The sequence below is a fragment of the Corallococcus sp. AS-1-12 genome (assembly GCF_020036995.1).
Classification (GTDB): Bacteria; Myxococcota; Myxococcia; order Myxococcales; family Myxococcaceae; genus Corallococcus.
The window spans coordinates 1-57,671 of the sequence record NZ_JAIQDD010000030.1 but is presented as its reverse complement, the minus strand read 5'-3'; the positions used below and the strand labels follow the sequence as shown (position 1 = coordinate 57,671).

At 71.0% G+C, this 57,671-nt stretch carries 40 protein-coding genes (1 of these 40 running past the window's edge); 14 read left to right on the top strand and 26 right to left on the bottom strand.

Going from position 1 to position 57,671, the window contains the following annotated elements; genetic code table 11:
• From K8556_RS32535 to K8556_RS32495, 9 genes are all read right to left on the bottom strand, one after another.
• Nucleotides 1-1,717, bottom strand: partial view of a TonB-dependent receptor gene (locus K8556_RS32535; protein ID WP_255652789.1) — the 5' portion only. The gene continues 1,448 nt to the left of window position 1, outside the view; the window shows 1,717 of its 3,165 coding nt (coding positions 1-1,717); the start codon lies at nucleotides 1,715-1,717; its stop codon lies off the left edge, out of view.
• 105 nt (nucleotides 1,718-1,822) lie between these two features.
• Nucleotides 1,823-2,449, bottom strand: a complete 627-nt coding sequence (locus K8556_RS32530; RefSeq protein ID WP_223744002.1) for a hypothetical protein — start codon at nucleotides 2,447-2,449, stop codon at nucleotides 1,823-1,825.
• Between the two features lie 268 nt (nucleotides 2,450-2,717).
• Complete coding sequence (locus K8556_RS32525) at nucleotides 2,718-3,455, bottom strand: SDR family oxidoreductase (protein ID WP_014393716.1); 738 nt, start codon at nucleotides 3,453-3,455, stop codon at nucleotides 2,718-2,720.
• The gene (locus K8556_RS32520; RefSeq protein ID WP_223744001.1) at nucleotides 3,433-4,812 is read right to left on the bottom strand and encodes an NAD(P)/FAD-dependent oxidoreductase; all 1,380 of its coding nucleotides are present in this window, start codon (nucleotides 4,810-4,812) and stop codon (nucleotides 3,433-3,435) included. The genes K8556_RS32525 and K8556_RS32520 overlap by 23 nt, the downstream gene beginning before the upstream one ends.
• Nucleotides 4,799-6,076, bottom strand: a complete 1,278-nt coding sequence (kynU, locus tag K8556_RS32515) for a kynureninase (protein ID WP_223744000.1) — start codon at nucleotides 6,074-6,076, stop codon at nucleotides 4,799-4,801. Before kynU ends, K8556_RS32520 begins: the two co-directional genes overlap by 14 nt.
• Nucleotides 6,073-7,089 (bottom strand): amidohydrolase family protein, encoded by a 1,017-nt coding sequence (locus tag K8556_RS32510; RefSeq protein ID WP_223743999.1) that lies wholly within the window; start codon nucleotides 7,087-7,089, stop codon nucleotides 6,073-6,075. The genes kynU and K8556_RS32510 overlap by 4 nt, the downstream gene beginning before the upstream one ends.
• A complete protein-coding gene (nbaC, locus tag K8556_RS32505; RefSeq protein WP_223743998.1) occupies nucleotides 7,086-7,610 on the bottom strand; it encodes a 3-hydroxyanthranilate 3,4-dioxygenase in 525 nt (174 codons plus the stop codon). Before nbaC ends, K8556_RS32510 begins: the two co-directional genes overlap by 4 nt.
• 1 nt (nucleotide 7,611) lies before the next feature.
• Nucleotides 7,612-8,040, bottom strand: coding sequence for a RidA family protein (locus K8556_RS32500; protein ID WP_223743997.1), 429 nt, complete (start codon nucleotides 8,038-8,040; stop codon nucleotides 7,612-7,614).
• Nucleotides 8,041-8,056: 16 nt separating this feature from the next.
• Nucleotides 8,057-9,499, bottom strand: a complete 1,443-nt coding sequence (locus K8556_RS32495; protein WP_223743996.1) for an aldehyde dehydrogenase — start codon at nucleotides 9,497-9,499, stop codon at nucleotides 8,057-8,059.
• A 186-nt stretch (nucleotides 9,500-9,685) separates the two neighbouring features.
• Between K8556_RS32495 and K8556_RS32490 the strand changes: the two genes are divergently transcribed.
• The gene (locus K8556_RS32490; protein ID WP_223743995.1) at nucleotides 9,686-10,474 is read left to right on the top strand and encodes a 2-keto-4-pentenoate hydratase; all 789 of its coding nucleotides are present in this window, start codon (nucleotides 9,686-9,688) and stop codon (nucleotides 10,472-10,474) included.
• Nucleotides 10,475-10,478: 4 nt separating this feature from the next.
• On the opposite strand, the gene K8556_RS32485 is transcribed toward K8556_RS32490, so the two are convergent.
• The 7 genes from K8556_RS32485 to K8556_RS32455 form a co-directional block, all read right to left on the bottom strand.
• Entirely contained in the window at nucleotides 10,479-11,624 is a 1,146-nt protein-coding gene (locus K8556_RS32485; protein WP_223743994.1) for a bestrophin family protein, read from the bottom strand.
• A 169-nt stretch (nucleotides 11,625-11,793) separates the two neighbouring features.
• Entirely contained in the window at nucleotides 11,794-14,025 is a 2,232-nt protein-coding gene (locus K8556_RS32480) for a hypothetical protein (protein WP_223743993.1), read from the bottom strand.
• 208 nt (nucleotides 14,026-14,233) lie between these two features.
• Complete coding sequence (locus K8556_RS32475; RefSeq protein ID WP_223743992.1) at nucleotides 14,234-15,331, bottom strand: porin; 1,098 nt, start codon at nucleotides 15,329-15,331, stop codon at nucleotides 14,234-14,236.
• Complete coding sequence (locus K8556_RS32470; RefSeq protein WP_223743991.1) at nucleotides 15,328-15,831, bottom strand: hypothetical protein; 504 nt, start codon at nucleotides 15,829-15,831, stop codon at nucleotides 15,328-15,330. Before K8556_RS32470 ends, K8556_RS32475 begins: the two co-directional genes overlap by 4 nt.
• 417 nt (nucleotides 15,832-16,248) lie before the next feature.
• Nucleotides 16,249-17,535, bottom strand: a complete 1,287-nt coding sequence (locus K8556_RS32465; protein ID WP_223743990.1) for a hypothetical protein — start codon at nucleotides 17,533-17,535, stop codon at nucleotides 16,249-16,251.
• Nucleotides 17,536-17,666: 131 nt separating this feature from the next.
• Nucleotides 17,667-19,160 (bottom strand): FAD/NAD(P)-binding protein, encoded by a 1,494-nt coding sequence (locus tag K8556_RS32460; RefSeq protein WP_223743989.1) that lies wholly within the window; start codon nucleotides 19,158-19,160, stop codon nucleotides 17,667-17,669.
• 152 nt (nucleotides 19,161-19,312) lie between these two features.
• Nucleotides 19,313-20,155 (bottom strand): sterol desaturase family protein, encoded by an 843-nt coding sequence (locus K8556_RS32455; protein WP_223743988.1) that lies wholly within the window; start codon nucleotides 20,153-20,155, stop codon nucleotides 19,313-19,315.
• 145 nt (nucleotides 20,156-20,300) lie between these two features.
• Here K8556_RS32455 and K8556_RS32450 point away from each other — a divergent pair, with 145 nt between their 5' ends.
• On the top strand, nucleotides 20,301-21,011 hold the full coding sequence (locus tag K8556_RS32450; RefSeq protein ID WP_223743987.1) for a TetR/AcrR family transcriptional regulator: 711 nt from the start codon (nucleotides 20,301-20,303) through the stop codon (nucleotides 21,009-21,011).
• Here the strand turns inward: K8556_RS32450 and K8556_RS32445 are convergent, their stop codons facing one another.
• From K8556_RS32445 to K8556_RS32435, 3 genes are all read right to left on the bottom strand, one after another.
• Nucleotides 21,012-21,995 (bottom strand): sensor histidine kinase, encoded by a 984-nt coding sequence (locus K8556_RS32445; protein ID WP_223743986.1) that lies wholly within the window; start codon nucleotides 21,993-21,995, stop codon nucleotides 21,012-21,014.
• Nucleotides 21,996-22,313: 318 nt separating this feature from the next.
• Nucleotides 22,314-23,189: a hypothetical protein gene (locus tag K8556_RS32440; protein WP_223743985.1), complete on the bottom strand. Its 876-nt coding sequence runs from the start codon at nucleotides 23,187-23,189 to the stop codon at nucleotides 22,314-22,316.
• A 352-nt stretch (nucleotides 23,190-23,541) separates the two neighbouring features.
• On the bottom strand, nucleotides 23,542-24,930 hold the full coding sequence (locus tag K8556_RS32435) for a serine/threonine-protein kinase (protein WP_223743984.1): 1,389 nt from the start codon (nucleotides 24,928-24,930) through the stop codon (nucleotides 23,542-23,544).
• A gap of 262 nt (nucleotides 24,931-25,192) precedes the next feature.
• Here K8556_RS32435 and K8556_RS32430 point away from each other — a divergent pair, with 262 nt between their 5' ends.
• The gene (locus K8556_RS32430; RefSeq protein WP_223744040.1) at nucleotides 25,193-27,457 is read left to right on the top strand and encodes a PAS domain S-box protein; all 2,265 of its coding nucleotides are present in this window, start codon (nucleotides 25,193-25,195) and stop codon (nucleotides 27,455-27,457) included.
• Nucleotides 27,454-29,268: an OPT/YSL family transporter gene (locus tag K8556_RS32425; protein ID WP_223743983.1), complete on the top strand. Its 1,815-nt coding sequence runs from the start codon at nucleotides 27,454-27,456 to the stop codon at nucleotides 29,266-29,268. Before K8556_RS32430 ends, K8556_RS32425 begins: the two co-directional genes overlap by 4 nt.
• Nucleotides 29,269-29,283: 15 nt before the next feature.
• Here the strand turns inward: K8556_RS32425 and K8556_RS32420 are convergent, their stop codons facing one another.
• Complete coding sequence (locus K8556_RS32420) at nucleotides 29,284-33,201, bottom strand: serine/threonine-protein kinase (RefSeq protein WP_223743982.1); 3,918 nt, start codon at nucleotides 33,199-33,201, stop codon at nucleotides 29,284-29,286.
• Between the two features lie 365 nt (nucleotides 33,202-33,566).
• Here K8556_RS32420 and K8556_RS39580 point away from each other — a divergent pair, with 365 nt between their 5' ends.
• Both K8556_RS39580 and K8556_RS32410 read left to right on the top strand, forming a co-directional pair.
• Entirely contained in the window at nucleotides 33,567-35,132 is a 1,566-nt protein-coding gene (locus tag K8556_RS39580) for a Tox-REase-5 domain-containing protein (protein ID WP_223743981.1), read from the top strand.
• Nucleotides 35,133-35,144: 12 nt separating this feature from the next.
• Nucleotides 35,145-35,903: an immunity 52 family protein gene (locus tag K8556_RS32410; protein WP_370640000.1), complete on the top strand. Its 759-nt coding sequence runs from the start codon at nucleotides 35,145-35,147 to the stop codon at nucleotides 35,901-35,903.
• Nucleotides 35,904-35,959: 56 nt separating this feature from the next.
• Here K8556_RS32410 and K8556_RS32405 read toward each other — a convergent pair whose 3' ends face one another.
• On the bottom strand, nucleotides 35,960-37,474 hold the full coding sequence (locus tag K8556_RS32405; RefSeq protein WP_223743979.1) for a Do family serine endopeptidase: 1,515 nt from the start codon (nucleotides 37,472-37,474) through the stop codon (nucleotides 35,960-35,962).
• A 414-nt stretch (nucleotides 37,475-37,888) separates the two neighbouring features.
• Here K8556_RS32405 and K8556_RS32400 point away from each other — a divergent pair, with 414 nt between their 5' ends.
• Both K8556_RS32400 and K8556_RS32395 read left to right on the top strand, forming a co-directional pair.
• Entirely contained in the window at nucleotides 37,889-38,350 is a 462-nt protein-coding gene (locus tag K8556_RS32400; RefSeq protein ID WP_223743978.1) for a response regulator, read from the top strand.
• A 59-nt stretch (nucleotides 38,351-38,409) separates the two neighbouring features.
• A complete protein-coding gene (locus K8556_RS32395; RefSeq protein WP_223743977.1) occupies nucleotides 38,410-39,210 on the top strand; it encodes a glutaminyl-peptide cyclotransferase in 801 nt (266 codons plus the stop codon).
• Between the two features lie 6 nt (nucleotides 39,211-39,216).
• Here K8556_RS32395 and K8556_RS32390 read toward each other — a convergent pair whose 3' ends face one another.
• Both K8556_RS32390 and K8556_RS32385 read right to left on the bottom strand, forming a co-directional pair.
• Complete coding sequence (locus K8556_RS32390) at nucleotides 39,217-40,980, bottom strand: carboxypeptidase regulatory-like domain-containing protein (RefSeq protein WP_223743976.1); 1,764 nt, start codon at nucleotides 40,978-40,980, stop codon at nucleotides 39,217-39,219.
• 32 nt (nucleotides 40,981-41,012) lie between these two features.
• On the bottom strand, nucleotides 41,013-41,549 hold the full coding sequence (locus tag K8556_RS32385) for a metal-dependent hydrolase (protein WP_223743975.1): 537 nt from the start codon (nucleotides 41,547-41,549) through the stop codon (nucleotides 41,013-41,015).
• A gap of 86 nt (nucleotides 41,550-41,635) precedes the next feature.
• On the opposite strand from K8556_RS32385, the gene K8556_RS32380 reads away from it, so the two are divergent.
• The gene (locus tag K8556_RS32380; RefSeq protein ID WP_223743974.1) at nucleotides 41,636-50,260 is read left to right on the top strand and encodes a non-ribosomal peptide synthetase/type I polyketide synthase; all 8,625 of its coding nucleotides are present in this window, start codon (nucleotides 41,636-41,638) and stop codon (nucleotides 50,258-50,260) included.
• Complete coding sequence (locus tag K8556_RS32375; RefSeq protein WP_223743973.1) at nucleotides 50,241-50,690, top strand: nuclear transport factor 2 family protein; 450 nt, start codon at nucleotides 50,241-50,243, stop codon at nucleotides 50,688-50,690. Before K8556_RS32380 ends, K8556_RS32375 begins: the two co-directional genes overlap by 20 nt.
• Here the strand turns inward: K8556_RS32375 and K8556_RS32370 are convergent, their stop codons facing one another.
• A complete protein-coding gene (locus K8556_RS32370; protein WP_223743972.1) occupies nucleotides 50,691-50,927 on the bottom strand; it encodes a hypothetical protein in 237 nt (78 codons plus the stop codon).
• A 38-nt stretch (nucleotides 50,928-50,965) separates the two neighbouring features.
• On the opposite strand from K8556_RS32370, the gene K8556_RS32365 reads away from it, so the two are divergent.
• From K8556_RS32365 to K8556_RS32350, 4 genes are all read left to right on the top strand, one after another.
• Complete coding sequence (locus tag K8556_RS32365; protein ID WP_223743971.1) at nucleotides 50,966-52,060, top strand: glycerophosphodiester phosphodiesterase family protein; 1,095 nt, start codon at nucleotides 50,966-50,968, stop codon at nucleotides 52,058-52,060.
• Nucleotides 52,061-52,189: 129 nt separating this feature from the next.
• Nucleotides 52,190-52,696, top strand: a complete 507-nt coding sequence (locus tag K8556_RS32360; RefSeq protein WP_223744039.1) for a MarR family winged helix-turn-helix transcriptional regulator — start codon at nucleotides 52,190-52,192, stop codon at nucleotides 52,694-52,696.
• A gap of 45 nt (nucleotides 52,697-52,741) precedes the next feature.
• Entirely contained in the window at nucleotides 52,742-54,025 is a 1,284-nt protein-coding gene (locus K8556_RS32355) for an HlyD family secretion protein (protein WP_223743970.1), read from the top strand.
• A gap of 6 nt (nucleotides 54,026-54,031) precedes the next feature.
• A complete protein-coding gene (locus K8556_RS32350; protein ID WP_223743969.1) occupies nucleotides 54,032-55,582 on the top strand; it encodes a DHA2 family efflux MFS transporter permease subunit in 1,551 nt (516 codons plus the stop codon).
• A 117-nt stretch (nucleotides 55,583-55,699) separates the two neighbouring features.
• Here the strand turns inward: K8556_RS32350 and K8556_RS32345 are convergent, their stop codons facing one another.
• Nucleotides 55,700-56,527, bottom strand: a complete 828-nt coding sequence (locus K8556_RS32345) for a hypothetical protein (protein ID WP_223743968.1) — start codon at nucleotides 56,525-56,527, stop codon at nucleotides 55,700-55,702.
• Entirely contained in the window at nucleotides 56,524-57,285 is a 762-nt protein-coding gene (locus K8556_RS32340) for a phosphatidylinositol 4-kinase (protein ID WP_223743967.1), read from the bottom strand. Before K8556_RS32340 ends, K8556_RS32345 begins: the two co-directional genes overlap by 4 nt.
• Between the last annotated feature and the right edge of the window lie 386 nt (nucleotides 57,286-57,671).

The following is a 57,671-nucleotide window of genomic DNA, read 5'->3' as shown; positions in this document are numbered from 1 at the left end:
GCCAGGGCGTCAGGCCGGTGCGCGCGCGCTTGTTGTAGAAGCTCATCCGTTCGATGTCCGCGCCGGCCTTGAGGATGTGGTGGCCCAGGGCCTCCAGCAGGTACGTGCCCATCACCTTGCCCTGCACGCGGTCCAGCCGCTGGACGCTGATGGTGCCGGGGCCGCCGGTGGAGTAGGCCGTCACCGGGCAGCGCAGCCGCTGCTCCTCGGGCGTGGTGCCGCAGGCGTCCTCGGAGGGGAGCGTCTCGAACTCGTTGATGGTGTGGTAGCCGGGGTTGCGGGTGCGGCGCCAGGCGATGTTGGGCTTCGCGGACAGGCCCTCGCCGGAGCCCAGGCCGGAGCCGTCCGACGGGAGGATGGAGTCCGCCTGGTGGTGCCAGCCGAGCGTCGCGTCCACGAGCAGCTTCTTGTCGAAGAAGGACGACGCCTGCTTGGCGACGATGTCCATGGCGCTGTTGCTGCGGCGGGTGGCGATGGCCTCATACGCGCCCTGCACGAAGGCGGTGCACGACAGGCTGGTGCACACCTCCGGCTCGCCGTCGTCGCTGAAGGAGTACTTGCCGCTGCCGCCGGAGGAGCGCGGCGTGCCGAACACGGACACGGACAGGCTGTGGTCCGGGTTGAAGTTGTAGGTGAGCTTGCCCAGGTACTGCACGCTGCGCTCGTCGGCGAAGCGGCTGGTGCGGCTGCCGTCGATGGGCGTCACCTGGGAGAAGCCGGTGGTGGGGTCCTTGCGGCGCGCGCCCACGGCGGCGCAGCCGTTGGCGGGGTCCACCTCCGTGCACAGCTCGTAGCTGCTGAGCTGGCGGTCCACCTGGATGCGATTGAAGGACGGCGCGACGCCCACGTAGAACCAGAGCTTGTCCTGGAGCAGGGGGCCGCCCAGGTCGAAGCCGAAGTCGCCCAGGTTGTGGGCGCTGCCCTGCGCGGAGATGACGCTGCCCTCGCGCAGGATTTCCTTGCCGGAGGTCTGGAACGCGCCGGGCGCGTAGTTGGCGAACACGGAGCCGTGGAACTCGTTGGAGCCGGACTTGGTGACGACGTTGAGCACGCCGCCGGTGGAGCGGCCGTACTCCGGCATGTAGCCGCCGGTGATGACGTTGACCTCCTTGACGAACTCCACGGACAGGGGCGTGCCCAGCGTGCCCACGCCGGGGTCGTTCACGGACAGGCCGTCCACGACGTACTGGCTCTCAGGTGAGGAACTGCCGCTGATGCTCACGCCGTAGCGGTCCTCGGTGGCGCCGGGGGCCAGTTCGGCCAGGCCTTCGAAGGAGCGGGACGCGGAGCCCTTGGTGCCGGGGCGGATGACGGCGATGTTGCGGATGAAGTCCTGGTCCACGGTGACGCCCGCGGCGCTGGAGCCCACGTCCAGGGTCGGCGGCGAGCCGACGACCTCGATGTCGGAGCTCAGGGTGTCCGGCGCCAGCTCCGCGTTGAAGCGGATGGTGCGGTCGATTCGCAGCAGGATGCCGTCGCGGGCATAGGGCTGATAGCCCTGGGCCTCGAAGCGCAGGGTGTACGTGCCCGGCGGGAGCTGGGGGATGCGGTACAGGCCGCTCTTGTCGGTGAGCACGGTGCGCTCGCCCTGAAGCTGGGCCGAGGTGGCGGTGACCACGACGTCCACCAGGGGCTGCTTGTCGAGCGCGTTCTTCAGGGTCCCGGTGATGACCGAGTTGCCCTGGGCCCAGGCCCCGGCGCCCCACAACACGGCCATGAGCCACAGCCCACGGATGAAACGGATTCGTCTGGACACGTCTGCGCCCCTCCCGGCGAAGGGGGCGAACTTTGTCGCAAAACGTGAGAAATCCACCAGCCCAAATCACAAAGACTTTGCCGTCAGAATGGAAAATGGCTGGCCCGCTGCGTCAGGGATGTTCCAGGGCTCCGAAGTGAAGAGCGCGTGGAAGAGCGTGGTCTCCGGCGGCTTCATGAAGTTGACGTAGAGGGGGACGGGCGTCTGCGCGACTTCGAGCGGCAGCGCGGTGGCGCCGTAGTTCGCCTCAATGCGCTGCGCGACGACCTCCGCGATGCCTCGCAGCTCCATGGAAATGGGACCCAGGAACACCTTGGAGTCCAGGCAGCGCTTGCCCAGGTACTGATGCCGAACGCAGTGCACCGTGTAGACCGGGGCCAGGATGCTGAGATACCCGGCGACGGTCCAGATGAACTGAGGTCGGCTCATGATGCGCTCGTAGGGGGGATAGACGAGCGCGCCAAAGCTGGGGTTCGCCAGGGGCGGCGTGTAGTCCCACACCTTGCAATCAGGAAGCTCCTTTCTGAGCTCCCGGAGCAGCGCCCCCCAGCGGGGCCTCTCCGAATTCTTCTCCTCCCACAGTGCCTCGTAGCGAAGATCCTCGGCAGTGCGCTCCTGACGGAAGACATAGGCCTGGTCGGAGCCCCAGTAGCGACGAGCAATCGCGAGCAGGTCATTCGCGGAAGGTGTCATGGCTTCCTGGGCTCGGACTTGAGGCGGAGGGTTGCCGGGTGACACTTCTGCCTGACACGCGAGCCAAGGATGGCCCCATCAAGCGCGGTGCCCGCTCCTGTCGCACAGCCCGTGAGCAGCCACGCCAGTCCCAAGCATGCCGCCCGACTCGTCGCGTCCATGGCCTTCCCCCCGGAAGGCCACCGACGTCACTTCAAAGCCCTTCCAAAGCTCCATCGTCTCAGGGGGCGGGCTGTCCGCTGAGCTACGCCGCGATGTGAGCCGTGGCCTAGAAGCCCCGCAGTGCTCCACCGTCACACGCGATGGACTGGCCGCTGATGTACGCGGCCGGCTCCGACGCCAGGAACGTCACCAGCGCCGCGAACTCCTCCGGCCTTCCCAGCCGCCTCGCGGGGATGTTCGGCGCCACCTTCTCGTCGGACAGGCCCAGGTCCTTCATCCGGTCCGTCGCGTGGTAGCCCGGCAGCGCCGCGTTCACCGTGATTCCATACGGCGCCACTTCGTTGCTCAGGCTCTTCACCAATCCCAGCAGCCCCGCACGCAGGCCGTTGGACACCGTGAGGTTGTTCATCGCCTCGCGCGCCGCCGTGGACGTCACCAGCACGATGCGGCCCCAGCCCTGTGCCTTCATGCCCGGCAGCGCTTCCTGGATCGCATCCACCGTGGCCAGCCACAGGCTCTGGAACCCTGTCTGCCATTGCTCCACCGTGATGGCCTCGAAGCCTCCGGACGGCGGGCCCCCCGCGTTCACCACCAGCACGTCCAGGCCGCCCAGCTTCTGCGTGACTTCACGCACCAGCCCGCGCGCGGCTCCGGCCTGAGTCAAGTCACACGGCACCGCGAGCGCCGCGCCCAGCTCCTTCGCCGCCTTCTGGAGCTTCTCCCCGCCTCGCGAGGACACCGCCACCGTCGCGCGCTCCTTCACCAGCGTGTCCGCGATGGCGCGCCCCAGCCCCGAGGACGCGCCCGTCACCAGCGCCCGCCTACCCTTCAAGCCGAAATCCATCCGCGTGCTCCTCCATGAAAGGGGTCAGCCGGCCGCGAATCAGCTTCGCCGCCCGGTCCAGGTCCACGTCGTCCGGCCGCTTCAAGTCCTTCGCCAGCTCCGCCACGATGCCGCCCGCGATGGCGCCCACGCCGTACGCCAGCCGGTAGGGCACCCGGCTGAAGCTCACCAGCGTGTAGCGGCTGACGAACTCGCCCGGGAACGCGTTGAGCAGCACCTTCTCCACGCCCTTCTCCAGGAGGAAGCGCGGATCCGCCGTGCTGTCGCGCATCTCGATGAAGTTCTCCACCGCCATGTCCGCGATGGCGTCCGCGTTCGTCTTGCGAAGCCGCTCGAACTCACCGAACGCCGCGGCCCAGTCCGCCTGCTTCGACAGGAGCGCGTCCAGCACCACGCAGTCCTCGAAGCCGCAGTTCATCCCCTGGCCGTAGAACGGCACGATGGCGTGCGCCGCGTCTCCCAAGAGCAGCGTGCGCCCGCCCGCGTGCCACGGCGCGCACTTCACCGTCACCATGTGCCCGGTGGGTCGGGAGAAGAACTCCTCCACCAGCCCGGGAATCAGCGCCTTCGCGTCCGGGAACTGCTCCTGGAAGAACGCCTCCAGCGCGGCGGGCGTCTGGAGCGTCGCGAAGCTCACCGGCCCCTCCCACGGCAGGAACAGCGTGCACGTGAAGCTGCCGTCTTCATTCGGCAGCGCGATGAGCATGAACGTGCCGCGCGGCCAGATGTGCAGCGCGTGCTTCTCCATCTGGAAGCGCCCGCCCTCGCCCGGCGGAATCGTCAGCTCCTTGTAGCCATGCCCCAGCGTCTGCGAGTCCGTCTGGGATTGCAGCGCCTCCCGCACCGCCGAACCCGAGCCGTCCGTGCCGAACACCACCGCGTCGCGCACCTCCCGCGTCACGCCCGTGGCCTCATCCAGCACCGTGAGCAGCCCCGCCGCCGGATTTGCCTCCGTCACCCGTTGACGGAAGCGGATGGACACGCGGCCCGTCCCTTCCGCCTGCGTCATCAGGAACTTGTTCAGCCAGCCGCGCGAGATGGAATTGATGTGCTGCGAGTCGTCCTTCCCATACGGCTGGAAGGCCAGCTCGCCCTTCACCGGGTGGATGACCCGCCCGCGCATGGGGATGGCGTGCTTCAGCGCCTCCTCCTCCAGGCCCACCTGCCGCAAGGCGTGCAGGCCGCGCGTGGAGATGGCCAGGTTGATGGAGCGCCCCGCGTCCAGCGTCTCACGGCGCATGTCCGCCCGGCGCTCCAGCACCTCCACCGTGTGGCCCCTGCGGGCCAGGTACAGCGAGAGCAGCGAGCCCACCAGGCCCGCTCCCACCACCGTCAGCTTCGACTCATTCGAGGGCATGGGCCTCCAGCGCCTTCACGAAGCGGAAGACGTCCAGGTACGTGTTGTAGAGGGGCGTGGGCGCGGCGCGGATGATGTCCGGCTCGCGGAAGTCGCAGATGATGCCGGCCGCGGACAGCCGCTGGAGCAGCCGCTTCGGCTCGCCCTTGAAGCGCAGGGACAACTGCGCCCCGCGCTGCTTCAGGTCGCGCGGCGTGGTGATGGTGACGTACCCCGCGGGCAGCCGGTCCAGGAGGAACTCCAGGTAGCCCGTCAACTGGTCGCTCTTCGCGCGCAGGGCCGCCATCGTCGCCTTGTCGAACAGCTCCAGCGACGAGCGCAGCGCCGCCAACTGGAAGATGGGTGGGTTGGACAACTGCCACCCCTCCGCGCCCGGCAGCGGGTCGAAGGTGGGGCCCATCTCGAAGCGCGTGGCCTTGTTGTGCCCCCACCAGCCCTCGAAGCGCGGCAGCTCCGGCGAGTGCGCGTGGCGCTCGTGCACGAACACGCCGCCCAGGCTGCCCGGTCCGCCGTTGAGGTACTTGTACGAACACCACACCGCGAAGTCCGGCCCGTCGTCGTGCAGCGACAGCTTCAGGTTGCCCGCCGCGTGCGCCAGGTCGAAGCCCACCTTGCAGCCCTGCGCGTGCGCCACGCGCGTGATCTCCCTCAGGTCGAACGCCTGCCCGGTGAGGTAGTTCACGCTGCCCAGCATCACCAGCGCGAGCTCCTTCCCGTGCCGCTCGATGGCCTCCAGGATGTCCTCGGGGCGCAGCGTGTCCTCGCCCTCGCGGGGCATCAGCCGGACGATGGCCTCCTTCGGGTCGTAGCCGTGGAAGCGCGCCTGCGACGCCACCGCGTACTGGTCCGACGGGAAGGCGCCGCCTTCGATGAGGATTTTGAAGCGCTCGCGCGTGGGCCGGTAGAACGACACCATCATCAGGTGCAGGTTCACCGACAGGGTGTTCATCACCACGACTTCAAGGGGCTGCGCGCCCACCACCCGCGCCACCATGTCGGTGAGCTGCTCGTGGTAGGGCAGCCACGGGTGGCGGCCGTGCACGTGGCCCTCCACGCCCAGCCGCTCCCAGTCCTCCATCTCCATCTGCACGTACTTGCGCGCCTTGCGCGGCTGCAGCCCCAGCGAATTGCCCGCCAGGTAGATGGCCGGCGCGCCGGAAGGGGCGGGCGGGAAGAGGAACTCGTCGCGCAGGGGCCTCAGCGGATCCGCCGCGTCCAGGCCGTAGGCGAACACATCGGTGTTCTCGTAGACAGGGGCCGTCATGGTGCGAAGTCCTCGTGCGAGCGCCCCAGCCACTCCAGGGCATTGCGGGAGAGCAGCCGCTCGCGCACGGAAGGCGCCAGGTCCGTCAGCGACTCGATGAGCGTGCCGGGCCGCTCCTCGCCCAGCGGGAAGGGATAGTCACTGCCCAGCGCCACCTTGTCCGCGCCGAACAGCTTCACGATGCCGCGCAACGTCTCCGCGTCGTGCACCAGCGAGTCCACCCAGAACCGTCCCAGGTAGTCGCGCGGCGCGACGGGGTTGTCCACCGCCACCAGATCCGGGCGGACCTCGAAGCCGTGCTGGATGCGGCCCAGCGTGCCGGGGAACGCGCCGCCGCCGTGCGCGAAGGCCAACCGCAGCTTCGGCAGCCGCTCCATCACCCCGCCGAAGATGAGCGAGCAGATGGCCAGCGACACCTCCGCCGGCATCCCCACCAGCCACGGCAGCCAGTACTTCGTCATCTTCGCCTCACCCATCATGTCCCACGGGTGCACGAAGACGGCCGCGCCCAGATCGCTCGCCGCCTGGAAGAAGGGGAAGAGGGCGGGGTCGGACAGGTTCAGGTCATTGACGTGGCTGCCAATCTGCACGCCCGCGAACCCCAGCGTGCGCACGCAGCGCTCCAGTTCCTTGACCGCCAGGTCGGTGGATTGGAGCGGCACCGTGCCCAGCCCCACGAAGCGCCGGGGCGCCGTCGCCACCGCGCCGGCCAGGTGGTCGTTGAGGAAGCGCGCCACCTCCAGGCCGTCCTGGGGCTTCGCCCAGTAGCTGAACAGCACCGGCACCGTGGACAGCACCTGCACCTGGACGCCGTGCGCGTCGCACTCCACGACGCGCTGCTTCGGGTCCCAGCAGTTGCTTTCGATCTCGCGGAAGAACTTCCCGTCATCCCGCAGCATCCGCGCGCGGCAGGGCGCGTGGTGGTCCAGCGTGATGAAGCCGCCGTAGCCGAAGCGCTCGGCGAAGCGGGGGAGCTCCGGGGGGAGGAGGTGCGTGTGGATGTCGACCTTCACTGGGGCGCACCACCCCGCGTCACCTTCGTGCCGCACTGCTTGCAGGTGCAGTGCTCCGGGTTGCCGTAGAAGTGCTCGAACACCGGCGGGAGCTGCGTCACCAGGTTGGTGACGTGCAGCGACTCCTCATAGAGCTTCTCGCCGCACTTCGGGCACAGCCACAGGAAGGAGTCCAGCTCCTGCGGCTGGCGGCGGCGCTCCAGCACCAGGCCGATGGTGTTCGGGGGGCGCTGCGGCGAGTGAGGCACCTTGGGCGGCAACAGGAAGATTTCGCCCTCGCGGATGGGGATGTCCCGCACCTGCCCCTCGTCGATGACGCGCAGGGTGATGTCGCCCTCCAGTTGGTAGAAGAACTCCTCGCCCTCGTTGACGTGGAAGTCCGTGCGCGAGTTGGGCCCGCCCACCACCGTGACCATGAAGTCCCGGTCCGCCCACACCTGCTGGTTGCCCACGGGCGGCTTGAGCAGGGGGCGGTGCTCGTCGATCCACTTCTTGAAGTTGATGGGGGTCAGTCGGCCCATGTCACACGTCTCCAATGGTGGCGATGCACTTGAGCTCAATCGCGATGGGCGTGGGCAGCGCGTTGATCTCCAGCGTGGTGCGGCACGGCGGGTTGTCCTTGAAGTACTCCGCCCACAGCCGGTTGTACGTGGGGAAGTCCCGCTTCATGTCCGTGAGGTACACCGTCACGTCCACCAGCCGCTCCCACGACGAGCCCGCGTCCTCCAGGATGTAGCGCACGTTGCGGAACACGGAGTGGACTTGCGTCTCGATGTCGTACGAGACGATGTTGCCCGCCGCGTCCAGCTCCACGCCCGGGATGGCCTTGCTGCCGCGCTCGCGCGGGCCCACGCCGGACAGGAACAACAGATTCCCCACGCGGCGCGCGTGGGGGTAGAGCCCCACCGGCTCCGGGGCCTTCTTCGAATCGATCCGCTCGCCAGCGCTCACGTGTCGCTCTCCCCGCTCAAAGCTTGATGCAGACGTTCTTGGGCTCGGTGAAGAAGCGCAGCGCGTCCCAGCCGCCCTCGCGGCCCACGCCGGACTCCTTCACCCCGCCAAACGGCGTGCGCAGGTCGCGCAGCATCCAGGTGTTCACCCAGACGATGCCGCTGTGCAGCCGGGCCGCGAACCGGTGCGCGCGCGCCAGGTCCTTCGTCCACACGCTGCCGGCCAGGCCGTAGCGCGTGGAGTTGGCCCAGGACAGCACCTCCTCCTCGTCGTCGAAGGGCATGAGCGTGGCCACCGGGCCGAAGATCTCCTCCTGGTTCGTGCGGCACGTGGGCGCCAGGCCCTCCACCAGGGTGGGCTCGATGAACCAGCCGTTCGCGCAGCGGCCGGGCACGCTCGCGCGCTGGCCGCCGGTGAGGACGTGGCCGCCCTCCTGCTTCGCGAGCGCGATGTAGCCCATCACCTTCTCGAAGTGCTCGCGCGACACCAGCGCGCCCTGGTCCGTGCCCTCCACCAGCGGGTCGCCCACCTTGAGGGCCTTCGTGCGCGCGACCAGCGCTTCCTTGAAGCGCGGATACAGCGAGCGCTGCACGAAGATGCGCGGGCCGCAGAGGCAGATCTGTCCTTGATTCGCGAAGGACGAGCGCAGCGTGGTGGCCAGCGCCTCGTCGAAGTCGCAGTCCGCGAAGATGACGTTGGGGTTCTTGCCGCCCATCTCCAGGGACAGCTTCTTGAACGCGGGCGCGGCCACGCGGGCGATCTCCGCGCCCGTGCGCGTGCTGCCGGTGAAGGAGATGGCGCTCACGTCCGGGTGGCGCGTGAGCGGCCCGCCGACGTGGGGCCCCAGGCCGTGCACCAGGTTGAGCACGCCCGGCGGCAGCCCCGCGTCGCGGCACACCTGCGACAGGAGGAAGGCCGTCATCGGCGTCACCTCCGACGGCTTGGCCACCACGCAGTTGCCGGCCGCCAGCGCGGGGGCGATCTTCCACGTGAGCAGGTACAGCGGCAGGTTCCACGGCGAGATGCAGCCCACCACGCCCAGCGGCGAGCGCAGCGTGTAGTTGAGCGCCACGCCGTCCATGGGGTGCGCTTCACTGGAGAACTGCGTCGCCGCGTCCGCGAAGAACTCGAAGTTGAGCACGCTGCGCGGGATGTCCACCGTGCGGGCCACGGAGAGCGGCTTGCCCGTGTCGATGGACTCCGCCCGCGCGAAGGCGTCCAGGCGCTCGTGGATGAGGCCCGCGATGCGGCGCAGGTAGCGCGAGCGCTCGATGGCCGGCAGGGCGGACCACGCGGGGAAGGCCCGGCCCGCGGCCTCCACGGCGGACCGCACGTCCACCTCACGCGAGTCCGGCACGTGCGCGTAGCGCTGGCCCGTCGCGGGCTCCGGCTTGTCCAGCCACTGGCCGCCCGCCGCGGGCACCAGCTCGCCACCGACGTAGTTGAGGACCTTCTCCAAGGCAGCGCCCTCCTGAAGGGAGACGCGGCAATGTATGTCGCGGCCGTCCGCCGCCTCCAGGATTCCGAACAGTCGGCGTTGGATGGCGCTCGCTTGCGCGGCCGTCTGGCGCCCAGCACCTCCAGGACCCGCTCCACGGGTGAATCCTTGGTGGAATTGCGGGCCGGGCATGGAAAAGATTCGCGCATGACCTCGACTGTGGATGTAGCGGCCCTGGCTGGAATCCTGGACGCGGCGCGGCGCGAGCGGCGGGAGGTGCCGCCCCTGACGCACGCGCACCCGAACCTGACCGTGCCGGACGGCTACGCGGTGCAGGCGGAGGGCATCCGGCTGCGCGAGGCCCAGGGCGAGCGGGTGGTGGGCCTGAAGATGGGCTTCACGTCGGAGGCGAAGCGCCAGCAGATGAACCTGGGCTCGCCCATCTTCGGCGTGCTCACGGACCGGATGCGCGTACAGCCGGGCGGCGTGGTGCGCGTGGGCGCGGGCATCCACCCGCGCATCGAGCCTGAAATCGCCTTCCGCACGTCCAAGGAGCTGAAGGGCACCGTGACGCGCGACGAGGTGCTGGACGCGTGCGACGCCGTCTTCGCGGCCATGGAGGTCCTGGACTCGCGCTTCGTGGGCTTCAAGTACTTCAGCCTGCCGGACGTGGTGGCGGACAACGCGTCGTCGTCGCTGTTCGTGCCGGGCGCCCTGGAGCGCGCCCCGCGCGAGCTGGACCTGACGAAGCTCCAGATGCGCATGGAGGTGAACGGCAGGGTGGAGGGCGAGGCGCGCTCGGACGCCATCTCCGGGGACCCGGTGGTGTCCCTCATCCAGCTCTGCGCGCTGCTCGCGGAGCGCGGACAGGTGCTGCCCGCGGGGAGCCTGGTGCTGTCCGGCGCGGCCACCGCGGCCTACCTGATGAAGCCCGGCGACCACGTGCGGCTGACCGTGGACGGGCTGGGCACCGTGGAGGTGACGGCCGCGGAGTAGGCGCTCAGTACAGCAGGCCTTCCTTCGGCTGGACGGGCGGGGGCAGCTCGGACTCGCCCAGCATCTGCCGCAGGTTGATCTCGATGGTGCGGCACAGCGCCGTCATGGGCGTGTCGCTGACGGCGTCCTCGAAGGGGTTCTCCACGTCCCGGCCCACCGCGTCCATGGCGATGAAGAGGAACGCGATGATGGCGGTGACGAGCGGCGTGAGTACGCCCAGGTCCGCGACGACGCCCAGGGGCAGCATGGTGAGGTAGGCGCGCACCATGGCGTGCGGGAGGATGTCGTACTGGCGGGGCAGGGGCGTGTTCTTGATGCGCTCGCACGCGCCCAGGTAGTTGGTCAGCTCCGTGAGCGTCTCGTCCATCGACACGCGCATGTAGACCTTCTCCGGGTGTTCGATGTCGCTATAGATGCGGCGCATGCGCGTGCCCATCCACAGGAGGATGGCGGCGGGCACGTTCTGCTCCACGCGCAGCGCCTCCAGCACGGACGGGCGGAAGAACGGGGTGATTTCCGGGAAGGGGTCCTGCCGCCGCAGGTGGCAGCGCAGCGCGTTCACGAAGCCGATCTGCGCGTAGACGAGCTCGCGCGCGTCCTCGGAGATGCCCTCGAACATGCTGGGGATGCCCCGGGGAGACTCCACGCCCGGGTGGAGGAACGTGGCCAGGTTCGCGCGGGGCGCGCCCGGGCCGCGCAGGTCGCGCGCCTGACCGAACTGGTCGCGCACCGCGCCGTCACCCACCTTGGACCAGGCGGGCGCCAGCGCGGGCCCCTCCGGCTGGACGGCCACCTGGACCAGGCGGGACGCGGCGGAGGGCGTCTCCGGGGTGCCGTCGCTGCGCTGGGCGCGGGGCGCGGGCAGGAAGGTGAGCACCTGCCGGGCCAGCGTCCGCGACGCGTTCACCAGCCCGCCCCAGAGGGTGCGCGCCTCCCACCAGCGCTCGTAGGCGGAGTTGTTGCGGAAGCCGAGCAGCACGCCCAGCGCCGCGGCCAGCAGCGTCACCGGCAGCGCCGGCACCGACAGCCACCTGGCGTCCAGCGCCTCGTAGCCCAGCGAGATGGCCAGCGCGATGGCGATGTGGACGACGACGGGGCGCCCCGTGTAGCGGAGGATGATCCGCCAGGACAGCATCCGACCGACGATCATCTCCCGGGGCTCCCCTACAGCGCAGGTGCTGCGTGTGGAGCTGGATGTAGTGATGCCCCCGTGGCGCGGCAATGCGCCGCGTCACCTTCGCGCCTCCGCCCGGACGGAAGCCCGCCTCCGCACGCCCCGGGAGCGTGCGGAAGCGGACGGACGGACGCGGAGGCGCCCGTCAGGCCCGCGACTTGGAGAAGACGATGCTCGCGCCCGTCCCCGGCACCGTCACGGTGAAGGTGCGCTCCACGGTGGCCAGGCCGTTGCCGCCGCGCGACGCCAGCTCCAGGAAGAACGCGCCCGTGGCCTTCAGGTGGAAGGACTGCGCCCACGACTGGGACAGCGCCTTGAACGCGCCGTTGAAGACGGACGGCGAGCGCTGCTCGTTGTTGCGCAGGTCCAGCAGCCCCGCGCGCAGGTCGCGCCACTTGGACACGGTGCCGGGGTTCTTCTGGATGACCTCCGCGAACGTCAGCATGCCGTTGCCCAACTGCCCCTCGGTGTACGCGAAGTGCCCGACGAGCGGGTGGTTCTTCAGGTTCGCGGCGGCCGTCTTCGCGGCGTCGGCGGCGGACCAGTTCTGCTCCAGGTAGGCCTTCCACAGGGGCGCGTAGATGAGCTCCCGCACGGCGGGCCGGTCGCGGCACGGCACGCCGTACCAGGGCAGGGCCCGGCCCAGCGCGCGAGCGAAGGCGGCAGGGGCGTCCGCGTCCGCCGCGTGGGTGATGACGTCGCGCAGCGTCCGGTTGTCCAGCTTCAGCTCCACCCGCGTCTCCAGCTCCCTGCCGCCGGAGGCGTCGCGGATGCGCCGGAGGACCTCCTCCTCCTCGGCGTCGTCCAGCGCGCCCCAGACGATGGCCTCGTCCACGGCCTGGCGCAGGTCGTGTTCCGACAGCTTGCGCGCGTCATGGGCCAGCAGCAGGTACAGCCCCAGGTCGAAGTCCGCCACGGTGGGTGACTTGCGGAACTCCGCCATGTCCGCCTTGAAGTCCGCGGTCCAGTGCATGTACGGCGTGAGCAGCGCGCCCTTGTAGCTGCGCACCCCCAGGAAGGAGACGCGCTGGGGCGATTCCTTCTCCAGGCTGTTGCGCTGCACCACCTGGGTGAGCTCGCGCGTGTCGCTGCCGCCCAGCGCCCACTTGCCCAGCTTCAGGGAGAAGCCCCAGGCCTTGGACTCCTTGTTGACCTCCTTCAGCAGGCACTGCTCCAGCGCCATGCCCTCGGCCTGCATGCGCTGCATCGCGCTGTCCATCCGGCCGGACACCAGCAGCGGGTGCAGGGCGCGGGCCTGGGCGTCGGTGCACACGGTGGACAGCAGCGTGGTCTGCTCGCGCAGGCGCAGGTACTCGTAGCGGAAGCCCGCCTCGAACTTGGACTCGGCCAGGGCCTGGACGCGCGCGCGCACGTCCGCGCGGAGCTTCTCCCACTGCGTGCGCAGCGCCGTGGTGTTGGCCTCCAGCTCCCCGAAGCCCAGCCGGTCCAGGATGATGCGCAGGACCTTCGTCTCGTTCTCCGACAGGGTGTGCGCTTCCAGCTTCGTCATCAGGGCGTCGAACTCGGACAGCGGCACCGACAGGAGCCCTTCGAGCACGTGCTCCACCTGGGAGACGACGGCGGCCGGGTCGGTGAGGCTCGCCTCCACGTGCAGGCTGGCCGTCACGCCCGCCTCGCGCGCCACCACCTTCTTCACCTGCACGCGCACCTGGCCGGGCTCGGGGCGGGAGAAGATGACGGCGTAGTCGTCCACCACCTTCACCTTCGCGGACACGGTGGCGCCCGCCTTGGCCTCGAAGGCGACCATCGTGCTGGCGGACAGGAGCTTCGTCAGCGTCTGGAGGTTGGACGTGTAGACGTCCGTCCAGTCCAGCGTCGCGGTGACGGACAGCTCGCCGCGCGCCTGGAAGGCGATGGCGTCCCCCACGCCCAGCGTGTCCAGCGACGACGTGAGCAGGGGCAGCCGCAGGTTCGGCGCGTCCGCCTTCAGCGCGTCGCGCGCCTTCGTGTCCTGCGGGTGCCGGTGGTAGTCCGCCAGCAGCACGCGCACGTCGCCGTTGGCCGCGAGCGCCACGTAGGGCAGCGGGACGCCGACGTCCGCCTTCACGCGCGCCTCCACGCCGTACTTCAGCCACGCCTGGTCGCCGCCGTAGACGAGCGCCGGCGCCAACTGCGTCGCCGCGTCGCCGGGGGCCTCGCCCACCACGCCCGCCGCGTCCACGTCCGCCGGGGCGTCATAGCCCTCCACGAAGCCGCGCGCGGACACGTCGAACGCGAACGTCAGGGAGCCCAGCTTCTGTCCCGCGGGCAGCGCATAGCTGGCGGTCGGCAATTCCACGCGGATGTCCGAGCCCTTGAGCGGCGCATCCGGCAGCACCTTCGACACTTCATCCAGCAGCGCGAGCTTCCACGACATGACGGCTCCCTCCCACGACGTCCACGGAAAGGCCGCATCCTACATCGCCGCTCCCACGTGGGAGGCCGGACGTGAAGCGGGCGCGGGCGACCCACCAGGGCGCCGCCGTCACCAGCTCAGGACCTGTCGGAGCGCTGTGGCGGATCATCCGCCTTCACGTCTGGCCCCAGCGCGCGTGCATGCCTGAGGGCCTCTTCCTGAGCCCCTGCTAATTCTGTTTAGAGGGCTCGAAACCAAAGCTGTGGGAGAGGGCGAGGCCGGAGAAGACATCGCTGAGGCCCGCACCTGTGTCCTTCCAGGTCAAGTTGAGCGCAAGGACCGTGTCCTTCGTCACGGGGTAGGCGATGCGAGGCCCGAACTCGAAATTGGACCCGTCCGCCTCGCATGGGTCGGTGAGGCAACCCTTGAGCTTGAAGGCACCACTCAACTCCAGCTTGATTGGCGTCGTGTAGTTCACTGCCCCTGTTCCAGACAGTGTCCATGCGCGTCCGCCGCCAGTCTCGACACGGTCATTGGCGACATCGCCGTTGAGAATCAGCGAGAAGCCTTGGACAAGCGGGACTTCCATGGACCCGTTCACAGCGAACTTCGCGAAGCGGCCCGTGTCAAAGTCATGGGCGGCGGCAACGCCCAATGCGAAGTTGGGGCGAAAGCCATACGCGACCTGGAGGTCCTTGTTGACGACGGGCGTGCCAGATGTGTCTTCGCAATATTTCAGGCTCTTGTTGAAGGCCTGCTCTTCTTCATCCGTCATCGTTACGCCCCGCTTCCCTACATTCGCGGATGCAAGGCACTGATCGACCGCCTCCTGCGTTCTTTCACGGATGGTGTCCAGCACCTTGTCGGAGAGAAGTGCTGCGACACGCGTGCTGTAGTTGAACTTGAGGCCCAGCGAAGCCTCCTTCGTGTCGGGGGCGTACGAACCGCTCAGTTGCAACGTCCCCCAAGGACGGTTCTTGAAGGGGTCGAAGAGGCTCCAGACGTCTCCACTGAGCTGATAGGCGCTCCCTGTCTCTGTTGTCTCCGCTGACACCTTGAAGAGCTCGCCGAAGGTGGGGCGGCTGAACAACTGAGTCGAATTCGTCACTGACCATGGGTCCGGGTTGGCTTCGGAGCCGCGCTTCGTTGCCTCGTCCGTGCCTGCGGCGAGCGCAAATGGCGCGTACCTCTGTCGTTCCTCGTCCGTCAGGACCGGTGTCCCCGCTGATGACGCGGACGCGGTGTCCTGGGCGGCCGCGGAGAAGGTGCTCAATGCGAGGACAAGCGTGGCCGCGACCTGAACCGTGTGCATGGAGGCCAACTTCATGGGATCTTGACCTTGAAGACGATGACGTTGTCGCTCGCGGCATCACTCGGATCCGTGCCCTCTTCCACTGGCTCGTGAGATGGAGCCTGGCCAGATACCCATGCGTAGAGCTTGAACTTCCACCCCTCCCCTAGAAACCGCAATGACGCGCTGACTTTCTGGCCTGGAGCGTAGTTGATGGAGACGCTGTTGGTGCCCCCCTTGCCGGTGACTCCGACGGCGTGCTTGCCGTCGACAAAGTAGCGGATGAAAACCGGGGTCGAGGGATGGGTCCAGACGAGTCGAAGTTGGACTGTACCCTCAGTTGGCGCCAAGGCATTGATGCCCGCGGCGCCCAGCGCGTTGACGGCACCTTCCAAGGGATGCAGTGCATCGAGCACCCCGAACATGTCTATCGCCGCGGCGTCGACAAGGCCAGTGGAACTCGGTGCAATGAACGTGACCGGTTCTCTCGCCTGGGCCTTGCGTCCCGCCACAGTCTTTGACTTCTTCTGTGACATACCCCCTCCTGTGAATTGAGGAGGGAAATGCTAATTTGAATGTCAGGCTTTTGGCAATCTCGTCACTCATCAGGTGCTGCACTGCATGGGGATGCAGGGCTCAACGGAAGTGCTGTGTCGTGAGCTGGGTCCTTTTCTACACCTCTTGGATTGAGCCAGGATGTTGATCTTCAAGGCATGCTTTGTTGTCACGTCAGTGCAGACCGCATGATGCCTTGAGTCTGTTTTGCAGGGAGTAATGATGGCAGGGATTGGTGCGCCATCGTTGACTTGCGGTGCTCGCCTGAGTGAAGGCGAGGCGTTCGTGCACGGGCTCAGCCGACACATCTGGGTCTGGCCATCCGCAGGCGTGGAGTGGATGCGGCTGAGTCCTCCGGCGTCACAATCCGTGACGGCCGCGGCTACAGCGCCACCGACTCAGGGCACGTCCTGGACGTGCTGGAGCAGGAGCGAGCCGTCCGCCTCCACCACCAGCGGGTCGGGCATCATCCCCGGGATGCACGAGCGGATGCTGACCCGGGTCTCGTCCACGGGCTCCAGCACCAGCGACGTCGTGCGCGTGGGGAGCGCGCGCGGCCACTGGCCCTTCTCCGCGCGGGCCACGTCGACCTCCACCAGGGCGATGAGGGCCTCGGAGCGCAGCGCGCGCAGCTCCAGCGCCTCCAGGTCCTCCGGCGACAGGCGCACCGCCGGGGCCTCCTCCTGGCGGAAGGACTCCCCGGCCTTCCGGGCCTCCAGGGCCGCCAGCGCGCGGCGGCGCTCCTCGGCCGGTTGGTCCACCACGGCGAGCAGGCGGTCCGCGTCCTCCACCCACTGACGCCACTGGAGCCGGCGGGACAGGGCGCCGGGCTGCCCGGGCGCGTCGAACCACGTGGGCGGCAGCGCGGCGCGGGCGTCGTCGGAGAGCAGGTCGCGGAAGGCGCGGAGCTGCGCGGCGACGGACTCCTCGTGCAGCGTCAGGGACACCGGGGGGAAGCCCTCGTGCAGCCGGGTGAGCTGCGAGACGGCCTGGCGCTTGCGGGTGAGGGACGCCGCGTCGAGCGCGTCCGCGCAGGGCCGCCACGCGCGCGCATAGCCGGCCGCGGACAGCCGCAGCCCCACGAGCCCGCCGCCCAGGGCCAGCTCCCGGCTGAGCGCGAGCGTGTCCACGCACGTGTCCACCGCCGCGTCCGCGTCCCCCCGCGCGACGAGCCGCCGCGTCTGAAGCGCCGCGTCCTCCACCACGCGGCGGAGCGCGTGGAGCAGCGCGTCCCGGCGCGACAGCTCCGGACCGGACAGGGGGCGCAGGTCCTCCGGGAGCCCACCGGCCTCCGCGTGGGTGGCGGCGAGCACCTGTTGCGTCAACGGCAGGCCCCGCTCCAGCGCTTCCTGGCGGGGCGCGGGGAGGTCCGTCACCGGCGCGCGGCCCTCCGTCACGGCCTCCAGGGTCTGGGCCTCCGCCCCGGTGGAGGGCGGGGTCTCGCGGGCCCGCTGGAGCAGCGCGGGCAGCAGCGGCGCCATCGCGTCCCCGAAGGTGCCGGGCCGCGTGGCGGTGAGGTGCGCCGGGCGCGGGTGCTCCGCGTGCGCCAGCGTGTTCACCTCGCGCAGCAGCCGCTCCTCCAGCGCGTCGGTGCGCAGGTGCCGGTGCGCCAGCGCCCCGAGGCTCACGAGGACGGACAGGGACACGCCTCCCATGAGGGCGGAGAGGGGGCGCTTCAGGGCCATGGGGACGGGACTCCAGGAGGGGGACCTGGAATGTCGCACGAAACGGCGGAACCCCGACAGCCTCCCCTGGAGGACGGCGTTGCCTGGCGAGCAGCAGGCCCACCTCCAGGTCATGGCGCTTGTCAGGTCCTCTACCGGGCAGGCGCACCCAACCGGCGCAAGAGGAGGTCCGCCAGGTCGCGGGCCTGTGAGCGGATCTCCGGCACGGCGGTGGTCTCCCACAGGTCCCCCCGCCGCGTGGGGCCCAGCGTGAAGAGGTGGGCGGAGGGCTGCCCGCGCGCGTCCAGCACCGCGCCGTCGGGCGCCGTCGCCAGCCCCATGCCCAGCGAGTCCGCGTGGGCCTGTCCCGTCTCCAGCAGGCCGCGCAGGACGGGCTGGCCGCGCGAGGCCGGGTTGGACTCGGGGCCGGTGCAGTTGATGACGTGCCGCACGCGCAGCACCCGGGGCTCGCGCTCGCCCCGGGGGCGCAGGTGGACCGCCACCGCGTCCGGCTCCAGCTCGAAGCCGAGCACGCGGGCCGGGTGGAGCACCAGCCGCCCCTCGCGCCGCCACGCGTCCATCGCGTCGTGGATCTCCGGCGCCATGCGGTGGCGGTGCACCTCCCAGTACGCCCGCAGGTGGCGCAGGAACCGCCGCCGCTCCGGCTCCGACAGCCGCTGCCACAACGGCGTCGTCACCGGCCGCAGCGAGTCCACCGCCGCGCGCCAGTCCGCGCCCGCCGCCGCCTGCGCGTCCACCTCCTGGCGCATCGTGCGCAGCACGTCGCGGATGCGCAGCGTGCTGAACGGCACCACGCTCTCCGAGGACGGGGACGCGGCCTGCGTGGCGGTCTCCGCGTCGCGACAGCGGTCCATCTCCCGGCGCACCGAGCGCAGCAGCTCGCGGATGCGCAGGGGCTCCGCCGCGGCGGGCGTCTTCGCGCCGTGCGCGCGGTGCGGGTGCGGCAGCAGGCCGTGGCGCGACAGCGCGTGCACCGGGCCCTGATGGCCGCGCTCGCCCAGCGACAGCACCGTGTCCACCATGGTGAGCGCCGTGCCGATGAGCAGCACCGGGTCACCCGGGCCGATGCCCTCCAGCGCCCCGGGCACCCACGGCGAGCGGTGGTAGCGCGGGCTCGCGTACAGCCCGCCGTCCGGCACGCGCAGGTCCGCGGGCATCGCGTTGCCCAGCGCCAGCACCGCGCACTTCGCCTCCAGGCTCTGGCCGCTCGCGAGCGACACCTTCACGCCGTCCGCGGTCTCCACCACCGCGGTCACCTCGTCGCGAGGCGTCTCCAGCCGGACGCCCGGCGCGGCCTTCGCGGCGGCCTCCTTCAGCACGAACTCCAGGTACTGGCCGTAGCGGCGGCGCTCGGCGAACGCGGACGGCGGCGTGTCCGGCGCCTCCAGGCGCAGCCAGCGCAGGAAGTGCTCCGGGTCGTCCACCCAGGCGCTCATGCGGCCGGCCGGCACGTTGAGCAGGTGACGCGCGCTGGTGGTGGAGTACGCGACCCCCCGCCCCAACTGCTCCCCCCGCTCCACGAGCGTCACGCGCAGGGGCGAGCGCGCGCCCCGCAAGAGACTGGCCGCGAGCAGCGTTCCGCTGGCGCCCGCGCCGATGATGATCACGTCCTGCCGGGAGTTCACCGCGCGATTCTAGGGCCGGCCCCCCCGGATGCCATCCCTCCCAGGCGTCGTCACCCGCGCGGATTGTCCGTCGGCCCACGGCCCCGGGCCCCCCGGCCCGGCTCGGAACCTGACTCCGGAGCCCACCGTGTGACGGCGGGGCCCGGCGGACCTCAGACCGCCGGGCGTGCCTCGGGCTCCGAGGGGAGGGAGGGGGCGGGGGGCGCGACCTCCAGCCGCTCCCCGATGCGCGTCAGCCCCTCGCCATCGCGGGCGCGCGCATGCACCCGCGGATAGTCGGCGAACGCGGTGCCCAGCCACCGGTCCAGCACCACGGTGTACAAGCCGTAGTGCCCCTGGTAGCGCGCGTGGTGCAGCGCGTGGAACGTGGGGGTGAAGAAGACGCGGCCCACCCAGGACGTCACGAAGCGCTTCGGCAGCCACTCCGTGTTGCCATGCCCGAACGCGTTGAGGACGTAGTTGGTCAGCATGTAGGCCAGCACGCCCACCTGCGTGCCCGGGAACACGTGCAGGGCCGCGAAGTGCAGGCCGAGCCCGCCGACCATCAGCACCACCCGCTCCGCCACGGAGAAGGACAGCGCGGTGAGCGGCTCCGTCACCTGCGCCACGTGGTGCTGCGCGTGGAAGCGGTAGAAGCGCGGGTGGTGCAGCAGCCGGTGTGTCACGTAGAACCACACCTCGAAGCCCACGAACATCCACGCGTACGACCACAGCGCCGTGGACAGGCTGAACGGCGCCATCAGGGGCCCGGTGAAGGACCGGAACGCCCCGATGAGCACCGCGTCCGTCAGCACCACGCCCACCGCCGCCAGCGCCTCGCTGCGCAACTGCCCCTTCGACAGCTCCCGCCGGTACACCCGGAAGCGCGCCGCCAGCCGCGTGCGCCACACCCCCCAGCCGCCCGCCACCGTCAGCAGCTTGACGGTCCCCGAGATGAGCAGGACCACCAGGAACACCCTCAGCGGCGACGGATTCTCGGGCAGCAGCGGATGCATCACGGACCTCGCGAAGGCCAGCACACCTCCGGGCCAGGCATGCCCGGACACCCCCATGGATAATGCCCCTCCGCGTCTATTGTCAAATCTGACAATAGCAAGGGGTGCGTTGAACGACGGGGCCCGGTGGCTAGGATGCGCCGGGATGGCACCCAGGCGTCCCCAGGGCCGGGCTCCGGCCCGGCGCACCTCCGCTCCCCGTCGTCCCGCGAAGCCCGCCGCGCCCCGCAAGCGGCGCACCCCGGAGGAGGCGCGCGAGGCCATCCTCCAGGCCGCCGAGCCGCTGCTCGTGGAGCAGGGGCCGGACCGGGTGGGGCTGCAGGCGGTGGCGAAGGCGGCGGGGGTGAGCCACGCGCTCGTCACGCACTACTTCGGCACCTACGAGGCCCTGGTGCGCGAGGTGCTCCTGCGCCGCAACGAGCTGCTGGCCGCGTCCTTCCGGGAGCACCTGCTCGCGGCGGAGGCGCCGCCGGACGCCGGGGCGCTGCTGGAGCGCTTCTTCACCGTGGTGCAGGAGGGCCAGCACAGCCGGCTGATGGCGTGGGCGCTGCTCACCGGCCGCGCCGAGCACATGCCGTTCGTGCGCGCGCAGGGCCCGCGGCTGCTGGCGGACGCGCTGGAGTTCCAGGCAGGCCGCGTGGCCCAGACGCAGGGCACGCCGCCGCCCTCGCGCGACACGGTGGACATGACGCTCATCGTAGCGCTGTGCGCGTCGCAGTGGTTCCTGCTCGCGCGCGAGGTGCTGCTGCCCGTGCTGGGGCATCCGGTGGACGCCGCGTCGGACGCGCGCTTCCGCGAGGTGCTCGGAGGGATGCTCCAGCGCTCGCTCGGGGTGAAGCCGCCCGGCGGGGGCTGATCAGGTCCAGTCGGCCTGCGAGCGCTGCGCCTGCACGAAGGCGCCCGCCACCGGCAGGGTCACCCGGAAGACGCTGCCCCGGCCGGGCGCGCTCTCCATCGTCAGCGTGCCGCCCAGCGACGTGACGATGCCATGGCACACCGCGAGCCCCAGCCCCGTGCCCACGCCCAGCGGCTTGGTGGTGAAGAAGGGGTCGAAGATGCGCTCGCGGTGCTCGGGCGCGATGCCGCAGCCGGTGTCGCGCACCTCCACCAGCACGTGGCCGGGCTCGCCGGGGCGCGCCACCACGCGCACCTCGTTGCCCTCCGCGTTCCCCGGCGGGATGGACTGCGCCGCGTTGAGCAGCAGGTTCAAGAACACCTGCCCCAGCCGCGAGCCGTTGCCCTGCACCGGCGGCACGCCGTCGCACTCCACCACCAGCCGCGCGCGGTGCCGCAGCTCGTGCATGGCCATCTTCGCCGCCGTGCGCACCACCGCGGCCAGCTCCGCGGGCCCGCTGCCCACGTCCTCCGCGCGCGACAGCGTCTGCAGGTCCCGCACGATGAGCCGGATGCGCTCCGCGCCGTCGCGCGTCTCCGCCAGCGCCTCCAGGATTTCCTGCCGGTCCTGCTCCGACAGGCGCTCCTTCTGCTGCAGCTCCTGGTGGATGTACTCCAGGTTGCTCAGGATGAAGGCCAGCGGGTTGTTGATTTCATGGCCCACGCCCGCCGCGATGCGCCCCAGCGCGATGAGCCGGTCCGCGAAGAGCAACTGGGCCTGCGTCGCGTGCAACTGCTCCAGGCTGCTGGACAGCTTCGCGTTGGCGGCCTCCAGCGCCGCGGTGCGCTCGCGCACCGTCTCCTCCAGGAGCCGGTTGTCCGAGCAGGGCGTCTCCACGGCGCACCGGGTCCTGGAGTCGGGGCCCAGGCGCTCGAAGGCCTGGCGGAGCGTGCCCCGCCGCCGCGTCATCGCCGCCAACCGCCCCACCTTCGCTCGTAACGTCATCGCGGCCCGCTCCACCCACGTCCAACCGCGGCCGTCACCGCTCCTCGTAGCGGAGGTTCCCTGCTTCCGGGCCACGGCCTGTGGACGGCCATCCAACACCGCCGCCCCGTGCCCGGCAAGGTGTGCGCGGGTCCAGGATGCCGTCGGGCCGACACCGCGTGGGCGTCACGTCCCGGCTGTCATTTTCCATTGGGGGGTCGGGCGCGCGGGAGGGGAGCTCACCGCACGCCCGGCGGCTTCTGGACACGCGGCCCGAGGTGATGCCGGGGCCGTCCATGTCCAGCGCGCTTCACCACGGGTTCAACAGGTGCTTCCGCTTCAGGCGCCGCAGTCCGCGCGGCAGCTCTCCGCCGTGGCGCCGGGGCCCGCGTGCTCGGTGAACTGGCACACGCCGTCGCCGCAGCGGAACAGCTCCGTGGGCTGCACGCGCGTGGTGATGGCCGGGTACGTCTTCCCGTTATACGTACAGTGCGTGTAGTAGGGCTGGCTCGGGTCGGCCTTGGTGCAGAACTGCGAGCAGCTCCCGATGTTCGTGATGGGCGCGCAGGCGTCCGCCGTCAGCGACAGGCCGCACGCGCGCGTGGTGCTCTCCGCCGCGCTGAAGTCCCGGTCGCGCGCCGCGAACAGGCCCTCGTTGGTGAAGAGGTTGCCGAAGAAGCACGCCTCCTTCGCGCTGAACTGGGACAGCTCCTCGGCGGAGTAGGGGATCGCCGCGCCATCGGCCGTGCGGCCCAGCACGGACAGCGCGATGTGCAGGCCGTACTTGTTCGCGTGCGCCGCCAGGCACGCGCTCACCGCCTGCTGCTCCGCCACCGTCGCGGCCTTGCCCGCCGCCCAGCCCGGCGCCAGGCCCAGGGCGCCCGGCCACGTGTACTTCACCCCGGTGGTCGTGGACTGGAAGGTGCGCGTCTGCCCCTCGGGCACCGAGCACTTCACGATGTACGCCATCACCATCGGCGCCGTGTCCGCGTTCTGGTTGAACCACTCGTTGAAGCCCTGCGTGGACAGCCCGTTGACGGTGAGCCCGTTGACCGTCAGCCCGTTGACGGTGAGCCCGTTGACCGTCAACCCGTTGACGGTCAGCCCGTTGTCCACGTGCTGCGCCTGGCCCACCGACGCGGGATCAGCCCCCATCATGGCGTCCTCCGGCATCGCCCGGCCGCAACCCACCAGGGCGAACAGCGCCCCCGTCATCAAGGCCGCCTTCAGGGGTTGGCGTGAGGCAACTCGGTTCCACCACTCGCTGCATCCACTTCCAGGCCGAAAAGCAGGGGTGAGGCGCATGTAGGGGCTCCCGCTCGAGGGAAGTCGGAGGTCCGACTTCCAGAATGTCAGGCAGTCCAGGCTTTCAGCCAGAAAGGTGCTGAAACTGTCAGACAGGGGAATCGTGACGGATTCAGGATCTAAAATAAATACGTCTTCGTCAAAAAATTATGGTGTGGGTCCAATTCTCACGGGGCCAGACGTGTGCCGGTGAAGGGAATGGAGCCACAGGGCTGAGGCGCGGTGCTGCGGGGGAGGAGGAGGCGGGGACGGCGGGGACGGCCTACGGCGGAGGAGGAATCTCGAGGAGCTGGGACGCGGGACGCGTGATGGCGAAGCCACCGGGGTCCCTTACGTTCCAGGTTGCCACATGCGTGACCGGGCCGCCTACCACCTCGGCCTCGCCGGAGTCGCCGCGTGTCTCCGCCTCACCCTGGTGGAGGCAGAGGTGGACGCGGGCGTGGACGGCCTCGGCCAGGCGCTGGGCTTCGGCTTGCAGGTCTCTCAGGGGTTGGAGGGCCTGGGCGGGACTGCCGCCGGCGGTCAGGGGGCGCACGCCCAGGAGCGCGGTGCCCGTCTGGAGCGCCAGGGTGAAGCTCTCCGCGCGCAGGCCCTGCTCCAGCGTGTCCATGACGGTGGCGAGCGCGGCGTAGGTGGTGTCGTCGTCCAGGTCCGAGGCGGGGAGCACCACCTCCGCGTTCACGGCGAGCACGAGCCGCGTCTGGCTCTCCACCTGGTTGGGCTCCTCCGTGGCCTCGCGCAGGGCGGTGAGGAAGGCGTTCACGCTGGGGTAGCGGCGGGTGGCGTCCTTGTCCAGGCAGCGGAGCACCACCGCGTCCACGGCGGGGGACACCGGGGCCTTCACGCTGGGGCGCGGCGGCGGGGCCTCCAGGTGCATGCGCTCCAGCTCCAGGCGATCATCGGACTGGAAGGGGTAGCGGCCGGTGAGCAACTGGTACAGGAGCACGCCCAGCGCGTACACGTCCGTGGGCGGCCCGATGCTCCCGCCGCGGAACTGCTCGGGCGCCATCGCGTGCGCGGTGCCCAGGCGCTGGCCGGCGGTGGTGAGCCCCTCCTGGCCGGGCTCCTGCTGGATGAGCTTCGCGATGCCGAAGTCCAGCAGCTTCAGCCGGGGCTTCTCCCCCTCCTCCACCACGAGGATGTTGCTGGACTTCAGGTCCCGGTGCACGACGCCCGCGCGGTGCGCCGCCTCCAGCGCGCCACAGACGGGCTCCAGGTACGCCAGCGCGCGGGACGCGGACAGCCGCCCGCGCTCCTGCACCACCTGGCTCAGCGTGCGCCCGGAGAGCAGCTCCATCACGTAGTAGGGGCTGCCGTCCGGCATCAGCCCGAAGTCGTAGACGTCCACGATGTTCGGGTGGTGGATCTGATTGACGACGCGCGCCTCGCGCACGAAGCGCTGCAGCATCTCCCCCTGGTCCGCCAGGTGCGAGTGCAGCACCTTCACCGCGGCGTGCCGCCCCAGGATGCGGTGCTCCGCCTCGTAGACGCTGCCGTGGCCGCCGGCCGCCAGCATGGACTTGAGGACGTACTCACCCGCCAGGGTGCCCGGCCCGCGCTCGGCACGGGTGGGTGTGTCGTGCCCCTTGTCCGGGGCGCTCGCGTTCGCGCGCGCCTGGATGCGGAAGGTGCTCTCGGAATCCACCGCCATGAATGCCCCGCACCCTACCATCCACGGGGTGGGTCGCGAGTGCCCGTGCCGGGTGGGGGGCCCTGCCTGCCTGCCTGGCCGTTCACCAGGAGTCAGGCTCATTGTCCTCCGGGTGCAGGGGACGTTCATTGGAAGCCGTTGGGGTATGGTTGCGGTCCGGCCCAGGACCTCGGGCCCACACGGAGCGCGGCGTCATGCACGACAGGCGGCGAGGACACGGCCAGCCCGAGCGCAGGGGGACGTCAGGGGGCTTGCATACATGATGACGTTGGTGGACGAGCTCACGACCTGCGCGGGCCAGTCGGTGACGGCCCCGTCCTCGACCGGGGCGTGCCTCATCCTCATCAGCACCACGACGCCGGCGGCCATTGGCAAGGCGTACCGGTTGGAGCCGGGCGAGCACGTCATCGGGCGCGGGTCGGAAGCGGAGGTGCGCATCGACGATCACGGGGTGTCGCGCAAGCACGCGCGCATCCTGCGCAAGCCGGATGGCTCGTGCCTCGTCACGGACCTGGAGTCCACCAACGGCACGTTCCTCAACGGCCTGCCGGTGTCCACCGCGGAGCTGCAGGAGGGCGACCGGCTCCAGGTGGGCACGGTGACGGTGTTCCGCTTCTCCCGGCGCGAGGTGCTGGAGCAGCGCGAGGAGCAGCTCCGGCAGGCGCTGTCCGCCGCGCGCGTGGGCATCTGGGACTGGAACGCGAAGACGGGGCAGGTGACCTGGAGCGAGCACGTGGACCGGCTGCTGGGCCTGGCCGTGGGCAAGCTGTCCGGCCGCGCCATGGACCTGGATGAGGTGGTCCACCCGGCGGACCTGCCCCGCCTGCGCGCGAACCTGGCCACGGCGCTGGCGCAGCGCTCGCAGGTGGACGTGGAGTACCGCATCGAGCCCGCGGGCAGCGGCTACCGCTGGATTTCGTGCAAGGGCGACGTGCTGCTGGACGCCGCGGGGCAGCCCGCGCGGGTGACGGGCACGGTGATGGACATCACCGCGCGCAAGCAGGCGGAGCAGGAGCTGCACCGCCAGGCGCTCATCTTCGAGAGCATCTCCGACGGCGTCGTCATCACGGACCTGGCGGGCGGCGTCATCGACTGGAACACCAGCGCGGAGCGCATGTTCGGCAGAAGCCGCAAGGAGGCCATGGGCCAGACGCTCTTCAGCGTGCTGCACCCGGGGGAGCCGGACCGGCTGACGGGCGCCATCCTCACCGCGCTGGAGGTGCACGGGCGCTGGAGCGGGGAGCTGGAGTTCAAGCGCGCGGACGGCATGGCGTGCGTCTGCGAGTCCGTGGTGGTGCCGCTGCGCGACGCGGAGGGGCGCATCATCGCGAACATCATGGTGCACCGCGACCTGAGCGAGCGCCGGCAGCTCCAGGCGCGCCTGGTGGTGGCGGACCGGCTGGCCAGCGTGGGCACGCTGGGCGCGGGCGTGGCGCACGAAATCAACAACCCGCTGGCGTACATGCTGGTGAACCTGCACCTCATCCGCGAGGGGCTGGACAAGCTGGAGGCGCAAGGCGCCCCGTCGGAGCCGGTGGCCTCCATCCAGCAGTTGGTGCGCGAGACGACGGAGGGCGCGGAGCGCATCGCGACCATCGTGCGGGACCTGAAGGTCTTCGCGCGCGGCGAGCAGGAGTCGCGCCCCATGCCGGTGGACGTGCGCCGGTCGGTGGAGCTGGCGTGCAAGATGGCGGACAACGTCATCCGCCACCGCGCGCGGCTGGTGACGGAGTTCGAGCCCGTCCCCGCGGTGGAGGCCAGCGAGGCGCGGCTGTGCCAGGTGTTCCTGAACCTGCTGCTCAACGCGGCGCAGGCCATCCCGGAGGACCCGTCCTCCGTCACCGAGCACGAGATTCGCGCCATCATCCGCCCGGGCGAGCCGGGCAAGGTGGTGGTGGAGGTGCGCGACACCGGCGTGGGCATGACGCCGGAGGTGCTGGGGCGCATCTTCGACCCGTTCTTCACCACCAAGGCGGTGGGCGTGGGCACGGGGCTGGGGCTGTCCATCTGCCACGGCATCGTGGAGTCCATGGGCGGCGCCATCCACGCGGAGAGCACGCCGGGGCGGGGCAGCACCTTCCGCGTGGTGCTGCGCTCGGCGGCGCACGAGCCGGACCTCTACCCGCGGCTGTCCACGACGGCGCCGGCGGGGGCGCGGGCGCGCATCCTGGTGGTGGATGACGAGCCCAACGTGACGGTGGCGCTGCAGCGCTCGCTGGCCTCCGAGCACGAGGTGTCCACCGCGAACAGCGCGCAGGCGGCGCTGCGGCTGGTGAACGAGGGCGGCCGCTTCGACCTCATCCTCTGCGACGTGATGATGCCGGGGATGACGGGCATGGACCTGTACTTCGAGCTGGGGCGCTCGGTGCCGGAGCAGGCGGGGCGCATGGTGTTCATGACGGGGGGCGCCTTCACCCCGCGCACGACGTCGTTCCTGCGGGACGTGCCCAACCTCAAGCTGAGCAAGCCGCTGGACCTGGCGCAGTTGCGCGAGCTGGTCGGCCGCTCGGCGGAGGCGGCTCGATGAGCGCCTCCTCCGGGCACCCCGCCGCTCCTCCGGAGGTCGCGGCGGGGCCGGAGGCCCCCGCGGCCGAGGCGGCGGCGGGGATGGGGCTCGCGGGCGCGCCGGCGCCAGAGGGCCGGGAGTGGACGGCCCGGTCGCTGGGGATGGGCCTGCTCATCGGCGTGGTGCTGGCCGTCACCAACCTCTACATGGGGTTGAAGACGGGCATGTGGGACTCGGGCTCCATCGCCGCGACGGTGCTGGGGTTCAGTGCCCTGGCGCCTTATGGGCGCAGGCGGGGCGTGCCCTACACGCCGCTGGAGAACAACCTCACGCAGACGGCCGCGGCGGCGGTGGGCGCGATGCCCGCGTCGGCGGGGCTGCTGGCCGCGATCCCGGCGCTGGCCCTGCTGGGCACGGGTGTGCCGGGCTGGGGCATCGCGGTCTGGGGGCTGGTCCTGGGCGTGGTGGGCGTGCTGCTGGCGGGCTTGTTGCGGCGGCGCCTGCTGGAGCAGGAGGCCCTGCCGTTCCCCACGGGCATCGCCACCGCGGAGCTCATCTCCACGCTGCACGCGGCCACGCCGTCCGAAGCGCAAGGCTCGCGGACGGGAAGGGGCCGGACGCTGGTGGGCGCCGGGGTGGTGGCGATGGCGCTCACCTGGATGCGCGATGCGCGCGGCTGGCTGCCGGGGATGGTGGCGCTGCCGGGCCGCGTGGGCGGCGTCTCGCTGGAGTCGCTGACGTGGGGCGTGGGCATGAGCCCCATGCTGCTGGCGGTGGGGATGATGACGGGCCCGCGGCTGGCGTTGAGCATGCTGCTGGGCTCGGGGCTGGCGTGGGGCGTGCTCGCGACGCGGCTCCTGGACACGGGCCTGGTGGCGGGCGCGGGGTACGAGCTGCTGTCCTCGTGGCTGATATGGCCCGGCGTGGGGTTGATGGTGGGCGGGGCGGTGATGTCGCTGGCGGCGCAGGCGAGGGACTTCCTGGGCGCGGTGAAGGACCTGCGCTCGGTGGGCGTGAGCCGGGGCGGGCTGCCCCGGTGGAGCCTGGGCGTGGCGGCGGCGGCGTGCGTGCTGGCGGTGGTGCTGGGCGGGCTGCTCTTCGGGCTGGGAGTCCCGTCGATGCTGCTGGTGCTCGCGCTGTTGGTGCCGCTGTGCGCGGTGTGCGCGCGAGGCGCGGGGCAGACGGACGTGTCGCCCGTGGGCCAGGTGGGGAACCTCACGCAGGTCATCTTTGGCGGGGTGCGGCCCGGGGAGTTGTCGTCCAACGTGGCGGCGGGGTCGGTGGTGGCGGGCGCGGCGGCGCAGACGGGCGTGAGCTTGTGGTCGTTGAAGGCGGGGCACCTCTTGGGGGCGTCGGCCTCCCGGCAGCTCGCCGCGCAGTTGGTGGGCGTGGCGGTGGGCGCGCTGGTGGCGGTGCCTGCCTATCTGCTGCTGGTGGACACGTACGGGCTGGGGACGGCGGTGTTGCCGGTGCCCGCGGCGGCGCAGTTCCGGGCGGTGGCGGAGGTGTCCGTGCGAGGCCTGGCGGGCCTGCCGCCCTACGCGGGCTGGGCCGCGCTGGTGGGCTTCACGTTGGGGGCGCTGTCGACGCTGGCCGCGAGGAGCCGGGCTGCGCGGTGGTTGCCGTCGCCGGTGGCGATGGGCATCGGCTTCATCACCCCCGCCTACTTCGCGGTGACGCTGTGCCTGGGCGCGGGGATGGTGATGCTCGCGCGGAAGTGGCCGAAGTCGACGGACGCGCACGTCTCCTCGCTGGGCGCCGGAGCGCTGGTGGGGGAATCGCTGATGGGGCTCCTCGTCGCGGCGACGACGGTGCTCTCGCGGTCGGCGTAAAGACAGGCGGCGCCGTTACGCCGCGGGCGTGAGGTCCCGCACCCGCTCCAGCGAGCGGCGGATGCGGTCCTCCATCAGGTTCGGCATGTGCGCCGCGCGCGCCAGGGCCTCCCCGAGCGCGAGCATCGCCTCCGCGAAGTCGCCCCGGCGCCAGGCCGCGAGCCCCATCATCTCCAGGACCTCCAGCGGCTCCTGCTCCACGGAGGCCTGGGCGGAGCGCTCGCGCAGGGCGTGCCACTCCTCCACGGTCGCGTCCTTGGAGGCCAGCTCCACCATGGAGAAGAGCACCTCCTCCGACGGGCTCAGGTTCACGCCGTGGCGGTTGGTCGCCATCGCCTGCCGCACCTGCTCCAGCAGGTCGCGCGCCCGGTCGTGCCGGTCCGTCCACGCCATGGCCCGCGCCTGGAGCAGCAGCGCCCAGGGGCGGTGCGCGACCTCCGGGTGCCGGCGCTCCAGCACGATGGCCCGCGCGATGTGCGGCGCCGCCGCCTCCACGTCGCCCGCCTGGTAGTACAGCTCGCCCAGGTTGTACTCCGCGAAGTACTCCCAGCCCACCACGCCCAGCTCGCGCCCCAGTTGCATGAAGCGCTCCTGGTCCTTCAGCGCGTTGGCCAGGTCGCGCCGCGCCACCCTCAGGTTGCGGCGGTTGTTGATGGCCGAGCCCAGGTGGAAGCGGTCGCCGCGCTCCGTGCACGCGCAGATGAGCTCGTCCAGCACCCGCTCCGCGGCGTCGATGTCGCCCAGGCTCGGGAGGATGGCCACCAGCAGGAGCAGCGCCACCACCAGCGTCTCATAGCCCGCGTCGCCCAGCTTCCGCGCCCGCTCCGCCGCGGCCTCCAGGGTCATGAGCGAGTCCATCCACTCGCCCTTGCGGAACTGCGTGCGGCCCAGCGCCAGGAGCAGCCGCGCCTGCACGTAGGGCGACGTCACCGTCTCCGTCAGTTGCTGCGCCTCCTGGACCCGCGCCTCGCTGCGCGCGTAGTCGTTCACCCAGTCGAGCGCCACCGCCTCGTCGAGCAGCAGCTCCACCACGGCGCGCGCGTCCCCCACGCTGCGCGCGCGCTCCCGCGCGATGGCGAAGTCCGTGAGCGAGTCCTCGTACCGGCCGATGCGGTAGCGCATCAGGCCCCGGCCCCGCAGCGCGGTGAGCCTGCGCAGCTCGTCCTCGGGCTCGATGAGCTCCAGGGCGCGCGTGTACATGGCCTCCGCGTCCAGGTACGCGTGACGGCCGCGCGCGGACTCCGCGATGTCGATGGTCAGCGCCGCCGCCTCGTCGCGCAGGCCCGCCGCCGCGGCGTGCAGCGCGAGCCGGGCCAGCCGCTGGCGCTCCTGCGCGCCCGCCGGGCTCAGGTAGTGGCGGTACGCGGCGTGGTGGATGCGCGCCTTCTCCTCCGCGGGCAGGCCCGCGACCACGGCCTCGCGCACCAGCTCGTTGCGGAAGCTCAGCCCCTCCGAGCGGTGCTCCACCAGGAGCCCCAGGTCCAGGAGCCGCCGCGTCGCGTGCCCCATGTCCAGCGGGAACTGGGCCGCGGCCCCGTCGCGCTCCAGCTCGCGCACCACGCCGTCCGCCGCCGTACCGGTGAAGGTCCCGCCCAGGAGCGCGCACAGCCGGGCGTGCGCGGCGAGCGCCGGGGGCAGCGCGCCCAGCTCGCGGTCCGCCAGCCACTCCACCAGCCGCAGCTCCGGCAGCCGGTCCAGCTCGTCCGTGACGAGGTACCAGTTGCCGCCCGGCGCGCGCTGCCGCACCAGCCCCTGGCGCTTGAGGCCGCGCACCAGCTCCACCAGGAACAGGGGCACGCGCTGCGCGCGATCGATGATGCGCTCCACCGCCTGCGCGGGCACGTTCTCCACCGGCTTGAGCAGCGCGCGGCACAGGGCATGCGCGTCGCCCGGGGCCAGGCCGGACAGGGGCAGGTCCAGTTGGCGGGCGGCGCGGGCGCCCCACGCGGGGCGGCTCTGCTCGAAGCCCGGGCGCACCAGCACGCAGATCCACAGGGGGACGCGCGTCTCCGCGAGCGCCGCGTACTCCAGCGCGTCCAGCGCGGTCTCCTCCGCGAAGTGCGCGTCGTCCACGATGAGGCACAGGGGCCGCTCGCGGGCGTGCGCCGCCAGCAGCTCGCCCGTGGCGCGCATGGCCAGCGAGCGCAGCGCGCCCGGGGCCGCGGCCCAGCTATGCAGCTCCGGCCCGCCCGGCGCGTACCACCCGAGCGTCGCGGCCACGCCCGGCCACAGCTCCATGCCCAGCCGGGTGCCCAGCCTGTCCAGGATGGCGGTGCGGCCGTCCTCCTGCGTGTCGGTGTCGTCGCGGTCGAAGCCGTGCAGCGCCACGCGCAGGAGCGTGCGCAGCGTGCCCTCCGGGTCGCCCTGCACGGGCTCGCGCGAGCGCAGGGTGTGGACGCGCGCGTGTGGCAGCGTGGCCCTCAGGCGCAGGCCCAGCGTGGAGGCCAGGTGGCTCTTGCCGTGGCCCCGGTCGCCGCGCACGGTGACGATGGTGGGCGCCGTGTCCGACACCGCGGACCGGGCGCTCTCCAGGAGCTGCTCCAGCTCCATGTCGCGGCCCACCAGCATCGCGCTGCCCAACTGCAGCACGGTGACGTCCGGCCGGGGCGCGCCGCCCGAGGGCGCGGGGCGCATCAGCCCGGACCGGCCCGGCACCGGCAGGCACGGCACCTCCGGCACGGCCTCCGCGGCGGCGTGGGACAGCAGGGGCCCGCGCGGCTCCGCGAGGTGGGGGTAGCGGTCCTCGCGCGCGAAGATGGCGCCCAGGTAGCGGGGGGCGCCGTCGCGGCGGCGCTGCACGGTGACGGAGGCCACGTCCACGAGCGACACCGGGGCGAGCCCCCGCTCGGCCAGGCCTTCGGCGGCGCGCAGGGCGCGGCGCACGGGGTTCTCTCCCACGTCGGGGTCGAAGACGCCCGCGAAGCGCTCGCCCTCCGCGAAGGCCATGTGGCCTCCGTAGGCGGCCAGGGCCTTCTGCATCGCCACGGGGTTGGCGCGCGAGACGGTGAACAGCACCGCCACCGAGCGGCGCGTCTGGGCGGGGCGGACCTCGGGCAGCAGGGTGAGCCGGGGCGCGGGCTGCACGGCGGACTGGCCCGCGTGGTCCAGCGCGGCGCGCAGGGCCTGGGCCACGGCGGCGGCGTCGCGGGGGCGGCGCGCGGGCTCCTTGGCCAGGCAGCGCAGCACGACCTCCTCCACGGGCGGCGCCACCGGGGCGTACTCCGACGGAGGCGGGGGCCGCAGCGACAGGTGCGCCTGGAGCACCTCCGTGAGCGAGCCGAAGAAGGGAGGCCGGCCGGCGATGAGCTCGTAGAGGATGACGCCCAGCGCGTACACGTCCGTGCGCGCGTCCAGGACGGCGTGGCCCGCGCACTGCTCGGGGGCCATGTATTCGGCGGTGCCGGCGAAGGAGGACGTGTCGCCGGGCGTGCCGTCGTCCGCGAGCGCGCCGGGGGCCGGGCGCTGCACCAGGCCGAAGTCGAAGACGCGGGCGCGCTTGTGGGCGTCGTCCAGGAAGACGTGCTCGGGCTTGAGGTCGCAGTGCACCAGGCCGTGCGCGTGCACGACGGCCACCGCCTCCAGGAGCGCGCTGGCGCGAGGCCCGAACTCCTGCGGCGACATGGGGCCGGACACCCGGGCCATCCAGTCCGCCAGCGTGGGCAGCGGCACGTACTCCATGTCGACGAAGCGCTGGCCGCCGGGCAGCGTGCCCACGGCATGGAGCGCGGGCACGGTGGGCGGCCCGATGACGCGCAGGGCCTCCGCCTCCCGGGCGAGCTGCGCCTCCGCGAGCGTGATGCCGGGGCGCGCCAGCTTCAGCGCGATGCGTTCACCCTCGGCGCCGTCGGCGGAGCGCTTGTGCGCGGCCAGCAGCACGCCGAAGCCACCGCGCGCGATGACCTTCTCGCAGCGGTAGCCCGGGACGTCGGGCACGACGAGCGAGGCATCGGATGGCGGAGCGACGGGAGGCGAGACGCCGGGCGGGCACGGCGCATGAGAGCCCTCCCAACGCCGCCCGCATGTGAGGCAGCGCGGCACGGTCGCCACTCTATGCCACCGCCGCCGTGATTGCCGAACCCCCAAGGCCCGTCATTCGACGGACGCGTGAAGCACTCGTCAGAAGTCCTCGCAGGCCCGGAGGGCTTCCAGGCGTCGCGCCCTGTGAACCACGCGACACCGGACATCCAGGGCGGCCGGAGAGTCAGCGGGTCGGCCGCGCACCGGCTGCGTCATTGCGCACCGCGACGCGCGAGGATGTCAGGACTCCCTGCTAGCCCTGTTCACCAGGAGGAACAGGCATGAGAGGGATTCAGTCGCCAGGGCGCGCGTGGCTGGGCTTGCTGCTCCTCGCGGGGCTGGTGGGCTGCGCGGGAGGGCGTGCCGGTGCGTTGCCGGTGGGGCTGCACGGCTACGCGCGCTATCACAGCGCCTCGCCGGCACCGCTGCATGGGGGCGCGGCCTCCGAGGGCGCGGGCGGCACGGTGGGGGATGCGGCGCCGGTGCGGCTGCCTCTGGGGACGGTGCTGCTCGGGAGCGCGCAGGAGCGAACGCGGCAGGCGGTGGAGCTGGGCCTGCTGGAGGTGGACGCGTTCGAGAAGCTCCTGGTGCGCGCAGGGCTGGAGGCGCCGCCGGCCCCGCGCAATCCCTTCACGCCCGAGGACGCGGCGGAGGTGCTGAACCGGCTGATGGAGAGTCCGGTGACGCTGGGGACGTATCCGCCTCGCATGGCGGCGGGCTTCGTGCTGCGCGAGGTGCTGGAGGGCGGCGCGGTGTCGCGCGAGGAGCTGGCGCGCCGGGTGGAGCGGTTCGTCCGGGAGCAGGTGGCGGTGCTGCGGCCGGACGGCTACCTGGCCTGGGCGCTCGATGGGCGCACGCAGCAGAGGGTGGGGGCCGTGCAGTGGAGGGACGGGACCTTCCGCGCGGGCAACTTCGAGCTGGGGCGCTTCTACAGCGGCAAGGGCGGTGTCTTCCGTCACGTCGATGCGCGGCTGCGAGCCTCTGACTGGAGGCCGCTCGCGGAGGTGTACGACGACGCGGATGTCCTCGGCCGCTCATTGGATGGGGCGGAGGACGCGTTCGTGGAGCTGTACCACGGCCTGGGGCAGCTCCTGTCCCATCCCACGGACAGCCTCGCGAGCCTGCGCCATCTGCCGGAAGGCGTGGCGGCGCTCATCGCGTCCTCGCCCGCGTACTGGGAGCGCTTCCGCTACATGACGGAGGGCGAGCAGATCCGCGAAGCCGCGCGGCTGACCACGAACGTCGTCATGCTGTGGGGGACGGCCTCCGCGACGACGCGCACGTTGACGCGAGCAGCGGCGGGAGTGGAGGCCACGGTGCCCGTGCTCGCGGTGTCCGCGGAGGGGATGCTCCGTGTCGAGCGCGTCGCGGTGCCCGTGGGACGCGCGGCGGCGGTGCTGAGCGGAGGGCCCGGGGCGGCCATCGTCCTCCAGAAGGCGAACGTGGCGGCGGCTCCGGACGAGCCAGGGCACTGGGGGCCCGTGAAGGAGTCGATGTCCGACCGGGCCCGGCGCTACCAGGAGCAGATCTCCGGGCACTCGGCGGACGAGGCGTACTGGGTCGGAGACGTGAAGTTCGACGGCTTCCGGGACGGAGTGCTACGGGAGGCCAAGGGCCCCGGCTACGCGAACAAGTTTTCCGACATCCTGGCGCCGAAGCGGTGGTTTAAACGCACGGGAGCGGAGGCACTCGCCAGGCAGGCGAGACGGCAGCTCGAAGCCATTCGAGGACTGGAGGTTCGCATCGAGTGGCACGTCGCCGAGGAGAAGGCCGTGAACGCAATCGAGATGCTCTTCGAACGCGAAGGTATCCAAGGGATCCGGATCGTGCACACTCAGGCGCGATAAGGAGGGAATGCTGTGACCGCTACGGACAGGCCCTGGACTCGTATCGAGACGTACTACGCAGGGGCCTATTGGGGTGCGCGCAGGGAGGTTCCTGAAGACTGCGGGCGGCGAATCGCGAAGCTCCTGGAGCTGTTGGCTCCGTGTGACCCGTTCCTTGCGCACTGGTACAAGCCCACGCGGTCGCTCAAGGACGAGCGCAAGTTCCCCCTGTTGCCGTCAGACATGCCGACGCTCACCGAGATGTTTCGGCGAGGCGTCAACCGCGAGAAGGGGAAGCCGGTCATCGAGCAACTGGGCTTCAGTGTCACCTTTGGTAATGGCGGAGGGGACTACGATCGATCGGCCCTGAAGATCCTCTGTGGGTGTTACTCCGAAGTCGTCCCCAACTGCTGCGTGCTGAGCCTGCCCACGCTCGGGCGAAGTCCGAACGCCGAGCGCGTGATCTCCGCTCCCGTGCTCACGCATGCGGTGCGCAGCATGGCGGTGGCCATGGAGCCGGACTGGGCCGTGGCCGGCTCTGATTCGCACCGGGCGCTGGAACCCGAGGACACCCGGGCAGGCCCCTGGGTCGGCTGGGTGACCTACTTCTCCAAGCAGCGCGGCACCGTGCCCCCACTGCCCGCGCCCGTGCGCATCGAACCCGTGGAGGACCAGGGCACGCTCATCATCCTGACCCCGGAGCGCTTCACCGTGGCCAACCCGGAGCACCTGGCGCTGGCCCGGCGCGTGCGCGAGCTGCTCGCCCGGGCCGGGCTCATCCAGCCCCGCTGAAAGCAAGACAGCGCGCTCCCCCCGGCCGGTGGAGCGCGCCAGCCTCAACCCCGGTCCTACCGCTGCGGCACTTCAAGCGCGCGCAGGAGCGACCCGTCCTGTCCCAGCACCCGCGCGCGCAACAGCAGCGCGGACCCCGGCTCCGCGGACGTCAGCGCCTGCGCCGCCTCCGCGACGCCGGACACCTTCTGGTCCCCCACCTGCGTCAGCACCATCCCGGGCGCCAGGCCCGCGCGCTCCGCGGGGCTGCCGGACTCCACCGCCACCACCTGCGCGCCGCCGCTGCCGTCCTGCGCCTCCGACAGCCGCAGGCCCAGCCGCTTCGACAGGGGCGCGGGCGTCGAGTCCCGGGGAGTCACCTCCTCCTCCCCCCGCTGCGTCGGCCGGGTGCCCAGCTTCACCGGCACCTCCATCGCCTTGCCGCCGCGCACCAGGCTCACCTTCACCTCGCTGCCCGGCTTGAGCAGGGCCACCGCGCGCGTCAGCGCTCCGGCGGAGTCCACCGCGCGCTCGCCCACCGAGGTGATGATGTCCTCCTCGCGCAGGCCCGCCTTCGCGCCAGGGCCGCCCTCGCTGACGCCGGCCACCACCGCGCCCTTCGCCGTGTCCACGCGCAGCGCGCGCGCCAGCTCCGGCGTGAGGTCCTGCACCGCCAGGCCCACCCAGCCCCGGCGCACCACGCCCGTCTCCTGGAGCTGCGGCAGCAGCGCCTGGATGAGGTTCGCCGGCACCGCGAAGCCGATGCCCGTCGCGCCGCCGATGATGGCCGTGTTCATGCCCACCACCTCGCCCTTCATGTTGAAGAGCGGGCCGCCGGAGTTGCCCGGGTTGATGGCCGCGTCCGTCTGGAGGAAGTCGTCATACGGACCCGCGTGGATGTCGCGCGCCCGGGCGGACAGGATGCCCGCGCTCACGCTCGACGCGAGCCCGAACGGATTGCCAATGGCCATCACCGGGTCGCCCACGCGCAGGCCGTCCGAGTCCCCCAGCTTCACGAACGGCAGGTTCCCGGACACGCCCTTCAACTGGAGCAGCGCCACGTCCGTGAGCGAGTCGCGGCCCAGCACCTCCGCCTCGAACGCGCGCCCGTCCTCCAGCTTCACCCGGACGGTGTCCGCGCCCTCCACCACGTGGTTGTTCGTGAGCACCAGGCCGGACGGGTCGATGACGAAGCCCGACCCCAGCCCCTGCTTCGCGGGAGCGCCGCCCCCGCCGAAGGGGTTCTGTCCTCCCGGCATGCCGAAGCGCTCGGCGAGGCCCGGGGGCAGGCCCTGGATCATCCCGCCCATCGCGGGCCGGGCGCGGGCCTGCACCTCCACGTTCACCACCGCCCCCTTCACCGTGTCCACCAGCGGCGCCAGCGACATGAGCGCGCCGGGCGAACCCGGCGTGGGCGAATAGACCGCCGGCTCCACCTTCGCCCCCGAGGGCGTGGTGGCCGTCTTCAACGACAGCGTGGGGCGCGCGGGGGGAGCCACGTCCGCGGCCGGCTTGCAGGCCCCCAGGGCGACCAGGGGCATCAGCGCGAGCGCGCGGGCAAGGTGGCGGCGGGACGGAAGCGTGCGGACCATCGTGCGTTCTCCTTGGGTGGCGGCCGGAAGCGGGCCTTCCGGACGGGATGGGAAAGAAAGAGTCGAACCGGATGCGGTGGGCACCCTGGGAAGGAGGCAGCGGTCCCGTTCCACCAGCGACACCGGGAGCCACCGATGGCCCAGCTGCCTGAAGGGAGCTCTTGGAGGAAGCCCCGCATCCGGTCCGACGCCCGGACCTCAATGCAGTCCGTGGGCCAACCCCTCCAAACCCCGCTTCAGAGGGGAGCCATGCCCCGGGAGGCCCCGGCGCGCGGGGCAAAGTGCCCCAGCCGGGGCATTTCGCCCAGGGGCGGCATGCCCCACGCCCCACCCCGGCGGCTTTCTCCAGACATGGCACGGCGGATGCTCATGGAGTGACAGGTCCCCGTCCAACCCCTCCAGGAGTTCACGCCCATGGTGCACGAGCAGTCAGAAGGAGTCGCGCGCGGCGCGGCCTGGGAAGACCCTTCATCGGAGCTCGCGAGGCCCCCGCGCATCCTGGTCGCGGATGACCAGACGGAGATGCGCACGCTCATCCGCAAGATGCTGGTGCGGCGCGGCTATGAAGTGGTGGAGGCGTCGGACGGGCCGGAGCTGGTGCGCGTCCTCGTGGAAGGGCTGACGGCGGAGGAGTCGCGCGCGCCCGACCTCATCATCACGGACGTGCGCATGCCGGGCTTCACGGGCCTGGAGGTGCTCGCCCGGCTGCGGCGTGAGCAGTGGACCACGCCGGTCATCCTCATCACCGCCTTTGGAGACGTGCAGTTGCACCGCGAGGCCCTGCGCCTGGGGGCCGCCTGTGTGCTCAACAAGCCGTTCGACATGGACGAGCTGCGCGGCGCGGTGGAGGTGGCCCTCGCGGTGACGCGCGAGTGACGCCGCCCCGGGTGATGGCGCGCTAAGGTGGCGCGGCAACGCCTGCCGCAAGGAAGCCCATGCGCCGCCTCCCCTGGTCCCTGTCGTTGTCGCTCCTGTCCCTGGCATGCGCGCCCACGCAGCGCCAGACGCCGGACGCGGGCGCTCCGGAGGCAAGGCCCCAGCGGCTGGTGGCGAGCATCGTCCACACCTATCCGCACGACCCCACGGCCTTCACGCAGGGGCTCCAGTTCCACCAGGGCCAGCTCTACGAGAGCACCGGTGAGAAGGGCGACCTGCGCCGCATCTCCTTGGAGCAGGCGGCGCCGCTGTGGAGGCAGTCCCTGCCGGACGTGTTCCCGGAGGGGCTCGCGAGCGACGGCGAGCGGCTGTACCAGCTCACCTGGCAGGACGAGACACTCTTCGTGTGGAACGGCGCCCCGCCCGCGCAGGAGCAGCAGGTGGAGTACGACGGCGAGGGCTGGGGCCTGTGCTACTGGCGGGGCCAGTTGGTGCGCAGCGACGGCACGGCCACGCTGCGCTTCCACGACCCGAAGGACTTCCACGTGAAGTCCCAGGTGCAGGTGACGGCGCAGGGCGCGCCGCAAGAGATGCTCAACGAGCTGGAGTGCGCGGAGGACGGCGTCTACGCCAACGTCTGGCATTCCAACAACATCCTCAAGATTGATTACGCCACGGGCCGCGTGCTGGCGGTCATCGACGCGTCGGCGCTGGCGCGGGCGGTGAGCGGCCGGGTGCGCAGCTACGAAGCGGTGCTCAACGGCATCGCGCTGGAGCCCGGCACCGGCCGCCTGTTCCTCACCGGCAAGCTGTGGCCCGACCTCTTCGAGGTGACGCTGGCGCCCGCCGCCACGCCGTAGCCCGCGTCAGCGCGAGTAGCGGAAGGACACGGTGCCCGTGCTGGCCGGTGGCACCTTCAGGTCCCACGTCAGGCCTCCCGTGGCGTCATCCCGCTGGACGCCGGGCGTGGCGCGGACGAGCCGGCTTCCCTTCGGCCAGGTGTCCAGCACGCGCACGCTCATGGGCACGGGATACGGGTTGGGCACCCGCACGGTGACGTCGTGGACCTCGCGCGAATGCCACTCCACGGGAGCGCGTTGCACGGTCCTCACCGCGCGGACCTTCGGGTCGGTGCCGAGCGGGAGGGTGAAGGTGCTTCCCTGCCCCAGGGGTAACAGCTTCACGGATTTGTGGGGCTGTCCGTCCACGGCCAGCGGGACCCACTCATGCATGATCAGCTCGCGGGTCGGCGAGGCATGGACTTCCGCGACGAGATAGGTGGCGGTGTCCTGCGCGGGAAAGACCTGGCGGTGGACGGTCATGGGCCAGGTCTCCGTGAACAGCGGGAAGCGGGGCGCGGTCCGGTCCCGCAGGGTTTGCCGCCCCGGAACCGTGAGACGCCAATCCGGAACCCAGGGGGCGCCGTGGACGGGAGCCGCCAGTCGCGCGAAGTCCCGGGGCGGAGGGATGGTCGCGGGCTCGGGCTGACCGATGTTCGTCATGACGAAGTCCATGAACACGGGGTCCAGCCGTATCGCGTTGGGACCACACCCGCCCTGGGACTCTCGCGAAGGGGGCGGAGGCGGCTCCGGATCCGGCCCCGCTCCGGTCCAGAGTCGCACATCGACTCGCACGGTGCTGGCTCGGGGAATGTCCATCCGTTCGCGCATCCAGGGCCTGACGTCCTCGCGCTGGAAGGACAGCCTGTAGCCCGCGGACGCAGGTGGCAGATCGGTGATGCGGTACTCACCCCGGACGTCCGTGAACGTGAACACGTCAGTCCGGAGGTGTTCGGAGAAGACGTTGACCACCACATCCTTCAGTGGCGCTCCCGTGTTCACGTCCAGGACCGTTCCGGTGAGGACCGTGGGAGGGGCCTCCGGCTGGCGGGACTCCGGATGGGCCCAGATGGGCGCGGTGGAGTACCCGATGGCGCCGAACATCTGGCGGCGTTGCGCTGACTCCTCCTCCAGCGCATCCGGCTGGTCGAGCCACACCGGAGTGGGTCGGGGAGCGTCGAAGACGGGACTGGATTGTCCAGGAGCGAAGTGGAAGAGGGCTTCGTTCCAGTCGGCGCCTGTATTCTGGAAGATCTGCCCCCGGAACTCCGCCTCCACCTGGGAGTCTTGACTTCGCACGGAGAGGGCGGGGAGGTATTTGCTTTTGACGGCTGGCAGGAAGTAGCTCAGCACCACCCTCGCGGCGCCTGTTCCCTTCAACATGGCGGCCACCTCCAGCGCGGAAGGCGAAGGCCGGGTGGCCAGGGCTTCGGCATGCGCCGCGGCCCGGTACCAGTCCATGGGAGGCGAAAACTCCTCATCCGCGGAGGAGCGGGGAGGCCCCACGGCTTCGATTGCCGCGCGGACCTCCTCGGCGGTGAAGGCGGGCACGTAGGTGGGGCGAAGTTCGACGCGCTGGACCTCGGCGCCTTCCGCCTGCACGCGCACGGAAGAGGCCTCCAGCTTGCCCATCAGGAGCGGCCACACGACGCGCTCCGTGCCAGCCAGGTTCACGAGGGTGGTCCGCTCCACGAGCGTCCGGTCTTTATAGACGGTGACCGTGGTGTCCTCCGCCTCCACGGCCGCGCCCAGCACCCCCACGAGCAGCACTCCCAGCCCCAGCAAGCCCATGGCCGCATTCTGGGGCGGCGTCTGCTTTCATCTCAATGGGCTTGCGAATCGGCCTGTCTGGAAAAGCGCCGCCGCACGGTCCGGACCACCTCCGCGTCCCAGCGCGGTGACAGCAATTCCAGCGCGGTCCTCCGGAAGGGCAGGGCGCACGCCAGACACGCCAGCGTCGCGGCCAGCCCGATGAGCGTGTTCTGCCAGGAGGCCAGGTCCCACTGCCCGGACCACGACCACGGCTCCATGCTTCGCGGCCACAGGTAGTGGATGGGCCAGCCGGGCCCGCTGCCGGCGAGGTCGCACAGCAGATGCCCGTGGAAGGCAGCCACCGACAGCAGGGCCACGGCTGCCCTTTGCCTCGCCAACGCCGTACACACCGCCAGGGTGACGAGCGCTCCCACGTAGCCATGGAAAATCACGTGGTGATAACGCGAATAAAACTCTTCACCCGCCAGCAATGACAAACCATCCAGATCCGGCGCGAGTCCCGCGCAGGTGACCAGGACGCGGTCACGCCGTTCGCGCAGGCCTTGGGCGAGGAGCCAGGACACCTCGGCGTGGACGATGGGATTCATGGGTGTGCACTAGCGTACGGCAGTCCGGGCCCACGGCGAAGGTTCCCGGGGCAATACGTTGAGGAAATGGGGGGCAATGACTCATCATGAATTCCATCTCCGCGCACCCGCGGCGGGACATCGCCACGCTGTTTGAAGCACACGCACGCGCCACACCCGAGGCCGTGGCACTGCACTTCGAAGGCGGTGTGCTCCGCTATGACACGCTCAACCAGCGCGCGAACCGGCTGGCGCGGCGGCTCCAGGCGCTCGGCGTGGGGCCCGACCAGCCCGTGGGCATCCTCGCTGACCGCACACCGGAGACGGTGGTGGGAGTGCTGGGCATCCTGAAGGCAGGGGGCGCCTATCTCCCCCTGGACCCGGGCCATCCCCAGGAGCGGCTCGCCGCGATGATGCAGGACTCCGGGATGCGGGTCCTCGTCGGACGGCGCGAGGCCGCCCAGGGGCTGCGCTTCCAGGGGCACGTCGTCGAGCCTCCCGCTCCGGATGAACCCCTGGAGGAACAGGATGCCGTGGACGTGAAGGGCGGCGCGGGGCCGGACTCACTGGCGTATGTGCTCTACACGTCCGGCTCCACGGGGAGGCCCAAGGGGGTGTGCATCCCGCACCGGGGCGTGGCGCGGCTGGTGCTGGACGCGGGCTTCATGGGCTTCCGGCGCGAGGACCGCGTGCTCCAGGCCGCGTCGTATGCCTTCGATGCCTCGACGCTGGAGGTCTGGGGCGCGCTGCTGAACGGCGCGACGCTGTGTCTGGTTTCACGGGAGACGCTGCTGTCGCCTCCGCTCCTCGCGGCGACGCTCCAGCGGGATGCCATCTCCGCCGCCGTGCTGAGCACGTCGCTGTTCCATCAACTGGCCGCGGCCATCCCGGACGCGTTCGGCGGGCTCCGCGTCCTCATGGTGGGCGGTGACGTGCTGGACCCCAAGTGGGTGGCGCGAGTCATGGCGCACGGAAGGCCCCAGCGGCTGCTCAACAGCTATGGGCCCACGGAGTGCACCACCTCCGCGACGGCGTACGAGCTCCTCGTGCCTCCGGCGCCGGGCGTGGCCATCCCCATCGGCAGGCCGCTCGCGGGGCTCCAACTGCATGTCCTGGACGACGCGGGGAAGGCGCTGTCCGTGGGCGAAGTGGGGGAGCTGTACCTGGGCGGCGAGGGGCTCGCGCGGGGCTACCTGAACCGGCCCGCCCTCACCGGCGAGCGGTTCCCGCCGGATCCGTTCAGCGGCGTGCCCGGGGCGCGGATGTACCGGACCGGAGACCGGGCGCGGTGGCTCCAGGACGGCAACCTGGAGTTCCTGGGGCGGGTGGACCACCAGGTGAAGATCCGCGGCGCGCGGGTCGAGCTGGCGGAGATCGAGAGCGTCCTGCGCACCCACCCGCGGGTCGGTGACGCCGTGGTCCGCGTGCACGAGGTCTCCCCGGGCGACAAGCGGCTCGTCGCGTATGTCTCACCGCGCGGGGTGGAGGACGCGGAGCTGCGCGCGTACCTGGGGGCGAAGCTGCCGGACTTCATGCTCCCGCATGCGCTCGTGGCGCTGGACGCCATGCCGCTCAACTCCAGCGGCAAGGTGGACACCTCGCGGCTTCCGGCGCCGCGCTTCGGCTCGGGGGAGGGTGATGCACCGCGCACGCTGCTGGAGCAGGAGATCACTCGCGTCTGGTCGGAGGTCCTGGGGACGCAGCAGGCCGGCACACAGGATCGCTTCATGGAGTCGGGCGGGGACTCGCTGCTCGCGATCCGCTTCATCGAGCGGCTGGAGCAGGCGGTGTCGGTCCGCCTCCCGGTGCGGACACTCTTCGACAGCCCGAGCATCGCGGAGCTGGCGCGGTGGGTGGAGTCGGCACGGGGCGCGGGCCGGAGCATCGACGTGCCCCCCATCGTCCCGGTGGACCGGACGCGGCCCCTGCCCCTGTCCGACTCCCAGCGGCAACTGTGGCTCCTGGAGCAACTGGCGCCCCGGAGCGCCGTCTACAACGAGCCCTTCACGCTGTACCTGCCCGGTGACCTCCAGCCTGACGCGCTGGAGCGGGCGTTCCGTTCACTCATCGCCCGGCATGAGGTGCTGCGGACGACCTTCGGCTCCACGCCGGACGGTCCGTTCCAGCGCGTGCATCCGGACATGCCGTTCCACCTGCGGCGCGTGGACCTGCACGCCGTCCCTGGGAGCCTGCGCAGCGCGAAGGCGTCGCAGTTGGCCACCCAGGAGGCGCGTGAGCCCTTCGACCTGGAGCACGGGCCGCTGCTGCGTGCGACGTGGATGCGCTTGAGCGCGACGGAGAGCCGCCTCGCCCTGGTGATGCACCACCTCATCGTGGATGGCTTCACGATGGCGGCGTTCCTCCAGGAGCTGCACCGGTTCTATCTGGCGGACGCACCTGCGCCGCCGCCCCTGCCGCTCCAGTACGGCGACGCCGCCGTCTGGCAGCAGGGGGCCCGCTACCGGGAGGCCATCGCACCGCACCTGGAGTGGTGGAAGCAGGCGCTCGCGGGGGCTCCGCACCTGGAGCTGCCCACGCAGCATCCCCGCCCGCAGGTCCCGAGCTTCCGCGGGGGCAAGCACGTCGTGCGAATCCCCGGGGACCTCCTGGAGTCCGTGAAGGCGCTGGGGCGCGGCGAGGACGCCTCGCTCTTCATGACGCTGCTGTCCGTGTTCGGCGCGTTGCTGCACCGCTACTCCGGAGCGGACGACCTCATCGTCGGAGGTGCCTTCTCCGGGCGGAGCCGCGAGGAGGCGCGGGCCATCTCCGGACACTTCGTGAACCTGCTGCCGCTGCGGCTGCGCTTCTCCGAGGGGCTGACCGTCCGGGGACTGCTGGAGCAGGGCCGCCGCGTCTGCCTGGAGGCGCTCGAACATCAGGACGCGCCATTCCCGCGCATCGTGGAGGCGGTGAACCCGGCGCGCATCCCCGGCGCCAACCCGCTGTTCCAGGTGAGCTGCACGCTGGAGCCGCGCATCGCGGTGCCGGCGTCCGACTGGCGGGTGGAGCCCCACGACATCGACACGGGGACGTCGAAGCTCGACCTCTCCATCGAACTGGACGAGCGGCCCGACGGCATGTCCGTGCGGTGGGAGTACGCGCTGGACCTCTTCGAGCCGTGGATGGTCCACCAGATGGGCCAGCACTTCGTGACGCTGCTGCGCGAGGCCTCGCACGACGCGGAGCAGGTGGTCTCGGCGTTGCCGATGCTCTCGGAGGCGGAGCAGTCACAGGTGCTCGCCTGGGCCCATGGACCCGTGCGGGACGAGTCGCACGCGGCCTGTCTGCACCAGCCGTTCGAGGCCCGGGTGGAGCGCACGCCGGACGCGCCGGCCCTCGTCTTCCAGGGGCGGTCCTTGAGCTACCGGGCGCTGGACGCGGCGGCGAACCGGCTGGCCCATCACCTCATCTCCCAGGGCATCCGGCCTGGAGACTTCGTGGGCGTCTGTGTCCAGCGCTCCTTCGAGCTGATCATCGCGCTGCTGGGGACGCTGAAGGCGGGCGCGGCCTACGTGCCGTTGGACCCCGCCTATCCCAGGGCGCGGCTGGAGTTCACGGCGCGGGACGCGGGGCTGAGGCTCATCCTCGCGCGGGAGGCGACGCTCGCGCTCATGGACGGCGCGGGCGTCCCGGTGGTCGCGCTGGAGCAGGTGCGCGGCGGCCCGGAGGACACGCCCCGGGTCCACGTCACCGGGGAGGACCTCGCGTATGTCATCTACACCTCGGGCTCCACGGGACAGCCCAAGGGCGTGTGCATCAGCCACCGGAGCGCGGTGCACCTGACGGAGACCGTGGCCTCGGACTTCGGCTTCGCACCGGGCCAGCGCGTGGCGCAGTGCGCGCGCTACGGCTTCGACTTCTCCGTCGCGGAGATCTTCCCGACGCTCTCCTCCGGCGCCACGCTGTACCTCATGGCCCAGGAGGACCTGGCCGCCGGTGAGGAGCTGGCGAACTTCCTGGAGACCCGGCGCATCCACACCGCGATGTGCACTCCGTCAGCGCTGGCCTCCATGGCGTGGCGGGCGCTTCCGGACCTGAAGGTGCTGGTGATTGGAGGCGAGGAGCTCCCCGCGCGGCTCGTGGACACGTGGGCCCCGGGCCGCCGGTTCATCCAGGTCTACGGGCCCACCGAGGCCACGGTCTTCACGACGGCCGGGGAGTGCGTGGCCGGCAGGGGCCCGTACTCCATCGGGACGCCCCTGCCGGGTTACGAGGTCTACCTGCTGGATGAGACCCTGACGCCGGTCCCCGTGGGCGTGCGCGGCGCGCTCTACATCGGGGGCAAGGGGCTGGCGCACGGCTACCTGCACCGCCCCGAGCTGGACGCGGAGCGCTTCATCCCCCATCCCTTCAGCGCGGAGCCGGGAGCGCGCCTCTACAAGAGCGGAGACCTCGCGAGCCGTCGCCCGGACGGGGGCATCGACTTCCACGGGCGGTCCGACCGCCAGCTCAAGCTGCGCGGCTTCCGCATCGAGTTGGGGGAAATCGAAGCCGCGTTGCGCAAGCACCCCGACGTCCGGGACGCCGTGGTCGAACCCCGGCTGCTCGCGGGAGAGCGGCACCTGGTGGGCTACGTCATCCCCCGGGACGCCACCGTGACGCCTTCGTTCAAGGAGGCGCTGGGCGAAACGCTTCCCCCGCACATGGTCCCCCGGGAGTGGGTGCTGCTGGAGGCGTTCCCGCTGGGACCCACGGGGAAGCTCGACCGTAACGCGCTGCCGTTGCCTTCCGCCAACGCCCGGGCTGCTCCCGAAGCTCCCGCGTCCACGGAGCGTGAGAAGGCACTGGAGCGCATCTGGTGCCGGATCCTCGGCGTGGAGCGCGTCGGCAGGCAGCAGGGGTTCTTCGACGCGGGCGGGAACTCGCTGCTGCTCGCGCGGGTCCAGTCCGCGCTGGCCTCGGAGCTGGGCCTCCGCGTGAGCATGGCCACGCTGTTCCAGTTCCCGACCCTCGAATCCCTCGCGCGGCACCTGGACGCGGACCCCACCGTGTCTGCGGTGACGCCGGAGCCCCCGCGGAGCCCCGTGCGCTCCTCGGAGCCCATCGCCATCATCGGCACGGCGGGGCGGTTCCCGGGGGCTCCCAGCGTCGAGGCGCTGTGGACGCTGCTGGTGGAGGGCCGTGAGGGCTTGTCCCGCTTCAGCCGGGAGACGCTGCTCGCCGCGGGCGAGGACCCCCAGCTTTTGGAAGACCCCGCCTACGTCCGGGCCTCCGGGCTGCTGGAGGACGTCGAGTCCTTCGACGCCGCCTTCTTCGGCTACAGCCCCCTGGACGCGCGGCTGATGGATCCGCAGCTCCGCGTGTTCCTGGAGTGCGCGTGGGAGGCGCTCGAAGCGGCGGGCTACGACCCGAAGCGGCTGCCCGGCAAGGCGGGGCTGTTCGCGGGCTCGGGAGTGCCGCGCTACTGGCTGGACCAGGTGCTGCCGCGCTTCCGCTCTCTCTCCGTGGCCTCGGACGCATACCGGTCCATCCTGGGCAACCCGTGGCAGTTCCTCGCCACCGCGACGGCGTATCAACTGGGCCTGCGCGGGCCCGCGCTCACGGTGCAGACCGCCTGCTCCACGTCCCTGGTGGCCGTGCACCTGGCCTGCCAGAGCCTGCGGGCCGGCGAGTCCGACGTGGCCCTGGCGGGCGGCATCTCCCTCTTCGCGTCCGGTCCGTCCGGCTACCTCCACGAGGCCGGCGGCATCACCTCTCCGGATGGACACTGCCGTCCCTTCGACGCGAAGGGGCAGGGGACGGTGCCCTCCAGCGGCGTGGGCATCGTGGTGCTCAAGCGTTTGGAGGATGCGCTGCGGGATGGAGATGCCATCCATGCCGTCATCCGGGGCTCGGCCATCAACAACGACGGAGACGCCAAGGTCGGCTTCACCGCCCCGAGCGTGGAGGGCCAGCGCGACGTCATCACGCGAGCCCACGCCGACGCGGGCGTGGCCGCTCGCGACATCACCTACGTCGAGGCGCACGGCACGGCGACGCCGCTGGGCGACCCGCTGGAGGTCCAGGCGCTGCGGCTCGCCTTCGGAGCGCGGGAGGCGTCGGAGCCCGTGGTGGTCCTGGGCGCGCTCAAGAGCAACGTGGGGCACCTGGACTCGGCGGCGGGGGTGGCGGGGTTGATCAAGACGACGCTGGCCCTGGAGCACCGCTTCCTCCCGGGCACCGTCCACTTCGAGCAGCCCCACCCCGAAGCCGGCCTGGAGCGCTCCCCGTTCGTCGTGAGCCGCGAAGGGCGGCCGTGGTCCCTGCCCGAGGGGTTCCCTCGGCTCGCGGGCGTCAGCGCGTTTGGCATTGGCGGAACGAACGCGCACGTCGTCCTCGAGGAGGCACGCCCCCAGCCCCCTGTCGCCGCGAGCCCGGCGGCGGAGGTGCTGGTGCTCTCGGCGCGGAGCGGTGAGGCGCTGGGCGCGGCCTCACGGCGGCTCGCGGATCATCTGGAGCGGCACCCCGGGCAACCCCTGGCGGACGTCGCGTACACGTTGCAGGAAGGGCGGACGGCGTTCGGATACCGGCGCGCCATCGCGTGCGAGACCCCCGCGGAGGCCATCGCCATGCTCCGGCGGGACGAGCCCGTGCAGCCCGCTTCGTCCCCGCTGCCGGAGGTGTGCTTCCTGTTCCCGGGGACGGGCACGCAGGAGGTGGGCATGGGCGCGGCGTGGTACCGGCGCGCCCCGGCGTATCGCGAAGCCTTCGACGCATGCGCCGCGCTCTTCGGCCCGGAGCTGGAGCGGGGCCTGCGCGCCGCGCTGCTCACCGGCGAGCGCGGAGCACCGGAGGAGGAGGCGCTGCGGTTGCCCTCGCTGGGCATGGCCGCCATCTTCACGACGGAGTACGCGCTGTCGCGGCTGCTGGGCGCCTGGGGACTCCACCCGACGAGCCTCCTGGGGCACAGCCTGGGCGAATACACCGCCGCGTGCCTCTCCGGCGTCCTGTCGCTGGAGCAGGCCGTGTCGCTGGTCGCGCTGCGCGGCCGTCTCTGCGACGCACTGCCGCCTTCCGGCATGCTGGCCGTGCCGCTGTCGGAGGCCGTGCTCACGCAGGAGCTGCCGCCCGGGCTGTCCCTGGCCGCGGTCAACGGGCCCGGGCAGTGCGTGGTGTCCGGGGCGCTGGAGGCGGTGGAGGACTTCGCGGCGCGGCTGCGGGAGCGGGGCGTGAGGACGAAGCGCCTGCCGAACGCGAGCGGGTTCCACTCCGCGCTCGTGGAGCCCGCGATGCAGCCGCTCACGGACCTGGCCCGGTCGATGCGCCCGAAGTCTCCGGCCATTCCCCTCATCTCCAACGTCACGGGCACGTGGCTGACCGCGGACGACGCGCACGACCGCACGTACTGGGCCCGCCACCTGCGGCACACGGTCCGGTTCTCCCAGGGGCTGGAGCTGCTGCTGGAGGACCGCGAGCGGTTGTTCGTGGAGGTGGGACCGGGACAGACGCTCTCCGCGTTGACGCTGCTGAACCCCCGGGCGGGGCGGGAGCGGCTCGTGCTGCACACGCTCGGCCGGCATCCGTCCCCGGCGCGCGATGAACAGGCCCTGCTCCAGACCGTGGGACAGCTCTGGTCCGCGGGCTTCCCCGTGGACTGGGGCGAGGTGCGTGGAAGCGGGCCGCGCAGGCGCGTGGTGCTGCCGACCTATCCCTTCGAGCGCAAGCGGTACACCCTGGCGGAGAAGGCGCCACGACCGCCGAGGCCTGAGGTCACGAGCGCACCCCGGCCGCTCAGCCGTGAGGAGGTCCGTGCCTCCATGGAGGCCCTCTGGAAGGAGCTGCTCGGCGTGGACACGCTGACGCCGGACAGCCACTTCTTCGAGCTGGGCGGCACGTCGCTCCTGGTCGTGCAGCTCAACCGTGAGGTCAAGTCGCGGCTGTCGGTCAGCCTGTCGCTGCACTCGGTGCTGGAGCACCCGACGCTGGGCGCGTGGGTGCGCGCGGTCCAGGACGAGCTGGAGCGGACGGGGAGGCCGTTCCGCGAGGAGTCGCGGCTCCGGATGGTGCTCCAGGAGGGACGGCGCGGGCGGGCGCCGCTCTTCCTGGTGCAGCCCATCGGAGGCACCGTCTACACGTACCTGCCGCTGGCGAAGCAGTTGGGCGCGGACACGCCGGTCCACGCGTTCCGCGCGTCGGGGCTGGAGCCTGGAGAGGTGCTCTACCGCGACGTGCCGGCGATGGCCCGCGCGTACGTGGACGAGCTGCTGGCGTTCCAGCCCCAGGGCCCCTACTGGCTGGGCGGCCACTCCTCGGGCGGCGTCATCGCCTACGAGATGGCGGCCGAGCTGTTGAAGCGGGGCCACTCCGTGGCGGGCGTCATCCAGATCGACACGGTGACGGTGGAGGACTCGCGCAGGTTGAACGTCCGGAGCGTGGGAGACGTGCTCCGGCTCATGGACGCGTTCCAGGAGATTTCCCCGCGCGCGGCGGACGGGCTGCGGGCGGCCATGGAGCTCGACACGCGGCTGCGCGACGTGGTGCTCGCCACCAACGAGGCCATCGCCGCCTACGCGCCGGGACGTCACGCGGTGCCGCTCATGTACCTGCGGGCCACGGAGCGGGACCCGGTGCTGGACTCGCACGCGGCGGGCTGGTGGAAGGCGCTGACGACCGCCGCGTTCCAGGCTCACGACGTGCGCGGCAACCACTTCACCGTCATGGAGGAGCCCCATGTGGCGGAGGTGGCGCGACTCATCCGTGAGCAACTGACAGCGGGAAGGGGAGGGGAGCGCGATGACCTCGACGCGGGATGAGTGGAAGACGGAGCTCTCACGGCGCTTCACCGCGTTCGTGGACGCCTACGAGCGCGGGAGCCTGGAGGCCCTGTCCCAGCTCTTCTGGCACGACGAGGACATCGTGGTCGTGGGCACGCACTCCAACCTCCACTTCATCGGCTGGAATCACGTGGAGCACTCCTTCCGCACCCAGTTCGGCAGCCTGCGCGACATCCGCGTGACGCTGCGCTCGGAGCAGCTCTGGCACGGGGGCGCCGCGCCCTCCACGCTGGCCTGTCTCACCGTGCCCGCGATGGACATCGCCCTGGTCTCGGGCGGCAGGCCCGTCACCTTCGAGGGCATCCGCGTGGCCTGCGCCTTCGAGCGCCGGGGCACCGAGTGGCGGATGGTCCAGATGCACTGGTCGCTTCCGCGCACGGAGGTGCTGGTGGAGCACAAATACCGCTGATCACCCCGGAGGCAGCGGCGAGCGCCGGGGCGTGCCCAGCAGCTCCAGCGTGCGCAGCGCCACGTCCGCCAGCGTGGACGCGCACGGCATGCAGCCTCCGCCGCAGCAGGGCGGCCACTCCCCCTCCGGGTCCCTCAAGAGCGGATACACGCAGGCCCGCAGGGACGGCGGGAGTCCCGCGTCGTCACACGCCTGACGCAGCGCTGCCTGCACGGTGGCATCCTTCACGTCCATCACTTCCGCTTCCTAACCGACACGCGGAGGGAAGGCAGCCCATGCGCACGGCATCGTTCCTCCGTCAGGCCCTCGCGGTGCTCCTGGCGGGCCTCACCTGGGGATGCACCAGGACCGCCCTCACCCGGCCCGCGGACGACCCCACGCTGCGCCTCATGGACACCTTGCGTGCGCACGCACGGACGCACGCTCCCGCGTGCGCTCCATCCGTGTCTTTGCTGCGGCCCGGAGGCGGCATCGACCTGGAGCGCCTCCGCGCCGCCGGCCACCCGGTCATCGTCTGGACCGTGAACGACCTGCCCACGATGCAGGCCCTGCTCCGGCGCGGCGTGGACGGCATCATCAGCGACCGGCCGGACCTCCTGATGCAGGCGGTGCGCGACTTCGACGCCAACGGCGACGGCATCCCCGGGGACCTGCTGGACGCGGACGGGCTCATCGACCCGAAGCGCTTCGATGCGCAGGGCCACCGGGGCGCGCGAAACCTGCGGCCGGAGAACACGCTGCCCGCCTTCGAGGCCGCGCTCGACCACCGGATGACCACGCTGGAGCTGGACACCGTCCTCACCGCCGACGGCGTCCCCGTGCTCTCCCACGACCCGGACCTGTCCCCCACGAAGTGCCGTCACGCGGATGGCAGCCCGCTGTCCGCCCCCGTCCCCATCGCGACCCTCACCGTCGCCCGGCTCCAGGCCACCTTCGTCTGCGACCGGCTGCTCCAGGACCGCCCCGAACAGACGAACGACCGCGCCCGCTCCCCGGAGGCCGTCGCCTTCGCCGCCCGCGCGGGGCTCCCGGACCCGTACACCGTCCCCACCCTGCGCCAGATGTTCGCCTTCGCGGCGGAGCAGGCGGACGCCGCCCATGAAGCCCGCGACCCGCTCCGCGCCCGGAACGCCCGCCGCGTCCGCTTCAACGTGGAACTCAAACGGACGTCTCCGAAGACAGCCATCGCCGAGGCCCACGGCGACGCGGTCGCCCGGGTCATCCAGGAAGCAGCACTCGCCCCGAGGGTGGACGTGCAGTCCTTCGACCTGCGCGCCGTGCGCTCCATGCAGGACAGACACCCCCGGCTCCGCGCTGTTCTCCTCCTGGAAACGCGCCCCACCGCCGCCGACGTGAAGGCGGCCGAGTAGCCAGACGGTCCACTCCCCGGCCGTGAAATCAAGGATTTAGTCAGGCGACGAAATCATCTTGCGCAAAATCGTTAGGGGCCTTACTAGACGCCCGTCTTGACCCCTTCCCGCCCCAAGAACGCCACGCCGATGAAGCTCGTGCCCCGGTACGAGCGGCTGAAGCAGTTGGCCCAGCGCTTCCCCGCGCTCGACCCCAGCGCCATCGAGACGTGTCTGACGATGCTGCGGCTCTCCAACGATTTGACCGGCGCCTACGAGGCGCACTTCGCGCGGCACGGCGTGTCCCACGGGCGCTTCGTCGTGCTGGTGCAGTTGTTCGCGGCGGAGGACGCGGGGCAGACGCTGCGCCCCGCGGAGCTCGCGGAGCTGGCGAGCTGCAGCCGCGCGACCATCACCGGCCTGTTGGACACGCTGGAGAAGGACGGCTTCATCTCCCGCACGGATCACCCCGAGGACCGGCGCATGTACTCCGTGCAGCTCACCTCGAAGGGCCGCGAGTTCATCCTGGGCATGATGCCCGACCACTACCGCCGCATCGCCGCGCTCATGGCTCCCTTGAGCCTGGATGAGCGGGACACGCTTCGCGCGCTGCTCGCCAAGGTGTCCTCCGGCATCCCCGCCCTGCGGGACCCCTGAGCCTCTTCCCACACCCCATCTTCAACGCCGTCCCGAGCAACAACCATGACGACCCGCACCGCCCCTTCGCTGGAAGCCGCTCCCACCCCCGAAGCCCCCGCCGTCGCGAAGCCCGCGAAGCGCTCGCGCGCCAAGCAGGTGCTGCCCATCCTCGTGGGCGTGGCGGTGCTGGGCGGGGGCACGCGCTTCCTCCTCACCCACGGCCACGAGTCCACCGACGACGCCCAGGTGGAGGGCCGCATCGCCAACGTGTCCCCGCGCGTGGCCGGACAGGTGGCCCGCGTGCTGGTGCGGGACAACCAGACGGTGAAGGCCGGTGACGTGGTGGTGGAGCTGGACCACGCGGACCTGGACGCGCGCCTGGAGGTCGCTCGCGCGGACGTGATGAGCGCGGAGGCCCAGCTCTCCAACGCCCAGGCCCAGCTCACCCTCACGGAGGCCAACGCGGGCGCCAACCTGCGGCAGGCCCGCGCCGGCGTCACCCAGGCCTCCAGCGGCATCAGCTCCTCCAAGGCCGCGTTGGACCAGGCCCGCGCGGACGTGACCGCGTCCGAGGCGCGCTTCAAGCTGGCGGAGACGGACCTGGGCCGCATCAAGCAACTGCGCGAGCAGGGCGCCGTGGCCCAGGCGGACCTGGACGCCCGTCAGGCCGCGTATGATCAGGCCCGCGCCGCGCTGGACCAGTCGCGCGCGCGGCTGACCTCCACGGAGGCCGGCATCCAGAGCTCCTCCGGTGGCCTGGAGGCCGCGCAGGGCAAGCTCAGCGCCGCGGAGACGGCGCCCGTGCAGGTGCAGGCCGCGCAGGCCGCGCTGAAGCTGGCGGAGGCCCGGCTCAAGCAGACCCGCGCCGCGCTGACGCTCTCGGAGCTGGCCGTGTCCTACGCGCAGGTGCGCGCCCCGGTGGACGGCGTGGTCAGCCGCCGCACCGTGGAGGTGGGGCAGATGGTGGGCCCGGAGCGCCCGCTGATGGCCATCGTCCCGCAGAACGACATCTGGGTCGTGGCCAACTTCAAGGAGGACCAGGTCGGTGAGATGCGCCCGGGCCAGCCGGTGGAGCTGGAGGTGGACGCCTTCGGCAGCCACGCGTTCAAGGGCCACGTGGACAGCCTCGCGGGCGCCAGCGGCGCGCGCTTCGCCCTGCTGCCGCCGGACAACGCGTCCGGCAACTTCGTGAAGGTCGTGCAGCGCATCCCCGTGCTCATCCGCTTCGACGGCGACCGCAAGGACCTGCCCATCAAGCCGGGCATGAGCGTCTACGTCACCGTGGACACCCGCGCGAAGCCGGAGCCCCAGAAGTCGGCGGCGGCGGATACGCGGAAGGCGGAGTAACCCACCGTGGACGCACGCCGCGACGTCATCCAAGGTTCCAAGGCGGGCATCACCATCGCGGCCATGGCCGCGGCGCTGATGTCCGTGCTGGACATCTCCATCGTCAACGTGGCCCTGAGCGACATCCGCGCGAGCTTCGGCACGCCGTTGGATCAGATCGCCTGGGTGTCCACCGGCTACATGATGGCCAACGTGGTGGTCATCCCGATGACGGGCTGGCTGCAGCGCCGCTTCGGCTACCGGAGGTACTTCACCTTCTCCATCCTCCTGTTCACGGTGGCCAGCGTGCTGTGCGGCCTGTCGTGGAACCTGCCCTCGCTGGTGGCCTTCCGCATCCTCCAGGGCATGGGCGGCGGCGCCATCATCCCCACGTCCCAGGCCATCCTCTTCGCCCGCTACCCGCGCGAGGAGCACGGCATGGCGGGCGCGCTCTTCGGCCTGGGCGCCGTGACGGGCCCGCTGCTGGGGCCCACCGTGGGCGGGCTCCTCATTGAAGCGGCGAGCTGGCACTGGATCTTCCTCATCAACGTGCCGGTGGGCCTCTTCGCCGCGTACATGGCGTGGCGCTCCATCGAGCAGCCCCACTTCGAGCCGTCCACGGAGAAGGTGGACCGCAACGGCATCGCGCTGCTCGCCGTGGGCATGGCGTGCCTCCAGTACGTGCTGGAGGAGGGGCACCGAGAGGACTGGTTCGACAGCCGGCTCATCACCCTGCTGGCGGTCATCGCCGGCATCGCGCTCATCACCTTCGTCGTCCACGAGCTGGAGACCCCCAGCCCCGTGGTGGACCTGCGCGTGTTCGCCAACCGCTCCTACTCCGCGGCCACGGGGGTGAACTTCCTGGTGGGCACGGCGCTGTTCTCCGGCTCGTTCCTCTTCAGCCTCTTCTGCGGCTCGGTGATGCGCTACGAGGCGTTGGACATCGGGCTCATCTTCCTCAAGGGCAGCGCCATCCAGGTGCTGCTGATGCCGCTCATCGGCAAGTTCGGCGGCAAGGTGGACGGCCGGCTCCTCATCGGCTTCGGCGTCCTGGGCGTGAGCCTGTCCTTGTGGACCAACGGCCACCTGACCACGCGCGTGGATGAAATCACCCTCATCACGCCGGTGTTCATCCGCGCCTGCTCGCTGGGCTTCATCTTCGTGCCGCTGTCGGTGATGGCGCTCAGCAACCTGCGCCCGGAGCAGCGAGGCAACGCGGCGGGCCTCTTCAACCTCACCCGCGAGCTGGGCGGCTCCATCGGCACCGCGTGGATGAGCAGCGCGCTCAGCCGCTCCACCCAGGCCAACGTCACCGCCATCACCTCGCACGTGGACGTCTACGGGCAGGTGGCCCAGGAGCAGGTCGCCTCCATGACGGGCGCCATGGCCTCCCGGGGCGTGCTCAACCCCACGGGCGCCGCCTACGGCCTCTTGAGTCAGCGCATCAGCGCGCAGGCGCTGGTGCGGGCCTTCAACGCCAACTTCCTCATCCTCGCCGCGCTGTTCGTCTGCGCCCTCATCCTGGTGGCCATGCTCCAGAAGGCGGACCCCAACGTGAAGGTGGAAGGCGCGCACTGATCGGGAAGACGAATAACCCCTTGAGCTTTCCGGGGAGGCTCAACATCCGAGTTCCCCCGCCCCCGCTTACTTCCTCCACCGCTGGCGGCCCCCCTCATTCGTCAGAGCCGGCAGTCATCAGTGGAGGGCGAGTGCGCCTTGGTCGCCGCCGGTTCGTCCCACGGCCATAATGCGCTGGAGAAACGGCATGCGCTGAGAGGGGTCGTCTACGTTGATGATCTCGTGGGCAGCCCCCTTGAGCACGTCTTGGGCTTCCGCAAGGGCTCCTTCATAGCCACCCGTCAGGACGTAGACGATGAAGGTCGGCTTCCGCAGAGTGTTCGCCATCTCGAACAGAGAGCGAAAGGCCAGAAAGGACTCACTGAGTCCTTTGAGGTCGTCGGTCAGCTTTGCTCGCGTCCCGACGATGGGTTCCATGAGCAACAGCTCAGAGGCCCCTGGCACGTAGTGCGCGATGGGGTGCTTGACCTGAGGCAATCCCTGCTTGGGTGACTGGACAGGAAGGTTCTCTGCGTGGAACTTCCTGCGAACAAACTGCGAAACGTGCCACTGCTCGAAGAAGCGATACCCCATGGACTCCCGCCGTTGCCGGTAAGCGGCGTCCTTGGTGTCCTGTTCCCTCAACCCCTTCTGTGGGAGGACGAAGGACTCCACCCATGCAACTGGATTGTCCACACCGTCAGGAATGCGACGCGGCTCCGATAGGCCCGCCAGAGAACTCACTTCTCCGGACCGAACGTCGAGTTCACTGCATCCCGACAGGGCGTCGAGTACCAACTGCATGGTCACCCATGCCGACCTGCTCCCTATGCAGGCAGGCCCAGGAAGTGCCGGCGCGCGCACCAACTCCACTCGGCCGCCCGACTCAACGAGCGCCCCAACGGTCACTTTCGTCCCCGCGAAGGGGTCCGGCATGTACTGAACGAGTCGGAACCGGGCGGTCATGGGAAGCCTTCGAGAACCTTCAGGTACTCCTCAACGAGATCGACGGCGCTTTCCATTCGGCGGGAAAGTGCTTCTAACAGTAAGGGGGCAGTCCCCTCGGAGACAATCTCGCAGGCCTCGGTAACGTAGCGCTCTAACGTCGAGGTTCTCGCCAGTTTGGCCGCCTGCTTTGCCGCAGCGAAGGCCCCAACCCGCATCAACTCCAGTGGTAAGGCCCTGGCACTATTGGGCTTTTTCGGAACCCCCAGGTCAAGCGCGATGAAGTCCTGCGGGTGCCCCACCAGGGCATTCCCTACATCGATCGACCATGCGATGAGGTTCTCCTCTCCCTGTTCTGGGACGAGCAGGATGTTCTTAGCGTGGCGGTCTGCGTTGTAGAGCAACGCGTCGAGCGCCAGCATCGCTCCAAACTCGTCGATGTTCTGGACGAAGTGAGCATAGTTCCGCTGCCAGTGGAGTGCGTTGGGGACGTAGGAACTCAGCCAGGATAGCTCGTCTCCGGAACCACAAATCGCCCCTACGGGGGCCCTGACACCGATGTCTCGGCCGATGAGCCACCCGAGGCTCTCGGCGAGAATGGGCTGCCAGCCCGTGTAGAGCATCTTCTTGCGTACCCACTTGCGGCCGCTTCCATCGACGGCGAACACCGCCTCGCTAGAGTGGTCGACCTCGACGGCCCGAGCATCGACCACGGCACTGACGCGCTCAATGGCGTTCCCGAAGAGGTGGCCGCCCCCACCTGTGCCGGAGGGCGTCACGAGCCAATCTCCCCTCTGCAACGCAGTTCTCTGCTGGGCGCCGCGTCGTCCCACCTACCCCGGTTCAAGGCCCATAGGGGCTGGTCCCATTTATGGGACACACATGACCACGGTCCGAACGGACCTGGACCAAGGTCCCGACTGATGCCAGCCGAGCGTGCCCGCGAAGGCTTCCTCACACTGCGGGCCTACTCCGGGGTTAGTGGCGGGGCAAGAACTTGTTCGAACCTCTCGGTCGGTAGCCATTGCTCTGACTCGCCCTATTCAATCGCTGCAACCTTCCCAGGGATAGCACCAAGGGATGGGTCTTAGTACCACCTGATCAGATTCGTGAGGGGCCGCGCGGCAGGTTCGAGTCGTCGACGAGCCTGCGGCAGAGGGGGCAG

Coding starts and splice junctions, on each gene's coding strand:
- K8556_RS32400 (WP_223743978.1), top strand. CDS start 37,889: ATGGTGCACGAGCAGTCAGAAGGAGTCGCGCGCGGCGCGGCCTGGGAA.
- K8556_RS32465 (WP_223743990.1), bottom strand. CDS start 17,535: ATGGCCCTGAAGCGCCCCCTCTCCGCCCTCATGGGAGGCGTGTCCCTG.
- K8556_RS32375 (WP_223743973.1), top strand. CDS start 50,241: ATGACCTCGACGCGGGATGAGTGGAAGACGGAGCTCTCACGGCGCTTC.
- K8556_RS32475 (WP_223743992.1), bottom strand. CDS start 15,331: ATGAAGTTGGCCTCCATGCACACGGTTCAGGTCGCGGCCACGCTTGTC.
- K8556_RS32395 (WP_223743977.1), top strand. CDS start 38,410: ATGCGCCGCCTCCCCTGGTCCCTGTCGTTGTCGCTCCTGTCCCTGGCA.
- K8556_RS32360 (WP_223744039.1), top strand. CDS start 52,190: ATGAAGCTCGTGCCCCGGTACGAGCGGCTGAAGCAGTTGGCCCAGCGC.
- K8556_RS32530 (WP_223744002.1), bottom strand. CDS start 2,449: ATGACACCTTCCGCGAATGACCTGCTCGCGATTGCTCGTCGCTACTGG.
- K8556_RS32440 (WP_223743985.1), bottom strand. CDS start 23,189: ATGACGGGGGCGCTGTTCGCCCTGGTGGGTTGCGGCCGGGCGATGCCG.
- K8556_RS32365 (WP_223743971.1), top strand. CDS start 50,966: ATGCGCACGGCATCGTTCCTCCGTCAGGCCCTCGCGGTGCTCCTGGCG.
- kynU (WP_223744000.1), bottom strand. CDS start 6,076: ATGACGGCCCCTGTCTACGAGAACACCGATGTGTTCGCCTACGGCCTG.
- K8556_RS32490 (WP_223743995.1), top strand. CDS start 9,686: ATGACCTCGACTGTGGATGTAGCGGCCCTGGCTGGAATCCTGGACGCG.
- K8556_RS32525 (WP_014393716.1), bottom strand. CDS start 3,455: ATGGATTTCGGCTTGAAGGGTAGGCGGGCGCTGGTGACGGGCGCGTCC.
- K8556_RS32390 (WP_223743976.1), bottom strand. CDS start 40,980: ATGGGCTTGCTGGGGCTGGGAGTGCTGCTCGTGGGGGTGCTGGGCGCG.
- K8556_RS32485 (WP_223743994.1), bottom strand. CDS start 11,624: ATGATCGTCGGTCGGATGCTGTCCTGGCGGATCATCCTCCGCTACACG.
- K8556_RS32455 (WP_223743988.1), bottom strand. CDS start 20,155: ATGCATCCGCTGCTGCCCGAGAATCCGTCGCCGCTGAGGGTGTTCCTG.
- K8556_RS32385 (WP_223743975.1), bottom strand. CDS start 41,549: ATGAATCCCATCGTCCACGCCGAGGTGTCCTGGCTCCTCGCCCAAGGC.
- K8556_RS32345 (WP_223743968.1), bottom strand. CDS start 56,527: ATGACCGCCCGGTTCCGACTCGTTCAGTACATGCCGGACCCCTTCGCG.
- K8556_RS32520 (WP_223744001.1), bottom strand. CDS start 4,812: ATGCCCTCGAATGAGTCGAAGCTGACGGTGGTGGGAGCGGGCCTGGTG.
- K8556_RS32445 (WP_223743986.1), bottom strand. CDS start 21,995: ATGACGTTACGAGCGAAGGTGGGGCGGTTGGCGGCGATGACGCGGCGG.
- K8556_RS32480 (WP_223743993.1), bottom strand. CDS start 14,025: ATGTCGTGGAAGCTCGCGCTGCTGGATGAAGTGTCGAAGGTGCTGCCG.
- nbaC (WP_223743998.1), bottom strand. CDS start 7,610: ATGGGCCGACTGACCCCCATCAACTTCAAGAAGTGGATCGACGAGCAC.
- K8556_RS32380 (WP_223743974.1), top strand. CDS start 41,636: ATGAATTCCATCTCCGCGCACCCGCGGCGGGACATCGCCACGCTGTTT.
- K8556_RS39580 (WP_223743981.1), top strand. CDS start 33,567: ATGAGAGGGATTCAGTCGCCAGGGCGCGCGTGGCTGGGCTTGCTGCTC.
- K8556_RS32435 (WP_223743984.1), bottom strand. CDS start 24,930: ATGGCGGTGGATTCCGAGAGCACCTTCCGCATCCAGGCGCGCGCGAAC.
- K8556_RS32355 (WP_223743970.1), top strand. CDS start 52,742: ATGACGACCCGCACCGCCCCTTCGCTGGAAGCCGCTCCCACCCCCGAA.
- K8556_RS32470 (WP_223743991.1), bottom strand. CDS start 15,831: ATGTCACAGAAGAAGTCAAAGACTGTGGCGGGACGCAAGGCCCAGGCG.
- K8556_RS32430 (WP_223744040.1), top strand. CDS start 25,193: ATGACGTTGGTGGACGAGCTCACGACCTGCGCGGGCCAGTCGGTGACG.
- K8556_RS32425 (WP_223743983.1), top strand. CDS start 27,454: ATGAGCGCCTCCTCCGGGCACCCCGCCGCTCCTCCGGAGGTCGCGGCG.
- K8556_RS32405 (WP_223743979.1), bottom strand. CDS start 37,474: ATGGTCCGCACGCTTCCGTCCCGCCGCCACCTTGCCCGCGCGCTCGCG.
- K8556_RS32450 (WP_223743987.1), top strand. CDS start 20,301: ATGGCACCCAGGCGTCCCCAGGGCCGGGCTCCGGCCCGGCGCACCTCC.